This window comes from Bradyrhizobium lablabi (assembly GCF_018131005.1).
GTDB lineage: Bacteria > Pseudomonadota > Alphaproteobacteria > Rhizobiales > Xanthobacteraceae > Bradyrhizobium > Bradyrhizobium lablabi_D.
On record NZ_JAFCJK010000007.1, the window covers coordinates 276,409 to 333,337 of the forward strand.

56 protein-coding genes (1 of these 56 cut by a window edge) are annotated in these 56,929 nt (G+C 64.1%); 26 read left to right on the plus strand and 30 right to left on the minus strand.

Going from position 1 to position 56,929, the window contains the following annotated elements; translation table 11 throughout:
• The first annotated feature begins 24 nt into the window (after nt 1-24).
• The 6 genes from JQ553_RS22825 (at nt 25) to JQ553_RS22850 (ending at nt 7,767) form a co-directional block, all read left to right on the plus strand.
• Nucleotides 25-2,442 (plus strand): LPS-assembly protein LptD, encoded by a 2,418-nt coding sequence (locus JQ553_RS22825; protein ID WP_212502256.1) that lies wholly within the window; start codon nt 25-27, stop codon nt 2,440-2,442.
• A gap of 69 nt (nt 2,443-2,511) precedes the next feature.
• Nucleotides 2,512-3,450, plus strand: coding sequence for a SurA N-terminal domain-containing protein (locus tag JQ553_RS22830; protein ID WP_212502257.1), 939 nt, complete (start codon nt 2,512-2,514; stop codon nt 3,448-3,450).
• Nucleotides 3,450-4,451, plus strand: coding sequence for a 4-hydroxythreonine-4-phosphate dehydrogenase PdxA (gene pdxA / locus JQ553_RS22835; protein WP_212502258.1), 1,002 nt, complete (start codon nt 3,450-3,452; stop codon nt 4,449-4,451). Before JQ553_RS22830 ends, pdxA begins: the two co-directional genes overlap by 1 nt.
• On the plus strand, nt 4,452-5,306 hold the full coding sequence (rsmA, locus tag JQ553_RS22840; RefSeq protein WP_212502259.1) for a 16S rRNA (adenine(1518)-N(6)/adenine(1519)-N(6))-dimethyltransferase RsmA: 855 nt from the start codon (nt 4,452-4,454) through the stop codon (nt 5,304-5,306).
• A gap of 19 nt (nt 5,307-5,325) precedes the next feature.
• Nucleotides 5,326-6,384: an alcohol dehydrogenase gene (locus JQ553_RS22845; protein WP_212502260.1), complete on the plus strand. Its 1,059-nt coding sequence runs from the start codon at nt 5,326-5,328 to the stop codon at nt 6,382-6,384.
• Between the two features lie 399 nt (nt 6,385-6,783).
• Entirely contained in the window at nt 6,784-7,767 is a 984-nt protein-coding gene (locus JQ553_RS22850; protein WP_212502261.1) for a hypothetical protein, read from the plus strand.
• A gap of 85 nt (nt 7,768-7,852) precedes the next feature.
• Here JQ553_RS22850 and gmk read toward each other — a convergent pair whose 3' ends face one another.
• From gmk to JQ553_RS22895, 9 genes are all read right to left on the minus strand, one after another.
• Complete coding sequence (gmk, locus tag JQ553_RS22855) at nt 7,853-8,506, minus strand: guanylate kinase (protein ID WP_212502262.1); 654 nt, start codon at nt 8,504-8,506, stop codon at nt 7,853-7,855.
• A gap of 3 nt (nt 8,507-8,509) precedes the next feature.
• Complete coding sequence (locus JQ553_RS22860) at nt 8,510-9,397, minus strand: YicC/YloC family endoribonuclease (protein WP_212502263.1); 888 nt, start codon at nt 9,395-9,397, stop codon at nt 8,510-8,512.
• Between the two features lie 124 nt (nt 9,398-9,521).
• The gene (gene mltG, locus JQ553_RS22865) at nt 9,522-10,772 is read right to left on the minus strand and encodes an endolytic transglycosylase MltG (RefSeq protein WP_212502264.1); all 1,251 of its coding nucleotides are present in this window, start codon (nt 10,770-10,772) and stop codon (nt 9,522-9,524) included.
• 122 nt (nt 10,773-10,894) lie between these two features.
• On the minus strand, nt 10,895-12,163 hold the full coding sequence (gene fabF / locus JQ553_RS22870) for a beta-ketoacyl-ACP synthase II (RefSeq protein WP_212502265.1): 1,269 nt from the start codon (nt 12,161-12,163) through the stop codon (nt 10,895-10,897).
• 111 nt (nt 12,164-12,274) lie between these two features.
• A complete protein-coding gene (locus JQ553_RS22875; RefSeq protein ID WP_008969609.1) occupies nt 12,275-12,514 on the minus strand; it encodes an acyl carrier protein in 240 nt (79 codons plus the stop codon).
• Nucleotides 12,515-12,802: 288 nt separating this feature from the next.
• The gene (gene fabG, locus JQ553_RS22880) at nt 12,803-13,540 is read right to left on the minus strand and encodes a 3-oxoacyl-[acyl-carrier-protein] reductase (RefSeq protein ID WP_212502266.1); all 738 of its coding nucleotides are present in this window, start codon (nt 13,538-13,540) and stop codon (nt 12,803-12,805) included.
• Between the two features lie 20 nt (nt 13,541-13,560).
• Nucleotides 13,561-14,514 (minus strand): ACP S-malonyltransferase, encoded by a 954-nt coding sequence (gene fabD / locus JQ553_RS22885; RefSeq protein ID WP_212502267.1) that lies wholly within the window; start codon nt 14,512-14,514, stop codon nt 13,561-13,563.
• A 184-nt stretch (nt 14,515-14,698) separates the two neighbouring features.
• A complete protein-coding gene (locus JQ553_RS22890; RefSeq protein ID WP_212502268.1) occupies nt 14,699-15,724 on the minus strand; it encodes a fatty acid desaturase family protein in 1,026 nt (341 codons plus the stop codon).
• Entirely contained in the window at nt 15,721-16,431 is a 711-nt protein-coding gene (locus tag JQ553_RS22895; RefSeq protein WP_312015187.1) for a TetR/AcrR family transcriptional regulator C-terminal domain-containing protein, read from the minus strand. Before JQ553_RS22895 ends, JQ553_RS22890 begins: the two co-directional genes overlap by 4 nt.
• 344 nt (nt 16,432-16,775) lie before the next feature.
• Here JQ553_RS22895 and rpsF point away from each other — a divergent pair, with 344 nt between their 5' ends.
• From rpsF to rplI, 4 genes are all read left to right on the plus strand, one after another.
• Entirely contained in the window at nt 16,776-17,249 is a 474-nt protein-coding gene (gene rpsF, locus JQ553_RS22900) for a 30S ribosomal protein S6 (RefSeq protein ID WP_212502269.1), read from the plus strand.
• 5 nt (nt 17,250-17,254) lie between these two features.
• Entirely contained in the window at nt 17,255-17,494 is a 240-nt protein-coding gene (gene rpsR, locus JQ553_RS22905) for a 30S ribosomal protein S18 (protein ID WP_007592020.1), read from the plus strand.
• Between the two features lie 123 nt (nt 17,495-17,617).
• Nucleotides 17,618-18,589, plus strand: a complete 972-nt coding sequence (locus JQ553_RS22910) for a DUF2232 domain-containing protein (RefSeq protein WP_212502270.1) — start codon at nt 17,618-17,620, stop codon at nt 18,587-18,589.
• 49 nt (nt 18,590-18,638) lie between these two features.
• Nucleotides 18,639-19,238, plus strand: coding sequence for a 50S ribosomal protein L9 (gene rplI / locus JQ553_RS22915; RefSeq protein ID WP_212502271.1), 600 nt, complete (start codon nt 18,639-18,641; stop codon nt 19,236-19,238).
• 112 nt (nt 19,239-19,350) lie between these two features.
• Here rplI and JQ553_RS22920 read toward each other — a convergent pair whose 3' ends face one another.
• Nucleotides 19,351-20,214, minus strand: coding sequence for a hypothetical protein (locus JQ553_RS22920; protein WP_312015188.1), 864 nt, complete (start codon nt 20,212-20,214; stop codon nt 19,351-19,353).
• Nucleotides 20,215-20,683: 469 nt separating this feature from the next.
• On the opposite strand from JQ553_RS22920, the gene JQ553_RS22925 reads away from it, so the two are divergent.
• From JQ553_RS22925 to JQ553_RS22985, 14 genes are all read left to right on the plus strand, one after another.
• Nucleotides 20,684-21,937 (plus strand): cyclopropane-fatty-acyl-phospholipid synthase family protein, encoded by a 1,254-nt coding sequence (locus JQ553_RS22925; protein ID WP_212502273.1) that lies wholly within the window; start codon nt 20,684-20,686, stop codon nt 21,935-21,937.
• 363 nt (nt 21,938-22,300) lie between these two features.
• On the plus strand, nt 22,301-22,423 hold the full coding sequence (locus JQ553_RS34960; protein ID WP_283817283.1) for a hypothetical protein: 123 nt from the start codon (nt 22,301-22,303) through the stop codon (nt 22,421-22,423).
• Between the two features lie 299 nt (nt 22,424-22,722).
• Nucleotides 22,723-24,228, plus strand: coding sequence for a replicative DNA helicase (locus tag JQ553_RS22930; protein ID WP_212502274.1), 1,506 nt, complete (start codon nt 22,723-22,725; stop codon nt 24,226-24,228).
• A 48-nt stretch (nt 24,229-24,276) separates the two neighbouring features.
• On the plus strand, nt 24,277-25,500 hold the full coding sequence (gene alr, locus JQ553_RS22935) for an alanine racemase (protein ID WP_212502275.1): 1,224 nt from the start codon (nt 24,277-24,279) through the stop codon (nt 25,498-25,500).
• A gap of 30 nt (nt 25,501-25,530) precedes the next feature.
• Nucleotides 25,531-26,301, plus strand: coding sequence for an exodeoxyribonuclease III (locus JQ553_RS22940; RefSeq protein ID WP_212502276.1), 771 nt, complete (start codon nt 25,531-25,533; stop codon nt 26,299-26,301).
• Between the two features lie 937 nt (nt 26,302-27,238).
• Nucleotides 27,239-27,619, plus strand: a complete 381-nt coding sequence (locus tag JQ553_RS22945; RefSeq protein ID WP_212502277.1) for a hypothetical protein — start codon at nt 27,239-27,241, stop codon at nt 27,617-27,619.
• The gene (locus JQ553_RS35130) at nt 27,612-28,907 is read left to right on the plus strand and encodes a methyltransferase (protein WP_212502278.1); all 1,296 of its coding nucleotides are present in this window, start codon (nt 27,612-27,614) and stop codon (nt 28,905-28,907) included. The genes JQ553_RS22945 and JQ553_RS35130 overlap by 8 nt, the downstream gene beginning before the upstream one ends.
• Nucleotides 28,908-28,935: 28 nt before the next feature.
• A complete protein-coding gene (locus JQ553_RS22955; protein ID WP_212502279.1) occupies nt 28,936-29,661 on the plus strand; it encodes a sulfite exporter TauE/SafE family protein in 726 nt (241 codons plus the stop codon).
• 111 nt (nt 29,662-29,772) lie between these two features.
• Nucleotides 29,773-31,260 carry a DNA repair protein RadA gene (radA, locus tag JQ553_RS22960; RefSeq protein ID WP_212502280.1) on the plus strand — a complete coding sequence of 496 codons (1,488 nt, stop codon included), beginning with the start codon at nt 29,773-29,775 and terminating at the stop codon, nt 31,258-31,260.
• Between the two features lie 167 nt (nt 31,261-31,427).
• Complete coding sequence (locus tag JQ553_RS22965) at nt 31,428-32,057, plus strand: CvpA family protein (RefSeq protein ID WP_212502281.1); 630 nt, start codon at nt 31,428-31,430, stop codon at nt 32,055-32,057.
• Between the two features lie 27 nt (nt 32,058-32,084).
• Complete coding sequence (gene purF / locus JQ553_RS22970; protein WP_409363087.1) at nt 32,085-33,617, plus strand: amidophosphoribosyltransferase; 1,533 nt, start codon at nt 32,085-32,087, stop codon at nt 33,615-33,617.
• Between the two features lie 91 nt (nt 33,618-33,708).
• On the plus strand, nt 33,709-34,449 hold the full coding sequence (locus JQ553_RS22975) for an SDR family NAD(P)-dependent oxidoreductase (protein ID WP_212502282.1): 741 nt from the start codon (nt 33,709-33,711) through the stop codon (nt 34,447-34,449).
• Between the two features lie 165 nt (nt 34,450-34,614).
• Entirely contained in the window at nt 34,615-35,751 is a 1,137-nt protein-coding gene (locus tag JQ553_RS22980) for a hypothetical protein (RefSeq protein WP_212502283.1), read from the plus strand.
• A gap of 153 nt (nt 35,752-35,904) precedes the next feature.
• Complete coding sequence (locus tag JQ553_RS22985) at nt 35,905-37,131, plus strand: ABC transporter substrate-binding protein (RefSeq protein WP_212502284.1); 1,227 nt, start codon at nt 35,905-35,907, stop codon at nt 37,129-37,131.
• A 110-nt stretch (nt 37,132-37,241) separates the two neighbouring features.
• Here the strand turns inward: JQ553_RS22985 and der are convergent, their stop codons facing one another.
• From der to JQ553_RS23025, 8 genes are all read right to left on the minus strand, one after another.
• The gene (gene der, locus JQ553_RS22990) at nt 37,242-38,621 is read right to left on the minus strand and encodes a ribosome biogenesis GTPase Der (protein ID WP_212502285.1); all 1,380 of its coding nucleotides are present in this window, start codon (nt 38,619-38,621) and stop codon (nt 37,242-37,244) included.
• An 86-nt stretch (nt 38,622-38,707) separates the two neighbouring features.
• Nucleotides 38,708-39,292: a hypothetical protein gene (locus JQ553_RS22995; protein ID WP_212502286.1), complete on the minus strand. Its 585-nt coding sequence runs from the start codon at nt 39,290-39,292 to the stop codon at nt 38,708-38,710.
• 33 nt (nt 39,293-39,325) lie between these two features.
• Nucleotides 39,326-39,979: a tetratricopeptide repeat protein gene (locus JQ553_RS23000; RefSeq protein ID WP_212502287.1), complete on the minus strand. Its 654-nt coding sequence runs from the start codon at nt 39,977-39,979 to the stop codon at nt 39,326-39,328.
• Nucleotides 39,980-40,155: 176 nt separating this feature from the next.
• Nucleotides 40,156-41,751: a class I adenylate-forming enzyme family protein gene (locus JQ553_RS23005; RefSeq protein WP_212502288.1), complete on the minus strand. Its 1,596-nt coding sequence runs from the start codon at nt 41,749-41,751 to the stop codon at nt 40,156-40,158.
• Nucleotides 41,752-41,761: 10 nt separating this feature from the next.
• The gene (gene panB, locus JQ553_RS23010; RefSeq protein WP_212502289.1) at nt 41,762-42,586 is read right to left on the minus strand and encodes a 3-methyl-2-oxobutanoate hydroxymethyltransferase; all 825 of its coding nucleotides are present in this window, start codon (nt 42,584-42,586) and stop codon (nt 41,762-41,764) included.
• A 1-nt stretch (nt 42,587) separates the two neighbouring features.
• Complete coding sequence (locus JQ553_RS23015; protein WP_212502290.1) at nt 42,588-43,172, minus strand: NnrU family protein; 585 nt, start codon at nt 43,170-43,172, stop codon at nt 42,588-42,590.
• Between the two features lie 67 nt (nt 43,173-43,239).
• Nucleotides 43,240-43,839 carry a hypothetical protein gene (locus tag JQ553_RS23020; RefSeq protein ID WP_212502291.1) on the minus strand — a complete coding sequence of 200 codons (600 nt, stop codon included), beginning with the start codon at nt 43,837-43,839 and terminating at the stop codon, nt 43,240-43,242.
• 94 nt (nt 43,840-43,933) lie between these two features.
• Nucleotides 43,934-45,553 (minus strand): peptide chain release factor 3, encoded by a 1,620-nt coding sequence (locus tag JQ553_RS23025; protein ID WP_212502292.1) that lies wholly within the window; start codon nt 45,551-45,553, stop codon nt 43,934-43,936.
• A gap of 157 nt (nt 45,554-45,710) precedes the next feature.
• Between JQ553_RS23025 and sugE the strand changes: the two genes are divergently transcribed.
• The gene (gene sugE / locus JQ553_RS23030; protein WP_212502293.1) at nt 45,711-46,025 is read left to right on the plus strand and encodes a quaternary ammonium compound efflux SMR transporter SugE; all 315 of its coding nucleotides are present in this window, start codon (nt 45,711-45,713) and stop codon (nt 46,023-46,025) included.
• Between the two features lies 1 nt (nt 46,026).
• Here sugE and JQ553_RS23035 read toward each other — a convergent pair whose 3' ends face one another.
• The 10 genes from JQ553_RS23035 to JQ553_RS23080 all read right to left on the minus strand — a co-directional run bounded on the left by JQ553_RS23035 (nt 46,027) and on the right by JQ553_RS23080 (nt 55,428).
• Nucleotides 46,027-47,031, minus strand: coding sequence for an inorganic phosphate transporter (locus JQ553_RS23035; RefSeq protein WP_212502294.1), 1,005 nt, complete (start codon nt 47,029-47,031; stop codon nt 46,027-46,029).
• 75 nt (nt 47,032-47,106) lie between these two features.
• Nucleotides 47,107-47,751, minus strand: a complete 645-nt coding sequence (locus JQ553_RS23040) for a DUF47 domain-containing protein (RefSeq protein WP_212502295.1) — start codon at nt 47,749-47,751, stop codon at nt 47,107-47,109.
• A gap of 152 nt (nt 47,752-47,903) precedes the next feature.
• On the minus strand, nt 47,904-48,872 hold the full coding sequence (locus JQ553_RS23045; protein WP_212502296.1) for a branched-chain amino acid ABC transporter permease: 969 nt from the start codon (nt 48,870-48,872) through the stop codon (nt 47,904-47,906).
• Nucleotide 48,873: 1 nt separating this feature from the next.
• A complete protein-coding gene (locus JQ553_RS23050) occupies nt 48,874-49,761 on the minus strand; it encodes a branched-chain amino acid ABC transporter permease (RefSeq protein ID WP_212502297.1) in 888 nt (295 codons plus the stop codon).
• A 63-nt stretch (nt 49,762-49,824) separates the two neighbouring features.
• Nucleotides 49,825-51,045 (minus strand): ABC transporter substrate-binding protein, encoded by a 1,221-nt coding sequence (locus JQ553_RS23055; protein WP_212502298.1) that lies wholly within the window; start codon nt 51,043-51,045, stop codon nt 49,825-49,827.
• A 43-nt stretch (nt 51,046-51,088) separates the two neighbouring features.
• A complete protein-coding gene (locus tag JQ553_RS23060; protein WP_212502299.1) occupies nt 51,089-51,835 on the minus strand; it encodes an ABC transporter ATP-binding protein in 747 nt (248 codons plus the stop codon).
• Complete coding sequence (locus JQ553_RS23065) at nt 51,828-52,583, minus strand: ABC transporter ATP-binding protein (protein ID WP_212502300.1); 756 nt, start codon at nt 52,581-52,583, stop codon at nt 51,828-51,830. The genes JQ553_RS23060 and JQ553_RS23065 overlap by 8 nt, the downstream gene beginning before the upstream one ends.
• A 321-nt stretch (nt 52,584-52,904) precedes the next feature.
• Nucleotides 52,905-53,273, minus strand: coding sequence for an ArsC family reductase (locus tag JQ553_RS23070; protein ID WP_212502301.1), 369 nt, complete (start codon nt 53,271-53,273; stop codon nt 52,905-52,907).
• Between the two features lie 37 nt (nt 53,274-53,310).
• Nucleotides 53,311-54,639 carry a dicarboxylate/amino acid:cation symporter gene (locus JQ553_RS23075; RefSeq protein ID WP_212502302.1) on the minus strand — a complete coding sequence of 443 codons (1,329 nt, stop codon included), beginning with the start codon at nt 54,637-54,639 and terminating at the stop codon, nt 53,311-53,313.
• Nucleotides 54,640-54,723: 84 nt separating this feature from the next.
• On the minus strand, nt 54,724-55,428 hold the full coding sequence (locus JQ553_RS23080) for a glutathione S-transferase family protein (RefSeq protein WP_212502303.1): 705 nt from the start codon (nt 55,426-55,428) through the stop codon (nt 54,724-54,726).
• A gap of 77 nt (nt 55,429-55,505) precedes the next feature.
• On the opposite strand from JQ553_RS23080, the gene JQ553_RS23085 reads away from it, so the two are divergent.
• Nucleotides 55,506-56,375: an SDR family oxidoreductase gene (locus JQ553_RS23085; RefSeq protein WP_212502304.1), complete on the plus strand. Its 870-nt coding sequence runs from the start codon at nt 55,506-55,508 to the stop codon at nt 56,373-56,375.
• A gap of 75 nt (nt 56,376-56,450) precedes the next feature.
• Here JQ553_RS23085 and JQ553_RS23090 read toward each other — a convergent pair whose 3' ends face one another.
• Both JQ553_RS23090 and JQ553_RS23095 read right to left on the minus strand, forming a co-directional pair.
• Complete coding sequence (locus JQ553_RS23090) at nt 56,451-56,795, minus strand: Lin0512 family protein (protein ID WP_212502305.1); 345 nt, start codon at nt 56,793-56,795, stop codon at nt 56,451-56,453.
• A 122-nt stretch (nt 56,796-56,917) separates the two neighbouring features.
• Nucleotides 56,918-56,929, minus strand: the end of a protein-coding gene (locus JQ553_RS23095) for an SRPBCC domain-containing protein (protein ID WP_212502306.1). The gene runs 447 nt beyond the window's last position; 12 of the gene's 459 nt are visible here — the last part of the coding sequence; its start codon lies beyond the right edge, outside the window — the gene reads right to left on this strand; it ends in the stop codon at nt 56,918-56,920.

Consider the following 56,929-nt stretch of genomic DNA (forward strand, 5'->3'; position numbering starts at 1 on the left):
GCCGTGCGCCGTCATCGCGGCCGTATGGCCAGATTCAGCGCACATCTGATTGCCCTGCTCGTCGCATGTATTTGCGTCGGCGCGTTCGGCGTCGCCGCGCCGACGCCGGCCGCGGCGCAGGGCTTCACCTACAATCCGCGCCCGCCCAAGCCCACTCGGCCGCCGGCCAAGAATGACGGCCAGATGCTCGTTCAGGCCACCGAGGTCGATTACGACTACAACAACCAGCGCGTGTCTGCGGTCGGCAATGTGCAGCTGTTCTACAACGGCACAAGCGTCGAGGCCGACAAGGTCATCTATGACCAGAAGACCAAGCGTCTGCACGCCGAAGGCAACATCCGCATGACCGATGCGGAAGGCAAGATCACCTACGCCAATATCCTGGACCTGAGCGACGACTACCGCGATGGTTTCGTCGATTCGCTACGCGTCGACACCGAAGACCAGACGCGCATGGCGGCGACCCGTGCCGATCGCTCAAGTGGCAATTACACGGTGTTCGAGAACGGCGTTTACACCGCCTGCGCGCCCTGCCGGGAAGACCCGAAGAAGCCACCGCTGTGGCAGGTCAAGGGCGCGCGCATCCTGCATAACCAGACCGAGAAGATGCTTTATTTCGAGAACGCCCAGCTTGAGTTCTTCGGCGTTCCGATGGCGTATCTGCCCTATTTCTCGACGCCCGACCCGACCGTGAAGCGCAAGAGCGGCTTCCTGATGCCGGGCTTCAGCACAGTCTCGACCTACGGCGTTGGCGTCGAAATCCCGTATTACTTCGCGCTTGCGCCGGACTACGACGCGACTTTCAGCCCGCGCATCACGTCGCGCCAGGGCGTGCTGCTGCAGGGCGAATTCCGCCAGCGCCTGATTAACGGCTCCTACCAGATCCGCGCCTACGGCATCGACCAGCTCGACCGCAGCGCCTTCACCGGCCTGCCCGGTGATCGCGACTTGCGCGGTGCAATTGATACCAAGGGCCAATTCGCACTGAACGACAAATGGACGTGGGGCTGGGAAGGCGTCCTGATGTCGGACTATTACTTCTTCTCCGACTACCGGCTGGCGCAGTACAAGGATTCATTCAGTTCGTTCTTGTCGCTGCCTACCGAAGCGATCTCGCAGCTCTACCTGACCGGCGTCGGCAACCGCAGTTACTTCGACGCGCGCACGATCTATTATCTGAGCTTCTCGGGTAATCAGAGCCAGGTTCCGGTCGTCTATCCGGTGATCGACTACAACAATGTGATTAACCATCCGATCCTCGGCGGTGAGTTCAGCTACAGGACGAACTTCACCAATTTATCGCGCGACAGCGCGGTCTTCGATCCAATCACGACGCTCGCCAACACCGCCAGCCTGTGCACGACCACGTCCGCCGATCCGCTGGCGCGGACACCGTCGCAGTGCCTGTTGCGCGGCATGCCGGGCACCTACACCCGCCTGACCGCCGAGGGGCAGTGGCGCAAGTCGTTCACCGATCCGTTCGGCGAGATCTGGACGCCGTTCGCCAGCATCCGTGCTGATGCGATCAACGCGGACATTTCGAACCAGCCAGGCGTTTCCAACTTCCTGCCGGTCGGCGACACCCAGGCGCTCCGCCTGATGCCGACAGTCGGCCTCGAGTACCGCTATCCCTTCATTAACGTGCAGCCTTGGGGCACGACCACCGTCGAGCCGATCGCTCAGGTCATCATTCGTCCCAACGAGACCTATGCCGGTCAGATTCCCAACGAGGACGCACAAAGCCTGGTATTCGACGCGAGCAACTTGTTCGCCGTCGACAAGTTCTCCGGCTACGACCGCGTCGAGGGTGGCGGACGCGCCAATGTCGGCGCACAGGCGACCACGCAGTTCGACCGCGGCGGCAGCATTAACGCGTTATTCGGGCAATCGTACCAATTGTACGGCCTGAATTCCTTCGCGGTCGCTGATATGAACAACACCGGCCTCGATTCCGGCCTGCAGAACGCGCGCTCGGACTACGTCGGCCGCGTCAATTATTCGCCCAACCGGACTTATACGTTCAGCGTGCGCGGGCGCATGGATGAAGCGACATGGAACATCAACCGCTTCGAGGCTGAAGGGCGTGCCAACTTCGACCGCTGGTCGGTCAGCATGCTCTACGGCAACTATGCGGCACAACCGGAGCTCGGATACCTGACGCGCCGCGAAGGCCTTCTCGGCAGCGGCTCAGTCAAGGTAGCGTCCAACTGGGTGGTCCAGGGCGCGGCGCGCTGGGATCTTGAAGCCAACAAGATCAACCAGTATGTCGTCGGTGCGGGCTATGTGGACGACTGTTTCGTGCTGGCCGCGAACTATGTCACCTCCTATCAATATACCGCCGGCGGCACGCCGCCCGTTCTTAACCACGCCTTCATGTTCCAGATTGGCCTGCGGACCATCGCGAACTCATCCACAACGAGCGGCTCAGGCGGCATTCAGTAGCGTGCGCCGATTCTGGATTGGGCGCTCTTGGCGGCTCCAGTATAACGCGATGAAATGGCTAACACGACGATGACGACAGCTAGCTTGCCAATTCGCCCCTATTCCCTGGTGCTCGGCTGCGTGCTGGCCTTCGCCCTTGTGCTGGGAAGCGTGACGCGGCCCCACGCGCAGACCGTCGCCGTGATGGTCAATGGCGAACCGATCACAAGTTTCGACATTGAGCAGCGCACCAAGCTGAACGGATTGACCGGCAAGAAGGATAACAACCGGCAAGACATTCTGAACGAACTGATCGACGAGAAGGTGAAGATCAAGGAAGCCAAGAAATTCGGCGTCGATCCGTCCGCCAGCGACATCGAGCAGGCCTACGCTGGAATGGCGCAGCGGATGCGACTCAACTCCGACCAGCTCACCAGTGTGCTGGACAACAAGGGCATCCGGCCGGACACGCTGAAGCAACGCATCAAGGCCGACATGGTCTGGACCAGCCTGGTGCGCGGGCGTTTCAAGGAAAGCCTGCAGATCGGTGAGAAGGACGTCGCTGCTGCAGCCAAGGAGAGCGGCGAGGCCACCGAGACCGAGGCTTTCGAATATAGAATGCAGCCGATCGTCCTGATCGTTCCGCGCGGCGCGCCGCAGGTCGAGTTCGACAGCCGCCGCAAGGAAGCGGAGACCTTGCGCGAGCGCGTGACAAGTTGCGAGGAAGCCAATTCCTACTTCAAGTCGATGCGCAATGCCGCTATCCGCGAAATTGTCGTGAAGACCTCGGCAGACTTGCCTCAAACCTTGCGTGACATCCTGGATAAGACGCCGATCGGCCATCTCACCGCCCCCGAGGTGACCAAGCAGGGCATCGAAATGGTGGCGCTCTGCGGCCGTAAGGCAACCACCGTGGACACGCCGAAGAAGCGCGAGATCCGGGAAAAGATGTACACCCAGAAGTACGAGGCGAAGTCGAAATCCTACCTGCAGGAAGTCCGCAAAGCCGCGATGATCGAATATCGCTGATGCCAGGACCTCTCGCGCTGACATCCGGCGAGCCCGCAGGCATCGGTCCCGACATCACTATCGCCGCATGGCTGCGGCGCCAGCAAGACAATCTCCCGCCCTTCTACGTGCGCGGCGATCGCGCCTCGCTTGCCGAGCGCGCGAAGATGCTCGGGCTTGCCGTCGAACTTGCCGACGTCAGCGCCGAAGAGGCAATGACGGCGTTCACGCGCGTCTTGCCGGTTGTCGCGACCGGCAAGGCGGCAACGGCGCGGCCGGGTAAACCCGATGAGACGAGCGCCGACGCTGCCTTGGCCTCGATCCGTCAGGCGGTCGCCGACGTGCTTTCCGGCAAAGCCGGCGCTGTCGTCACCAATCCGATCGCCAAGAACGTGCTCTATCGCGCCGGCTTCCGTCATCCCGGCCACACCGAATACCTTGCCGAGCTCGCCGCAGAAGGCGGCCGCGCGCCGCAGCCGGTCATGATGTTGTGGTCACCGGCGCTTGCCGTCGTTCCTGTGACGATCCATCTCCCGGTCCGCGAGGCCTTGAAGCAGCTCTCGACCGATCTAATCGTGTCGACCGCGCGCATCGTGGTGGCCGACATGAACACGCATTTTGGAATTGCCAATCCGCGCCTTGCGATATCGGGCCTCAACCCGCATGCCGGCGAAGACGGCACACTCGGCATGGAGGATATCGAGATCGTGGCACCGGCGATCGAGATCCTCAGCAGCGAAGGCATCACGGTCCGCGGCCCGCTGCCCGCCGACACCATGTTCCACGAAGCGGCGCGCAAGACCTATGATTGCGCGATCTGCATGTATCACGACCAGGCGCTGATCCCGGTCAAGACCATTGCCTTCGAGGACGCGGTCAACGTCACGCTCGGACTGCCGTTCATCCGCACGTCGCCCGATCACGGCACCGCTTTCGACATTGCCGGTACCGGCAAGGCCGATCCGTCGAGCCTGATCGCCGCCATGCGGCTCGCCGCGCGCATGGCCGCGGCACGCCCGTAGGTGAACGCGATCGACGATCTGCCGCCGCTGCGCGAGATCATTCGCGAACACTCGCTGTCGGCGCGCAAATCGCTCGGTCAGAATTTCCTGCTCGACCTCAATCTCACCGCGCGGATCGCGAGAGCCGCCGGCCCGCTCGAGGACTCGACCGTGATCGAGGTCGGGCCCGGCCCGGGAGGGTTGACGCGCGCGCTGCTCGCGCTCGGCGCCAGGCGCGTGATTGCTGTCGAACGCGACGAGCGGGCGCTGGCCGCACTCGACTACATCGTCAAGCGCTATCCCGGCCGCCTCGAGATCGTGCATGGCGACGCGCAGCGCTTCGATCCACGGCCGCTGCTTGAAGGAGGCAAGGCCAAGATCGTCGCCAACTTGCCCTACAATATCGCGACCCAGCTTCTGGTCGACTGGCTGTCGATCGAGCCGTGGCCGCCCTGGTACGACATGATGGTCCTGATGTTCCAGCGCGAGGTCGCCGAGCGCATCGTCGCGCATCAGAACGAGGAAGCCTATGGTCGGCTCGCGGTGCTTGCCAACTGGCGCGCCGAAACCAGGATTCTGTTCGACATTTCGCCTGCGGCATTCGTGCCGCAGCCGAAGGTGACATCGTCGGTGGTTCGATTGATGCCGCGCGCCGCGCCGGAGCCCTGCGATCGTCGGATGCTTGAACAGGTTGCCGCAGCCGCCTTCGGCCAGCGCCGCAAGATGCTGCGCCAGAGTCTGAAATCGTTATCCGTCGATCCTGCGCGGCTCGCCGCGGCTGCCGATATCGACGCCACGCGACGCGCCGAGACCATTCCTGTCGCGGGCTTTGTTGCCATGGCTCGGGAATTGGCCGATATACGATCCACCAGATAGAGCATCCAAGGAGAGACAAATGGCGCGCATGGTTCGCCAATCCCTCGTCAAGTTCGACGCGCCATTGTGCGAAACCGTCGTCGACACGGCAAAGCCGCAAGGCGCCGAAGTCCTGGTCCGGATCGAGCGTTGCGGCCTGTGTCATTCCGATCTCCACATCCAGGACGGCTATGCCGATCTCGGCGGCGGCAGGAAACTCGACACCACGCGCGGTATGACCCTGCCCTTCACGCTCGGGCATGAGATCGCCGGTGTGGTCGACGAGGTGGGTCCCGACGTTTCGAAGGAGTTGATCGGGAAGAAGAAGGCCGTTTTTCCCTGGATCGGCTGCGGCCAGTGCCGCGACTGCCTCAACGGCGACGAGAATTTGTGCGTGAAGCAGCGCTTCCTCGGCGTCTCCATCGACGGCGGGTTTGCCACCCATGTGCTGGTGCCAGACGCGAAGTATCTGCTCGACTATGACCCGCTGCCGGTGAACCAGGCCGCGACGCTGATGTGCTCCGGCGTTACCGCCTATGGCGCGTTGAAGCGGCTGGTCGACCGTCCGCGCCAGCGCAATCTGCTGCTGATCGGCCTTGGTGGCGTTGGCATGATGGGACTTTCGTTCGCGCAGGCGATGTTCAAGCAGAAGGTCGCCGTCGCCGATCTGAGCGCGGCCGCACGCGAGACCGCGCTGAAGAATGGCGCGGCAGTCGCCTATGATCCGGCCGAGCCGGACGTGATCAAGCGCATGCTGAAGGAAAGCGAAGGCGGTTTTGACGGTGTGGTCGATTTCGCCGGCAACGAGAAGTCGATGGCGTTCGCCGTGTCGACGGTGGCGCGCGGCGGCAAGATCGTGGTCTCCGGCCTGATGGGCGGCAATTTCAACCTGCCGATGGTGCAATGGGTCTACAAGCGGATGACCATCGAAGGCTTCATGGTGGGGACGCTGGCGGAAAGCCAGGAATTGATGGCGCTCGCGCGCGCGGGAAAGATCAAGCCGACGCCGATGAGGGAAGAGCCGATGGGCGACGTCCAGAAGTGGATCGATGAATTGCGCGCCGGGCGAGTCGTCGGACGCATCGTCCTGAAGAACTGACGAGGCCGGTCAGACGGCACGGCAGACGCGGCCCGTCCGCTTCGAGAGCGACCCCGGTGCAGTCAGCGACTGCCCGGGAGCGGCGAACGTGGCTGCTTTTTTCTCCGGAAGCACGCTGCTACCCTGTTGGTGAAGGCTCCAGGGGTATCGGGGGATGCGCGAGCCTTTTCCCGGGAGCGGCCGATGATGCCACCGTTCCGCGATCCGATGGCTGCGGCGGAACCTGGCGCTCTACCAAGCAGTAACGCATCGATTTTCGGCCATCGGCGCGCCGCATTGCGGCGGGCCACGAGCCCCAATTAAGCCCTACCCGCTCCGGATTTGCGGCGCATTGCGACCCAACTCTTTACCGAGATTGAGATCGCCAGCGTTTGAGTAAAAGAATTACCGGGGATGCGTATGTCATATCGTTCAGCAAAATTTACCGCAGTGCTTGTCGCCGGTATTTTGGCCGGCCCCAATTTCACGGCCCTTGCCGAGAACAACAGCAACGCAGCCGACACCTGTTTGTCAGGCCCGAAGGGAAGCGCGCCCGCGGGAAGCCATTGGCGTTACAAGCTCGATCGCGCAACCAAGAAGCAGTGCTGGTATCTGGGTGAAGAGAAGAACAAGGCGGCGAAGACTGCACCCGCACAGCAGGAAGCTTCGCCTGCGCGCGATACAACGGTTGCGGACGCGACGCCGCCACAGCCACAGCCCTCACCGCAGCCACAGCCTGCCATGCGCAAATCGGTTGCCGATGCGCGTGCGGAGCTGACCTCAGCCCCCACCAATGTCACCCCTGTTGCAACCGCCGACGCCGGCCAGACAAGCGGCGCAACGCCCGGTGATAGCGGGCCCGTAGCCGCGGCGGATACGAACACGAATACGCCGCCCTCGGCGGTGTCGACGCGTTGGCCTGATGCAGCAAGCACGGACAGGGTAAGCACAACACAGCCAGCCGCCGCCGCGCCGCCGGAGGCCGCGCAGACGGACGTGACACCGGCACAGGCAAGCACCGCCCCGCCGTCTCCGCCTGTCGCTGCCGAGGCGCCCGCGGAGAAATCGTCGACGTCGACACAGATGCTGCTGATCGTCATGATCGGCGCGCTGGCACTGGCGGCCCTCGTCAGCGCTCTCGTGTTCAGGCTGACGCGCACGCGCACCCCGCCCTACGATATCAGCGACGAGTGGCGCGCACCGTGGGATTCGATCCACACCGAGCGCGCTCCGCCGATCTCGCCGAACCGCGGGCGTCCGCTACGACTTTCGGAGTCGCCGCCGCGCCGCGCCCAGCCGCCGATGCCTCGTCGCGAGGCTGGGCGTGATCTTGACCAGATCGAGCGGGACAATCGGCAGATCGCCGAGATGCTGCAGCGGCTGGCGCGCAGCGCGACAAATTAGGGCGTGAGCATCATCGCGCTCTTTGCTTGAAGCATGCTCTCTCGGAATACCGCTTCACGGTTTTCCGGATCATGCTGTTGGGTGGCTATTTTTCAAGCTGGCGTTGCAGGCTGCGCACGAATTCGGTGAGGCCGGTGCGGCGCTCACGCTTGAGCCGTTCGGCCTTGAGGATCGACTGCACCTCGGCAAAGGCATCGTCGACGTGCTGATTGACGACGATATAGTCGTACTCCGCCCAATGGCTGAGCTCGTGGGTAGCGCGGTTCATCCGTCCGCGGATGATCGCTTCGGAGTCCTGCGCGCGGGTGTGCAGGCGCCTTTCGAGGTCGGCTGCCGATGGTGGCAGGATGAAGACGCTCACCACGTCGGCACGCGCCTTCTCGCGCAATTGCTGCGTGCCCTGCCAGTCGATGTCGAACAGCACATCCTGGCCGGCTGAAAGCGCGGCCTCGACCGGCAGCCGCGGAGTGCCATAGCGGTTGTCGAACACGGTGGCCCACTCCAGCAGTTCACCCTGCTTGGCCATTGCCTCGAACCTCGCCTTGTCGACGAAGAAATAGTCGCGGCCCTCGAGCTCGCCCGGCCGCATCGGCCGCGTGGTTGCCGACACCGACATTTTCAGCCCCGGCATCCGGTCGATCAGCATGCGCGACAGCGTGGTCTTGCCGGCGCCCGAGGGTGACGACAGAACAAACATCAGTCCGCGTCGCTCAACCCCGTCAAAGCCCTGCGCCGTCATGGCTCACTCCAGATTCTGAACCTGCTCGCGGAACTGCTCGACCACGTTCTTCATCTCAAGGCCGGTGTTGGTCAATTCGACATCGTTCGATTTCGAGCAACAGGTGTTGACTTCGCGGTTGAATTCCTGCGCAAGAAAATCGAGCCGCCGTCCAACCGGTCCGCCCTTGCCGATCATTTCGCGCGCCTGCGCGACATGCGAGGCTATACGGTCGAGTTCCTCACGAATATCGGCCTTGGTGGCGATCAAGATTGCTTCCTGACTAAGCCGGTCGGCGTCGAAGCGATCGGAGGTCTCGAGCAGCGCCGCGACCTGTTCGGCGAGCCGCACCTTGATCGCCTCGGGCCTGCGGCCGGGAGCGGCTTCGGCGCGCTTGGCAAGCCGCTCGATCTCGTCCATCCGCTGGATCAGGATCTGGCCGAGGGCCGCGCCCTCGCGGCGGCGCATTTCGACCAGGTTGCCGAGCGCCTCCTCGAACGCCTTGGCGGCTGCATCGCGCGCCGCCTTGTCCTCATCCTCGTTGCTATCAGGCTCGACCACTTCGATGACGCCCTTGATTCCGAGCAGGCCATCGATGCTCGGCGCCACCGCGTCGATCCGTTGCGAGAGCGCGCCGGCGACCTTCAACACCGCCGCCAGCACGTCCTCGTTGATACGCACCGTCTGCGCCGCACCCGTGCGCTTGACGGTGAGATTGGCATACACTGTCCCGCGCGAGAGCACCTCGCTCGCGCGCCTCTTGGCAAGCGCCTCCAGTTCGTCCCACCCGGGCGGCAGCCGCAGCCGGAGGTCAAAGCCCTTGGCGTTGACCGATTTCAACTCCCACTCGAACGTATAGGGACCGCTTGCGCCATGGCTCCGGGCAAAGCCAGTCATGCTCGACAGCGCCATCGCACAAAATTCTCCGACAAGGGGTATGAGACTGGCCTGGCGGCCTTGGGATTCGCTCAGGCCCTTTCAAGGTTAAAACGAATTCCATGAAAGTGGAATTACGATCCACTGACTGGACGCTCGGTTACCGCTGCACCACCGGCGGTGTCGTGTTCTGCTGCGCTGCGCCCTGGCGGGCCGCCGCACCGCGCGGAGGCTTCTTCTGATTGGCCGGCTTCGGCGCAGCGGCGGGGCTGGCCTCAGCCGGAGCAGCCGGCGGCGGTGGATCATCCGCGGGCTCCACGGTGTCGTTCTGGATCTGCTTCTCCATCGTGCGCAGCTTGGCGACGTTCTTGGCGTGCTGGTCGTAGGTTTCGGTAAAGGCATGGCCGCCAGTGCCGTCAGCAACGAAGAACAGGTCGCGCGTGCGCGCCGGATTGGCGGTCGCCTCCAGCGAGGCGCGGCCCGGATTGGCGATCGGCCCGGGCGGCAGGCCATCGATCACATAGGTGTTGTAAGGCGACGGTTGGGTGATTTCGCTTCGCTTGATAGGACGACCGAGCGTGCCCTTGCCGCCGACCAGGCCATAGATGATGGTGGGATCGGACTGCAGCTTCATCTTCTGTCGCAGACGGTTGACGAACACCGCGGCGACGCGGCTGCGTTCATCGGCGCGGCCGGTTTCCTTCTCGACGATCGACGCAAGCGTCACGAGCTGCTCGGGCGACTTCAATGGCGTGTCCGGGTTGCGGCGTTCCCAGATCTCGGCCAGCAGGCGCTTGTGCGTCTGCTGCATGCGCTGGATGACCTGGTCGCGCGTGGTGCCGCGCGGGAATTTGTAGGTCTCGGGGAGCAGCGTTCCTTCGCGCGGGATCTCGCGCACCGAACCGGTGAAGATGTCGTTCTCGGAGAGCCGCGCCACGATCTGCTCGGAGGTCAGGCCTTCCGGAATGGTCACGGCATGCTGCACCACCTTGCCCTCGACGATGGTGGCGATGACGTCATGCAGGCTGGCGTTCTTCTGGAACGAATATTCGCCGGGCTTGAGGTCGGAGCTGGCCTTCAGCGCAAACACGCTGCCGATAAAGACCCAGGGATTGACGTTGATCACGCCTTCGCGCGAGAGCACGTCGGCGATATCGCGCTTGCCGGCGCGCGCAGGAATGTTGACGATCTTGTCTTCCTGCAGCGGTCCCGGTGCCTCCAGCGTCTGCTTGCCGTAGTAATACACCGCCCCGGCGCCGATCATCAGGATAATCAGGATGGTGATGATGGCATTGCCGACCACCACGAACGGATTGCGGGCGCGGTCGGAACGCCTCGGCGGCGGCGGAACCTGTTCCGGCTCCAGCGCGGCACGCGGGCTCCTTGGTGAAATGGGCGGCCTCTCACTCATCGATGCAAACCAAATCCTGCCGGTTCAATCGTGGCCTAGCAGACCCTGCCCCGCCAATAGCATACGCCCGCTGCTAGGAGTCACTGCGGAATACGGCAAAACAGTGGAGTAGTTCTAAACACTTAGTGGTTCGCTACACGCTGCATGATGACGGAAGCATTGGTGCCCCCGAAACCGAAGGAATTTGAAAGCGCCACATTGATCTCGCGCTTGCGCGATGTATGCGGCACCAGGTCGATCGCCGTTTGGACCGACGGATTGTCGAGATTGATGGTCGGCGGCGCAACATTGTCGCGAATCGCAAGGATCGCGAAAATTGCCTCGATCGCGCCTGCCGCGCCAAGGAGATGGCCGGTTGCGGACTTGGTCGAGGACATCGACACTTTCGATGCCGCGTTCCCAAGCAGCCGTTCGACCGCTCCGAGTTCAATCTCGTCGCCGAGCAGCGTCGAGGTACCATGGGCATTGATATAGTCGATGTCGGACGGCGTAAGCCCGGACCGCTTCAGTGCCGCGCCCATGCTACGGAAGCCGCCATCGCCATCCGGTGACGGCGAGGTGATGTGATAGGCATCGCCAGACAGGCCATAACCAGTCACCTCGGCATAAATCTTCGCGCCGCGCCTCTTTGCGTGTTCATACTCTTCGAGCACGACGATGCCGGCGCCCTCGCCCATGACAAAACCGTCGCGGTCCTTGTCGTAGGGGCGCGACGCCTTTTGCGGAGTCTCGTTGAAACCGGTGGACAGCGCGCGTGCCGCGCAGAAGCCGGCCATTCCGATGCGGCAGATCGGTGATTCGGTGCCGCCTGCGACCATCACATCGGCATCGCCGAGCGCGATCAGCCGCGCCCCGTCGCCGATCGCATGCGCGCCGGTCGAGCAAGCCGTCACCACCGAATGATTGGGGCCCTTGAGGCCGTGCTCGATCGAAACATAACCGGAGGCCAGATTGATCAGGCGGCCCGGGATGAAGAACGGCGAGACCCTGCGCGGCCCGCGCTCTTTCAGGAGAAGCGCGGTGTCGGCGATGCCCGAGAGACCGCCGATGCCGGAGCCGATCAGGGTGCCGGTCGCGCACTTGTCTTCCTCGCTCACAGGATGCCAGTTGGCATCGTCGAGCGCCTGCTTCGCCGCGCACATCGCGAAAATGATGAAGTCGTCGACCTTGCGCTGATCCTTGGGCTCCATCCACTGATCGGGATTGAACGTGCCGTCTGCGCCATCGCCGCGCGGCACCGAACACGCGATCTGGCTCGGCAGGTCGGACACGTCGAACGTGTCGATCTTGCGTGCGCCGCTCTGCCCGGCGAGGATGCGTGCCCAGGTTGTGTCGACCCCACAGCCGAGCGGTGTGACCATGCCCAGCCCCGTGACGACGACTCGTCTCATTTCAATTTCTCCGGCCCGCAATGGGCGGCCAATAAAATGGGCGGCCAATAGTAAGAAACCGGGGGACCGCTCGATAACGGTCCGTCCGGCTCCATCAAGTCCGCGAAAGCGTCAGCTCTTCGCGTTCTTCTCAAGAAACTTGGTCGCGTCGCCGACGGTCAGAATCGTTTCCGCCGCATCGTCGGGAATCTCGCAGCCGAACTCTTCTTCAAAGGCCATGACGAGCTCGACCGTGTCGAGGCTGTCGGCGCCGAGGTCATCGATGAAGCTCGCGTTATCGACCACCTTGTCGGGTTCGACACCGAGGTGCTCGACCACAATCTTCTTAACCCGCTCGCCAATCTCACTCATCGTTCACCCTCGTTGTTGCATTGGACCCGACCCCCAAGACGATACGAGCCATCTGGTCGTCTAGCTTACTCAATCGCGCATAGTCTTGATTCGGCCCGGTCGTAGCCGACTAAGCCCCGGCGAACAGCAGACGTCGCCACGCCAATATACAGGGTTTCAAATTCCTGCAATGGCGTTCTTTGCCCATCCGTGGGGGGTTCAGCTACCATACTTCCCAAGTCTTGACTACACGCCTGAACCGGCTGTCGGAAACGGGCTTTCGCCGCACCGCAAGAGCCAGTAGGGAGCTCAAATCATGGCCATTCCGCCGTTGACGTGAATCGTCTGTCCGGTCACGTAACCGGCCTCGCTGGAGGCCAGATAGACCACGGCGGCCCCGATGTCTTCGGGCGTCCCGAGCCGCGCAGCAGGAACTTTCGCGAGGATGGTTTCGCGCTGCTTGTCATTGAGCGCGTCCGTCATCGGCGTTTTGATGAAGCCCGGCGCGATGCAGTTCGCGGTGACGCCGCGCTTGGCATATTCGGCGCCCAGCGTCTTGATCAGCCCGATGATGCCGGCCTTCGACGCCGTGTAGTTGCCCTGCCCCGGATTGCCGGTCACGCCGACGATCGAGGTGATCGCGATGATCCGGCCGAAGCGCTTGCGCATCATCAGCTTCGTCGCAGCGCGCGCGAGGCGGAAGGTTGCGGTCAGGTTGACCGCAATGACGTCGTCCCAATCGTCGTCCCGCAATTGCACGAACAGGTTGTCACGGGTGATGCCGGCGTTGGCGACGAGAATGTCGACCTGCCCCATCGCCACTTCCGCTGCCGGGACCAATGCTTCGACCTCGGCCTTGTCGGACAGGTTGCAGGGCAGCACATGAACGCGCTCGCCCAGCTTCGCCGCAAACCCATCGAGCACCTCGCGCCGCGTGCCCGAGATTGCAACGGTCGCGCCCTGCGCATGCAGCGCCTGCGCGATCGCCCCGCCGATGCCGCCGGTCGCGCCCGTGACGAGTGCCGTCCTGCCTGTCAAATCGAACATGAGTATCTCCTCTCGGCTGCTTACGCCGACGCCGCCAATGCGTCCCTGGCCGCAGCAATATCGTTGGGACCGCCGACGGAAACGCCGACCGCGCCGCCAGCAATGCGCTTGACCAGGCCGCTCAGCACCTTGCCTGCGCCGATCTCGAAAAACCGCGTGACGCCTTGACCGGCCATGTAGGCAACCGACTCGCGCCAGCGCACGGTGCCCGTAACCTGCTCGATCAGGCGGCGGCGGATCTCGTCAGGATCCGATATGGCGGAGGCCAGCACGTTGGAAACAAGCGGCGCTGCGGGCGGCTTGATGGCGACGCCGGAAAGCGCCTGCGCCATGGCGTCCGCCGCCGGCTGCATCAGCTTGCAGTGGAAGGGAGCCGACACCGGCAGCAGCATCGCCCGCTTGGCGCCATTGGTCTTGGCGATCTCGACCGCGCGGTCGACGGCGGCCTTATCGCCGGAGACCACAACTTGCCCCCCGCCATTGTCGTTGGCGGCCTGGCAGACCTCACCCTGAGCCGCCTCCTTCGCGACCGCCACCGCCGCCTCATAATCAAGCCCGAGCAACGCGGCCATGGCGCCGGCGCCGACCGGCACCGCCTTCTGCATGGCGAGGCCGCGGGTGCGCAGAAGCCGCGCGGCGTCGCGTAGCGTCAGGCTGCCGGCGGCCGCCAACGCCGAATACTCGCCGAGCGAGTGTCCCGCGACGAAGGCAGCGTCGCGGCCGACGGAGAAGCCGGCTTCGCTCTCCAGCACGCGCAAGGTGGCGATCGAGACCGCCATCAGCGCCGGCTGGGCATTTTCGGTGAGTTGCAGGGTCTCGGCCGAGCCATCCCAGATGGTTGCAGTCAGCTTCTCGCCCAGCGCCGCGTCGACCTCATCGAACACGGCCCTGGCGACCGGAAAGGCATCGGCCAGGGCCTTGCCCATGCCGACCGCTTGCGAGCCCTGCCCGGGAAACGTGAATGCTGCCGTCATCGGCTCTGCCTACCTTGTTGATCATGGTCTCCGCACAAACGCTTGGCGTTTGTTGCACGGGAAAAAAGCGACCTCCGCGTCGCGCGAAAGCGTCCGGCGGTCCCATATACCTTGGATCGGCCGTAAGACACCGATGCAGGCCATGTCAAGCGTCGTCGCGGAACTCGGCAGAGCCTGTGGGCTTCTAGAACCCGCCCGCCCTCTGGTCGGCGCCCACTTCGGCGCCGGCCCGCGAGCGCCGGACACTGCTGACAAGCTGTCCCGGACGGTCCTCGTGGTCGGGCCTGCCGGTCGCGACCCGGAGCACCGCCAGATAGTTCGGCTGCACTTCCATGCGGCCGGCGTGCCGGCTTTCGCTGAGGATGCGATGCACGCGTGGCAGATTGTAACAGGGCACGTAGAACAGCAAATGATGCTCGAGGTGGTAGTTTACGTAGTACGGCGCGATGAAGAGCCGCTCGAGGAAGCCGGCTCGCGTCGTGCGGGTGTTGCGCAGCGGATCGTTGCTGTCGGGGACGACCGCGTGCTCGGCGATGTTGCGGATGCGGGTGATCACCATCATCCAGGTAAGGAGCGGCACCAGCCACAGCAGCGGATAGGCCCACCACACGCCGGCAGCGACAAGCAGCGCGAACAGCACAGCATTGGCGACACATTGCGGGCCGAGTTCCTTCCGAAAATGCACCGCGCGCCGCGCCAGCGGCCACTCCTTCGGCCCAAGCGCATTGAGCAGTTGCGCCTTGCGCTGCTGATAGCCGGTTTGCCCGGTGATATCGCGGAAGAACTTGCGGCGGTAGCTGAGGCGCGTGATGGGAAACGGCGCCGACAGCACGAGATCGGGATCATCCTCCTGCTGCGTGCGCGCGTGATGCTGCAGATGATAGCGGCGATAGGCCCGCGTCTCGGCAAAGATCGGATAGGCGCAGAACCATTGGCTCAGGGTCAGGTTGGTCTTTTCGTCCGCCGAAAGACAGCCATGCGCGCCGTCATGCATCAGGATCGCAAGCCCGAGTTGCCGCGAGCCGATGATCGCGACGGCGAGCAGATAGGTCAACGGATTGGGCCACCAGGCGACGAGCATGATCGCCCCCAGTATCAGCCCCCATGCATGGGCGATCAGCGCGATGCCCTTCCAGGTCGAGCGCTGGCGAACGGCGATCAACTGATCCTCGGTCAGGAAATCGCGGGCCCGAATGCGAGGCGCGGTCATGAGCTTGTCTTCCCGTCCGGTGAGGGTGAAGTGTCGCGGTCGCTGACCAGGCGCGGACGCGTTTCGTCATGCGCCGACGCAGCGGTAGCCTGGTCGCCCAGCGCGCGCAGCAGTTCGCTGCACATCTCGTCCGGCGCGCGCCCCATGGCGAACCCTTCGACGATCACGCCGATTGCAACTGCCCAGAATCGCCGCGAACTCTCCTCTGGTGCACGCAGCGTTCGCCAGCCGTGGCGCTCGATCTGGCCCGCATAGGCGCGCGCGCCTTCGCTGTGCAGGCGCTCGATCGTCCGCTCGACCAGCGGCGCGAGATCTGGGCGGCGTCGGGTCAGGGTCAAGGCTTCCGCGAAGAAGGCGACCGAATCCGTCGCCGTCACCGTCTCGGCCAGCGCGCGGGTGTATTCGTGCGGCATGTGCGCCTTGAGCGCCGCCTGCTCAGTGGCGCGCGCGAGATAAAGCATGTCGCGGCACGCGGCCTCGACGAACAGCGCCTCCTTAGTCCGGAAATAGTAGGTGATCTGACTCGGAAAGGCGTCTGCCGCCGCGGCGATATCGGAGATCGATGTTCCGGACAGCCCGCGTTCCTTGAACAGGCGGCTTGCCCCATCGAGCAACAGGGAACGCATCTTGCGGCCCGCCGACCGGGTGGCGCGCACCGCGTGCTTTGGATCAGTCACAGCCGGGTCGGACAGAGATTCGGGTGGCACGATCGCCTCCTGAGTTATTTGTATGTTGTACAAACAAATAAATCAACTGAAAACGCGCGCGGACCGGCGATTTGGCGCCGGGTTCCACAAGCCATGTTTCGGCCGGCGCAAGGCGCCAACCGACCCTTGCCATCGCGGCGAAAATCCTTATAAAGCGCGCCATCCGTGGGCCCCGGCCGGGAGCTGAACGGACGGTCTCAGCAAATTCACTTGTTGATTTTGATGTGGCAGGGCCAGTCGGCCCGTCGTCCCGTGCTTCCGCCTTCTGAGCAACATCGAGTCCTTTCCGAAGGTCTCGAAGGGCTTGTCGCCGAGGACCGCGCCAACACCAGGAAAGGACACCCATGCCTCTTTACGAGCATGTCTTTCTCGCGCGTCAGGACGCGAGCACCCAGCAGGTGGAGGAACTGACCGCCCAGATGACGGGAATCGTCGAGCAGGGCGGCGGCAAGGTCACCAAGACCGAGAACTGGGGCGTACGCTCCCTCACCTACCGCATGAACAAGAACCGCAAGGCTCATTTCGTGCTGATGAACATCGATGCACCGTCGGCTATCGTCAGCGAAATCGAACGCCAAGAGCGGATCAACGAAGACGTCATTCGCTATCTCACCGTGCGCGTTGAAGAGCATGAGGAAGGCCCGTCGGCGATGATGCGCAAGGCCGACCGTGACCGCGAGCGCGATGATCGCGGCGGTGGCTTCCGCGGCGACCGCGACGGCGGTTTCCGTGGCGATCGTGATCGCGATGGCGGCGGCTTCCGCGGCGATCGTGGCCCGCGCCGTCCGCGCGATGAAGACGCAGCGACCGAGGAGTAAGAATCATGGCTGAAGCTGGCGCCCGCCGTCCATTTTTCCGTCGCCGCAAGTCCTGCCCGTTCACCGGCGCGAATGCGCCGAAGATCGACTACAAGGATTCCAAGCTCTTGATGCGCTACGTTTCCGAGCGCGGCAAGATCGTGCCGAGCCGCATCACAGCGGTCTCCGCCAAGAAGCAGCGTGAACTCGCCCGCGCCATCAAGCGCGCGCGTTTCCTCGGTCTGTTGCCCTACGTCATTCGCTAATCTCGACGGCCGGCGGAGGCGCCGCCGGCCGTTTCACTCATAAGGCTTCCGGGTCGTCCGGTCGCCGATGGTTGGGGTCCTCGACCGGGCACCTCTAACCGCTCGGAAGGAGCGGGACAGCTGATGATCGCGATACTCGTCATTGCAATTGCGGCCGGCGCTGCGTCGGCGCTGATGTTCGCCTCGATCATTTCGGGCGCGCTCGTCTCGGTGCTGTTGTTCTACCTTGCGCCGCTGCCATTGATGGTGGCTGCGCTCGGCTGGGGGCCGCTTGCGGCGGCCATCGGCGGCATCGTCGCGGCCGCAGCGCTGGGCGTGCTCTTCGGCTTGCCCTACTGCATCGCTTTTGTCGTGATGGTTGCCCTGCCCGGCTGGTGGCTCGGCCATCTCGCGCTGCTCGGAAGGCCAATCGCCGGCGCGACGTCCGGCGACACCGAAGAACAGGCCCCACCCCAGTTGGAATGGTATCCGGTCGGCCGCATCCTGCTCTGGGTCGCCGCGTTCGCCGTCCTCACCACGGCCGGCACGCTGCTCACGCTCGGGACCGATGCCGAGACCATCACCGGCGCGCTGCGACGCGGCTTGCTCAGGATCCTGACCCCGAGCGGCGGCCAGGCTGGCGGCGACATCGAGCGGCTCGTCGACGTGCTGGTAATGATCGCGCCGGTCGCGGCAACCGTCGTAGCGATGGTCACGCTGACGCTGAACCTGTGGCTCGCGGCCAAGGTCACGCAGACCTCCGGCCGGCTGCGTCGGCCCTGGCCCGACCTGCGCAGCACCGCGCTGCCGCCGATGACGCTGGTTGCGCTGTCGGTCGCAGTTGGGTTCAGTTTCGTCGGGGGCATCCTTGCCATCCTGGCGCAGATCGTGACGACGGCGCTGCTGATCGCCTACGCCTTCGTCGGCTTCGCCGTCCTGCATACGCTGACGCAGTCGCTCATCAGCCGCGGCTTCTGGCTGGCCTGCGCCTACACCATCGTCGTCGTATTCGGCTGGCCGATCATCGCGATGATCGCGCTCGGCCTCGCCGACGCCCTGTTCGGATTGCGGCAGCGCTATTTGCGCGGCAGGCCGCCGCCGCTGCCCGCATCCTGAAGTTCGATCCGACCACTCAATCCATACTCAGCATCCGAAGGAGAACAAAATGGAAGTCATTCTACTGGAGCGCGTCGCCAAGCTTGGCCAGATGGGCGAAATCGTGCGCGTCAAGGACGGGTTCGCCCGCAACTTTCTGTTGAAGCGCGGCAAGGCGCTGCGCGCCACCGAAGCGAACCGCGCCAGGTATGACGGCATGAAGGCCGAGCTCGAGGCCAACAACGTCAAGGCCAAAGGCGAAGCGAGCAAGGTCGCCGAGAAGATCGACGGCCGCGACATCGTGATTATTCGTCAGGCTTCCGAGTCCGGCCAGCTGTTCGGCTCGGTCTCGGTCCGCGACATTGTCTCAGCGCTGGCGGCGGACGGCGTCACCGTCTCGCGTCCGCAGGTTTGGCTGGATTCGCCGATCAAGATGATTGGCCAGCAGAAGGTGACGATCGCGGTTCACCCGGAGGTCGAGGCCAGCGTCACCGTAACGGTTGCCCGCAGCGCCGACGAGGCCGTCCGCATCAAGCGCGGCGAAGACATCTCGACCCGTCAGGAAGATCAGGATGCCGCCGCCGAGGCACTTGCGGCCGCCGGCGAATTCTTCGATCCGGAAGCCCAGCACGAAGAGGCTGCGCCAGAGCCGACCGCCGAAGAGAAGTAAGCGCTTCGCCAACGCCGCGACCGATCAAATCCCGGCCTGATCAGGCCGGGATTTGGATTCGTGCAACAGGCTTGCGACAGGTACGAGACCGGCATCGCCCGGCCCACCACGACTATTTGGAGGGCGCCGGTTCGGGTGGCTGCGCCGGTTCAGTGGGTTGCGGAGGCGGCACGACGGCGGTGGCCGGAGCTGGTGTCGGCACCGGAGAAGCGGCCGCCGCCGGGCTTGGGGCCGGCTCCGGGGCACTGGTCACCGGCGTCGGCGATGCCGGAGCGGTCGGCGAAGAGGCCGCCGGCGCCGGAGAGGCCGGCATCACCTGCGGAATCGGATCTGGCCGCAGCGCTGCCGGCTCGCTGCCGCTGCCCTCCTTTGGCGCATCGATCTTGGCGGTATCGGAGGCGGGCTTGGCCTGTGTGGGCTTGTCTGGCTCGGTCTTGGCCTCCCCCTTCGCGGGAGAATCGACCTTGCCCGTCTCAGGATTGGCGTCGCCCTTCGGCGTTTCACGCTTGGCCGCCTCGTCCGACATCGGGGCTTCAACCTTCGAGGCCTCAGGCTTCGGCTCCTCGACCGGCTTACCGCGCCGACCCAGCTTCCGCCGGGTGACCGGCTTGCCTTCGGCCTGCGGCGCCTGGCTATCGGCGGGCCTGACGCCCTCGGACGACTCACTTGGACGCGCCATGCGCCTGCCCTTACGGCCAGGACGCCCCTCACCCTGCGGCGTCAATCCGTCGGCATCGGGTCTTGCTGCCTCCGCAGCCGGACGCTGAGCTCGCCCCTCGGGCTGCTCCGCCGTGACCCCCTGACCGGCATCGCCGGCCCTACCCCTCGCACCCTTCCGTTGATCCTTGGCCTGGTGACGGGGGTCATTGGCGCCGTTGGACATGAGGTAGGAGGCAAGCGCCGACGCCATGTCGGGAGACGTCGTGTAGTGTTGGCGCAGGAAGCTCGACAGCGAAGACGCCGGCACGCTCTTCATTAGACCGCGCGGGCTCTTGTGGCAGGCGCTACAGGCACCGGCGAAAACCTGGGAAGGGCTCTTACCGGCCTCGAGGTTCTGCGCTTGCGCTGATCCTGCCGAAAAGCAGCCAATCAGAAGCATCACCGTCGCCAGACTGAGCGCTCGGCTCAACATACCTAACGTCTCCGGATCGGAAAATCGCCGCGCCCAGGTCGACCGCCGGGCCGCGGCGGTGACCTTTTAGCCGATTGCCATGCGAATGGAAGCGCATCTATGACGCAACCACCCGATTGTCACATTTGGGAATATCCGCTTTGACGCCAACGCATTAGTCTCCCCCTGGAATCCCTCTTATGTGATTTTAGGCACACATTGTGTGATGTTTCACTCTTCTTAGGTGGTGTTAGTAGACGTTGTGTGATGAGCGACACATTGGAACAATTTGTTCCGATGTGCGTCAGGTGGTAGCCGCTCCGTTGGTGTTTCGATGGACCATTTGTTGCGTTACTCCCTGCAGCAATTCATCCGGCGCGGTTCGATCACATTCACGACCGCGAGCGGAATGAAATTTACCTGCGGCGACGGCACCGGCCGTCCGGTTGCCGCGCGGTTCGTCGCGGCGTCCGCCGAACGCCGCATCCTGCTCGATCCCGAACTCCATCTCGGTGAGTCCTACATGGACGGGACCTTCCTGGTGGAGGAAGGCAGCATCGCCGATGTCCTGGCGATTCTGATGGGCCAATCCGAGATGATGCCGAATTGGGCCCGGCCGCAATGGTGGCTGCGCTATCTTGGTCGCCGTAGCCAACAGTTCAACTGGCGCGGCCGTTCCGTAAGCAACGTCGCCCACCACTACGACCTCGACGGCCGCCTCTATTCCCTGTTCCTCGATGCTGACAAGCAATACAGCTGCGCCTACTACGAGACAGCGGACGCGACGCTGGACGATGCCCAGCTTGCCAAGAAGCGACACCTTGCTGCGAAGCTGCTGATCCGGCCCGGCGACCGCGTTCTCGACATCGGTTCCGGTTGGGGCGGTCTGGGCCTCTATCTCGCCGATATGACCGGCGCCGACGTCACCGGCGTGACGCTGTCGACTGAGCAATTGCAGATTTCCAACGCCCGCGCCGCTGAACGGAACCTCACGGAATCGGCGAGGTTCCTGCTGCAGGACTACCGCGATATCCCCGGCCCTTACGATCGCATCGTGTCGGTCGGCATGTTCGAACATGTCGGGGTCGCCTTCTACGAGACGTTCTTCAAACGTTGCGCCGAACTCCTGGGTGAGGACGGCGTCATGGTCTTGCATTCGATCGGTCGCTCGACCGGCCCTGACTTCACGAGCCCCTGGATCAGGAAATACATCTTTCCCGGGGGCTACATCCCGGCACTTTCGGAAGTCCTCCCCGCGATCGAGAAGGCTGGCCTGCTGGTCTGCGACATGGAAATTCTGCGTCTTCACTACGCAGAGACGCTCGAGGCATGGCGGGAGCGTTTCATGGCGCGGCGCGAAGAAGCGGTACGCCTCTATGACGAACGCTTTGCGCGGATGTGGGAATTCTACCTGGCCGCCTCGGAGATGTCGTTCCGCCAGCAGAACATGATGAATTTCCAGCTCCAGCTCACCAAGCGCCAAGGCATCGTGCCGATGACACGCGATTACATCACGCATGAGGAAGCACGCCTGCGCCTCAGGGAGGAGAGTGCGAGCCAACCCCGGCTGCAGCTCGCTGGCGAGTAAATCGAGAGGGATATCCTAGTTCCGGAGGCTATAGGCCGAGCCGCAATGGGCAAAGGCCGACGCGGGCCGCGCCAGATGCGCGGAAACCGCTGCCAAAACAGCGGGATCGCAGGGAATCCCTTGCGATTCGGGCCGGGCGGCCTGCTCCATGGCCTCAATGAGCCGCGACAGCCACGCTCTATCGACGCCGTGGGACCGGCAAACCTGCGCTGTCTGAAACCGTTCTGCCATTGTCACCGTATCATTTCTGGTCAGCAACAACCCCGTGACCTCTGAAGCGTTCCGCCACCGTGCCGCAAAAAAAGTGCGGCACGTGTGATCTGTTTCACACCGGCCTTCCGCAGCCCGTCGTAGAGCTGCCGGATGGCCCCAGAACCCCACCAATCGATGATCGATCCGCAGCGCGATATCGCGACAGATTATGCCTTGATCGCAACTGGCGTGGTGGCCGCCCTGATCGCGCTCGCGTTCCTGATTCTCTCCTGAGCAATCGGCGCGAACAGCCGCTCGCCATTCGATGGGTCCTTCGGCCCGCGAAAAGGTTCAGCCTGCGCCGGAATCTTTGCGCCCGATACCGCTGATCGCCCCTGCGCCCCGCCAGGCGTCAGGCGTCAGGCGGAACCGCGTCAAGCGGAATTCACCCTTCGTTCCCGGATTCACACCCGCCATTGTGTGAATCGTGCATAAGGCACATCCCTCCTTTCGCTTCGCCCCAGCCTGGCGCTTTATCGCCGCCCCACTGGGAGAATCCCAGCAACGACGAATTCAGAAGACTAAGCTGGTCCATGGCCTTGATTGATTCGAACGTCCGCAAGCTCGCGCCCGATGCCGCCGCAACGCCGGCCTATCGAAGTGCACCGCACAACATCGAAGCGGAACAGAGCCTTCTGGGCGCCATCCTGGTCAATAATGATGCGTTCTACCGGGTGTCCGACTTTCTGGAGCCGAAACACTTCTTTGAGCCACTGCACCAGACAATCTACGAGACCGCCGCAAGCCTGATCCGGATGGGCAAGGTGGCAACCCCGGTCACGCTGAAGACCTTCCTGCCAGCCGATACGGACATCGGCGGCATGACGGTCAGCCAGTACCTCGCACGCCTCGCGGCCGAGGCGACCACCATCATCAACGCCCAGGACTACGGCCGCACCGTCTATGACCTCTGCCTGCGGCGCGATCTGATCCGGATCGGCGAGGACATCGTCAATGTCGCCTTCGACGCGCCGGTCGACTTTGCCCCGCGCGCTCAGATCGAGGACGCCGAACGGCAACTCTACGCGCTCGCCGAGACCGGCCGCTATGACGGCGGCTTCCAGCGCTTTTCGCAGGCGCTCACGGTCGCCGTCGACATGGCGGCCAAGGCGTTCCAGCGCGACGGCAAGCTGTCGGGCATCTCGACCGGCCTGCGCGACCTCGACTCCAAGATGGGCGGGCTGCAGCCCTCCGACCTCATCATCGTGGCCGGCCGCCCCGGCATGGGCAAGACCTCGCTGGCCACCAATATCGCTTACAACATCGCCAGGGCCTATGAGGGCGAGGTGCAGGCGGACGGGACCATCAAGGCCGTCAACGGCGGTGCGGTCGGCTTCTTCTCCTGCGAAATGTCCGGCGAACAGCTCGCCACCCGTATTCTCGCCGAGCGCACCGGCATCCCCTCCAGTTCGATCCGCCGCGGCGGCATCACCGAAATGGATTTCGAGAAGATCCGCGACTGCTCGATCGAGTTGCAGTCGCTGCCCTTCTATGTCGACGAGACCGGCGGCCTGTCGATTTCGCAGCTCACCGCGCGCGCCCGCCGGCTGAAGCGCCAGAAGGGCCTCGACCTGATCGTGATCGACTACATCCAGCTCTTGCAGGGCTCGGGCAAGCGCGGCAACGACAACCGCGTCCAGGAAATCACCGAGATCACCACCAGTCTGAAGGCGCTGGCGAAGGAATTGAACGTCCCCGTGATCGCATTGTCGCAGCTCTCGCGTCAGGTCGAAAGCCGCGACGACAAGCGTCCGCAACTTTCGGACCTTCGTGAATCCGGCTCGATCGAGCAGGACGCAGATGTCGTGATGTTCGTCTATCGCGAGGAATATTATCTCGCCAACAAGGAGCCGCGGCCCGGCACGCCGGAGCACGAGAAGTGGCAGACGGAGATGGGCCTCGCCCATGGCAAGGCCGAAGTCATCATCGGCAAACAGCGCCACGGCCCGACCGGCACCGTCGAACTGCACTTCGAGGCAAGCGTCACCCGGTTTGGCGACCTCGCGCCCGACGGCCAGGTTCCGGATCGCGGCTATTGAGGACGTGATGCGGTTGAACGCTCCCAGCCCCCCGCGTAAAACGGTGAGATGAACATCGCGACTGACCCGAAATCGCAACTTTCGTCCGAAGCCAACCTGGCGGCCCCCCCGACCGCGATCGGTATCCTGACCGTCGATCTCGACGCCATCGTCGCCAACTGGCGCAAGCTCGAGAAGACGGCAGTGCCGGCCGAATGCGCCGCCGTGGTCAAGGCCAATGCCTATGGCTGCGGGGCCGAACAGGTCACGCGCGCGCTCGCCAATGCCGGCTGCAGGACCTTCTTCGTCGCGACCGTCGAGGAAGCGGCTGCGGTCCGCGCGGCTGCGCCGCAGGCTACCATCTACGCGCTCGGCGGCTTCTTTCCGAATAGCGGCGACAGCTACGCCAGGATCGACTGCAAGCCGGTGATCGGCGATCTCAACGAACTCGCCGAATGGGACGTATTCTGCCGCCGCTCCGGCTGGTCCGGCGGCGCCGCTGTTCATATCGACACCGGCCTGAACCGGCTCGGGCTCACGGTCAGCGAGGCGCAGGGCATCATCCCGCGCATCAATGCGGGCGACCACGGCATCACGCTCGTCATGAGCCACCTCGCCTCCGCAGAGTTGCTCAACAATCCCGCGAATGCCAGGCAGCTTTCGACGTTCCGTGAGATCGCAAGCCTGTTCACGGGCGTGCCCGCCTCGCTGGCGAACTCCTCCGGCGTCTATCTGGGAGCACCATTCCAGTTCGACATGGTTCGACCGGGGGCTGCGCTCTATGGCGTCAACCCGACGCCGGAAGCCGACAATCCGATGCAGCAGGTGGTCGAGCTCAAGGCGCGCATCGTGCGGATTCGCAACATCGAGCGCGGCGAGACCGTCGGCTACGGCGGCACCTGGACCGCGCGGCGGCCGACCCGGCTCGCAATCGTCTCCGCCGGCTATGCCGACGGTTATTTCCGCGCGGCCAGCTCCAACGACGGCACCCGTGGCGCCGAAGTCGTCGTCGCCGGCAAGCGCTGCCCGATCGCCGGCCGCGTCTCGATGGACCTGATCGCGGTCGACGTCACCGACCTCGACAAGAGCGCGGTGCGCCGCGGTCACATGGCGACGCTGATCGGCGAAGGCATCACCGTCGATGAACTCGCGCATCATTTCGGCACCATCGGCTACGAGGTGCTGACCAGCCTCGGCCGCCGCTTCGCGCGGGTCTACAAGGGCGGCAACGCCGTTGTCGATCCCGTCGCTCTCCCCTCGCCGCCGGCCGAGCCTGCGGCGGCGTCGAGCTGACGACGTCCGCCTCCGCGGTCGCCTGCACGCATGAAGATCGCGACCTTCAACATCAACAACATCAATCGCCGGCTGCCGAACCTCTTGCGCTGGCTTCGCGCGGCCAAGCCCGATGTCGTCAGCCTGCAGGAGTTGAAGGCAAGCGATGCCGAGTTTCCGCTTCCTGTGCTCGAGAAGGCCGGCTACGGCGCAGTATGGCGTGGACAGAAGACGTGGAACGGAGTCGCGATCCTCGCACGCAACGCCGAGCCGGTCCTGATCCGCACCGCCCTGCCCGGCGACGCCGGCGATCACGAGGCGCGCTACATCGAAGCCGCCGTGCGCGGCGTTGTCGTCACCAGCCTTTATTTGCCGAACGGCAATCCGCAGCCTGGACCGAAATTCGACTACAAGCTCGCCTGGTTCAAGCGGCTGCGCGCGCACTCGGCGAAGCTGCTTAAGCAGGATGTCCCGGTCGTGCTCGCCGGCGACTACAACGTCGCGCCGACGCAGCTCGACATCTACCCGACGCGCTCCTGGGACAAGGACGCGCTGATCCAGCCGAAGAGCCGAGCCGCGTTCAAGGCGCTGGTCGAACAAGGCTGGTGCGACGCGATCCGAACCCTGCATCCCAAAACGCCGATGTTCACCTTCTGGGACTACAAGCGCAACCGCTGGCCGCGCGATGCCGGCTTGCGGCTCGATCATTTGCTGCTCAGCCCCGCGCTTGCGCAACGGCTGACCAAGGCCGGCGTGGACCGCGATATCCGCGGCGAGGACGGCGCCAGCGACCATGCGCCGGCGTGGGTGGTGTTGAAGTGATGGGCAAAGCGTTTTTTGCTCCTGTCGAACCGCGTCCGCTGTCCTCGGCTGTCATTGCGAGCCACCGGGTTGCGCGAATGCGCGCCCGATGACAGGCTCCACGAAGCAATCCATTGCCCTGCAAGCGAAGGCATGGATTGTTTCGTCGCTCCAGCGCAAATTGCCTTTGCAATTTGTCGCGAGCTCCTCGCAATGATGGGGCTAGAGTCCGATTCAGTTTTCAGACGGCGATGAGGATGCGAGTTTGCATTCTCGCGGCACGATCCGCCCGAGCTTTGCGTCTCTTTCCGCCCTCTCCCGAAATGGAGGGGGCGCAGGGAATGCCGGGTGCGCGCTGCACCCGCGGTCTCGTGTGCAAAAGCAGAAAGATACACACACGAGCATACAGGTTCAGCGGAGGCAGTCCGGCATTCCCTGCGCGATGGTTTTACGGCTTATACGTGCTCTCTCCGGCGAGACCGGGCTTGGTTGTCACCGTCGTCCGCAAGAGGCATTGGCCTCTCGCGAACTTGCCACCTGCGTCGGGGCGGCAAGACCACACGATTTCACCGTCCGCCCTGGCACGTTCGTCTCGTGTGCCGCGGCGGCCACCGCATCTCGACCCAACGCTCGTGACGATCGCGAAGCGCCCCTCGATCGGGTGAGACGGGCGGATTCATAGACTGATTTGCATTTCGGAAAAACAGAAATATTTTTCGCCTCGGCACTTGCGGCGTCGGGCAAATCAGTGCCTCCGCGGCAGCGAGTTTCACGCGCCGACGTGGACATGGTAACGGCGCCGGTCAACTACCGGTTCGGCGGGCCGGCCGTCGCCGGGTATTGAACGTTCCACCATAGAGTCCCCTCATGTTGGGGAAACGCCTTTGAGATCGGGCGAGGCAATGCAAGATTCTTTACGAGTTTGCAGTTAGGGTCGCCGAGAGGAGGCGTCCTCGACATGCGAACGGCGCACACAGGCCCGGACTATCCCTACGGCTCCCTGCCACTAAAGCCGCAGTGGCGCGAGTCTTGGGCGCGCGGCATCGCCCTGCTTGTCATTGCATGCGCTGCTATCTCGCTGACACTGCACCTTGGGGTCTGGCCGATCGAACGCCTGGCGCTGCTGATCATCTTCCCGGCTCTGCTCGGAATTACACTCGCATTCGCACCCGACCCGCCTGCCCTGATTTCGCGGCTGGCCAAGCGGCTGACGGTCGCGGGCTGCGCCATCGGCACCCTGTCGGGTGTATGGCTTGCGCCGATGATTCTTCTCGTGCCGGTGCTGCTTGCGGCCTCGGTCGCGATTGGAACGTTGTACGAGGGCAACCAGCGTGGCTGATGCCGAGCACATCGTCGCGGCTGCCCGGGTCGCACTACTGCTTGGACCGGCCGTGGCAACGATGTTGCTCCTGATCGTCGTGCGCTCGACGCCGCGGCAGGCAACGGCGGCGATGCTGGCCGGGCTCTGGCAGCTTCCGGCCCTGCTTCTTCTCAATCTCGTCGCACAGCGCCTCGGCTGGTGGCGCTTTCAGGCCGACGATGCATCCGTGCTCGGCCTGCCGATCGATCTCTGGATCGGCTGGGCGCTGTGGTGGGGACCGCTTGCGGTGCTGCTCTCGCGCAAGCTGCCGACGCTGCTCATCCTTACCGCAATGGTGATTGCCGACATCGTCTTCATGCCCCGCCTCGCTCCGCTGGTCGTGCTCGGCGAATACTGGTGGATCGGCGAAATCGTCGCGGTGCTGCTTGTGCTTGTCCCCGCGCTCGTGCTGGCCCGCCTGACGGAGGCCGATCGACACCCTGTGCTGCGCACCTGTTTCCACGCCCTTGCGTGGGGCGGCTATATGCTGCTTGTTCTCCCGGCCTGTGTCCTGGCCTGGGAAGGACGCGACTATATCGGGACGCTCACGAACGCCTCCCCGTTGCGATGGACGATTGCGCTGATCATCGGCCTGCCGTCGCTCTTGATCGGCTGGGCTGCCGCGCACGAATTCGCGCTGGTCGGCCGGGGCACGCCGGTGCCTTACGATCCGCCGAAACGCGTGGTGACGAGCGGCCCCTATGCCTCGATCGCCAATCCCATGCAACTGACGTCGGCGCTGGTGATGGCGGCGCTCGCCATTCTCACCGCATCCGCCGCGGCGTGGCTGCTGCCGGCGATGTTCCTGATCTTCGATAGCGTGTTCGCGTCCTGGTACAATCGCGTGCACATCGCGTTGGCGATGCCCGAGGACTGGGCGCGCTATCGCGCCGAAGTGCGCGACTGGCGATTTCGCGCGCGCCCCTACATCTCCCGCACCGCGACATTGCGCTTCCCGGACTCCGGTCGAGACTCCAGGGCGCTGGCCTGGCTGATGCGGCATGTCGCCGATGGACTGAAGATCGAGATGGCGCCGTCACGGCCATCGGTGCTGCGCCAGCGGATTGTCTATGTCAGCAGCGATCCCGATCTCGACGCGGTCGGAATTGCCGCGTTCGGACGTGCGCTCGAGCATCTCGGCGGAATACCGGCCTTTATCGGCTGGATGATGCGTCTCCCGGGCGCCAACCATCTTGTGGAACTCGTCACCTTTCTCGTCCCGTTGCGACGCCTGAACACGCGCCTTGCGCTATGGTCGCGGTCGTGACGCAACCGGCTGCACCGGGAACAGTGAGTTGGGCTACATCTTCGTCCTCACCGTCGGCCTGATCGCCGGCACCATCTCGGGCATCGTCGGCACCGGCTCGTCGATCATGCTGATGCCGGTGCTGGTCTATCAGTTCGGGCCCAAGCAGGCGGTGCCGATCATGGCGGTGGCGTCGGTGATGGCGAACCTTTCGCGCATTCTCGCCTGGTGGCGCGAGGTCGACTGGCGCGCCTGCGCGGCCTATTCAATCACGGGCATTCCGGCCGCGGCGCTCGGTGCGCGCACGCTGCTGGCGCTGCCTTCGCGCGCGGTCGACGTCGCGATCGGCGTCTTCCTGATCGCGATGGTGCCGGTCGGGCACTGGCTCGCGCGGCATCGCTTGAAAGCCAATCTCTGGCACCTCATGCTCGGCGGAGCAGTGATCGGCTATCTCACCGGCATCGTGGTTTCGACCGGGCCGCTCAGCGTCCCGCTGTTCCTGTTCTATGGTCTCAGCAAGGGTGCGTTCCTCGCCACCGAGGCGGCGAGCTCGCTCGGGCTTTACCTGAGCAAATCGGTGACCTTCGAACGCTTCGGCGCGCTGACCGCAGCAGTCGCGCTGAAGGGCCTGATCGCGGGATCATCGCTGATGGTCGGCGCCTTCATCGCAAAGCGCTTCGTGCTGCGTCTGAGACCCGAGTCGTTCCGCCTGTTGATGGACGCCATCATGCTGGCAGCGGGTGTTTCGCTGCTGTGGTCGGCTGTGACGTCGTGAGACCTTGGCTGTACTCGCCAAGTCCGCGGGCGGCAAGGCGAAGGCTCCGTGCCGTCTGTCATTCCGTGCTATGCAGGATTCGGATTCGCAGGGATTGTCGAACTCTCCTCCATGCCCAAATCGACCCTCTCCTTTGTCTGCCAGAATTGCGGCGCGGCGTATAATCGCTGGCAGGGCAAGTGCGATTCCTGCGGCGAGTGGAACACGCTGGCCGAGGAGGACACATCGGGCTCGGTGCCCGTGTCGATCCGCTCCAAGCGCAAGGGCCGGACGTTTGCGCTGGAATCACTGTCCGGCAAGACGCAGGACGCGCCGCGGCTGTCCTCGGGAATGGCCGAGCTCGACCGCGTCACCGGCGGCGGTTTCGTGCGCGGCTCGGTGCTGCTGGTCGGCGGCGATCCCGGCATCGGCAAATCGACGCTGCTGACGCAAGCGACAAGCATGATGGCGCGCGCCGGGCATCGCGCGGTCTACATATCAGGCGAAGAGGCGGTGGCGCAGGTGAGGCTGCGCGCCGAGCGGCTCGGGCTTGCGGATGCGCCGGTGCAACTCGCCTCCGAGACCTCGGTCGAGGACATCGTCTCGACGCTGTCGGAAGGCGCGGTCCCTCGCCTGATCGTGATCGACTCGATCCAGACCATGTGGACCGACACGGTGGAATCAGCGCCGGGCACGGTGACCCAGGTTCGCGCCTCCGCGCAGGCCCTGATTCGTTTCGCCAAGAAGACCGGCGCCGCGATCATCCTCGTCGGCCACGTGACGAAGGACGGGCAGATCGCGGGGCCGCGCGTGGTCGAGCACATGGTCGATGCGGTGCTGTCGTTCGAGGGCGAAGGCTCGCAGCAATTCCGAATCTTGCGCTCGGTGAAGAACCGCTTCGGCGCGACCGATGAGATCGGCGTGTTCGAGATGACCGGGCTCGGCCTGCGCGAGGTCACCAACCCTTCCGAATTGTTCCTGTCCGAACGCGATCTCGGCAGTCCGGGGACGGCGGTGTTTGCCGGCATCGAGGGCACGCGCCCCGTACTGGTCGAGTTGCAGGCGCTGGTGGCGCCGACCTCGCTCGGGACGCCTCGCCGCGCCGTGGTGGGCTGGGACCCGAGTCGGCTGTCGATGGTGCTGGCGGTGCTGGAGGCCCATTGCGGGGTGAAACTCTCCGGCCATGACGTCTACCTCAACGTCGCCGGCGGGTTGCGCATCCAGGAACCGGCTGCGGACCTCGCTGCGGCCGCGGCGCTTGTGTCGTCGCTGGTGAACGCGCCGCTGCCGACCGATGCGGTCTATTTCGGCGAGGTTTCGCTCTCCGGTGCGGTCCGGCCGGTGGCGCAGACCCCGGCCCGGCTGAAGGAGGCCGCCAAACTGGGCTTTGGTCGCGCCATCCTGCCCGAATCAGCCCGTGGCGAGGCCAGCGGCGATGCCGGACTCGGCCTGAGCAGTGTCGGCAATCTGACAACCCTGGTCGCCGAAATCGCCGCACGCGGTGTGCCACGAGGCGACCGCGACCGGGGTACTCCACGGGGAAACCGGGGCGTTCCACCGGACGGCGAGGCGACTGAGAAAAATGCCACACCGGCCCGATTCCGTCGCGAGAACGGCTAAAGCGGCGTGACGTATCAGGCCCTCGCCGCTATACATCCGGCGCGCGGGACAGGGTGTTTTCCGGCCTTGCCGAAGGCCCCCGGTGCCCCTCAGCTAGAAGCGGCACCGAAACGCCGATTCGCCGGTGCCCGTGAGACCGTAGCCAGACCAGCGGACCTGACCAGCCGATGCCGATAACGATACTCGATCTCGTCCTGCTCGGGGTGATGCTGATCTCGGGCCTGCTTGCGATGGTGCGCGGTTTCATGCGCGAGATCCTGTCGATCGCAGCATGGGGCGCCGCGGCGCTGGTGACGCTCTATGCTTTCTCGAAGCTGCTGCCGACCGCGAAGACTTATTTCAATAACGACACGGTCGCGGCGGTGGCTGTCGTCGCCGGCACCTTCATCGGCACGCTGATCGTGGTCTCCGTGATCACGGTGCGGATCTCCGACATGATCCTGGATTCCCGAATCGGTGCGCTCGACCGCACGCTCGGCTTCCTGTTCGGGCTCGCCCGCGGCCTGCTGATCGTGGTCGTGGCCTTCCTGTTCTTCACCTGGCTCGTCCCGGACAAGCAGCGCCCCGATTGGGTGACGGGAGCGAAATCCCGCCTGGTGCTGCAAGGAACCGGGGATTGGCTGATGTCGCTCTTGCCTGACGACCCCGAGAACACCATCTTAAAGAAATTCAAGAAGAATAAGCCGGACGAGGACCAGGCGGACACCGACCAGGCGGCTCCTGCATCCGGCGATGGCTACAGTAAACCTGCGCGTGACGGCCTTAAAAAGCTGATCGAGAAACCCGCGGGCCGCTGACTCTTTTGTGGTCCCTAACGAGAGGCGATGAACGAGATGCAAACCCCTTCCGATCACGCCGACCAGATCGATCTCGACCTCGGCCCGATCGAATTGCAGGATGATCTCCGACACCCCGATCTCGATGGCGACACGCTGCGCGAGGAATGCGGCGTGTTCGGCGTCTTCGGCCACTCCGAAGCCGCCGCGATCACCGCGCTGGGATTACACGCCCTCCAACACCGCGGCCAGGAGGCCGCCGGCATCGTCACCTTCGACGGCAGCCGCTTCCACAGTGAACGCCGCCTCGGCCTGGTCGGCGACACCTTCTCCCGCCGCGAGGTGATCGAACGGTTGCCCGGCAATGCCGCGGTCGGCCATGTCCGCTACTCCACGACCGGCGGGACCATCCTGCGCAATGTGCAGCCCTTGTTCGCCGAGCTCAGCGCCGGTGGCTTTGCAGTCGGCCACAACGGCAACCTCACCAACGCCCTGACGCTGCGCCACGAACTCGTGAAGGGCGGCGCAATGATGCAGTCGACCACCGACACCGAAGTGATCCTGCATCTGGTGGCGCAGTCCAAGCGCCCTCGCTTCATCGACCGCTTCATCGAGGCGCTGCGCCAGATCGAAGGCGCCTATGCGCTGGTCGCGCTGACCAACAAGAAGCTGATCGGCGCGCGCGATCCGCTCGGCATCCGCCCGCTCGTGCTCGGCGATCTCGACGGCCGCCCGATCCTGACGTCGGAGACCTGCGCGCTCGACATGATCGGCGCCAGATATGTCCGCGACATCGAGCCGGGCGAGATCATCGTATTCGACGAGAATGGTGCGCATAGCCACAAGCCGTTCCCGCCGAAGCCGCCGCGGCCCTGTATCTTCGAGTACATCTACTTCTCGCGGCCGGACTCAATCGTCGGCGGCCGTTCGGTCTACGATGTCCGCAAGGCGTTCGGCGCTGAACTCGCGCGCGAGAGCCATCCCGAGATCGATGTCGTGGTGCCGGTGCCGGACTCCGGCGTGCCCGCCGCCGTCGGCTACAGCCAGTATTCCGGCGTGCCGTTCGAACTCGGGATCATCCGCAATCACTATGTCGGCCGCACCTTCATTCAGCCGACCCAGAGCGTGCGCGAGCTCGGCGTGCGCATGAAGCACTCGGCGAACCGCGCCGCGATCGAGGGCAAGCGCATCATCCTGATCGACGACTCGCTCGTGCGCGGCACCACCTCGAAGAAGATCGTGCGCATGATGCGCGACGCCGGCGCCCGCGAAGTGCACTTCCGCCTGGCCTCGCCGCCGATCCTCTATCCCGACTATTACGGCATCGACCTGCCCGATCGCGGTGGCCTGCTCGCGGCCACGCATTCGGTCGAGGAGATGCGCGACATCATCGGCGCGGACTCGCTCGCCTTCCTTTCGATCGACGGAATGTACCGCGCGATGGGCTATCCCGGCCGCGACCCGGCGAATCCGAAATTCTCCGACCACTGTTTCACCGGCGTCTATCCGACCCACCTCACCGACCAGACCCAGGTCGAGCCGCAGCCGCGACAGCTCTCGCTGCTGGCGGAAGCGAGCTGAGGCTCCAACACAACTCGATTTTGGCGATGGCCGGGCTTGTCCCGGCCATTTCTGTCTGTAATACCCGCCGCAAAGACGCGGACGGACAGACATGACAAAACCCCTCGCCTCCCGTATCGCCCTCGTGACCGGCGCCTCGCGCGGCATCGGCTATGCCACCGCGGTCGCGTTGGCAAAAGCCGGCGCGCATGTCGTGGCGGTGGCGCGGACGCAGGGCGGGCTCGAAGAGCTCGACGATGAGATCAGAAAGGACGGCGGCAGCGCCACGCTGGTGCCGCTCAGCCTGACCGACTACGAGGGCATTGCGCGCCTCGGGCTCGCGCTGCACGAGCGCCATGGCAAGCTCGACATCCTCGTCGGCAATGCGGGCACACCCGGCCCCTCCTCGCCGCTCGGCCATATCGAATTGAAGCCGTGGAACGACGTGTTCGCAATCAACGTTACCGCAAACTTCCAGCTGATCCGCTGCATGGACCCGCTGCTGAAAGTTTCCGACGCCGGCCGCGCGGTGTTCGTCACCTCGGGCGCGGCGCACAAGGCCAACGCCTATCTCGGCCCCTATGCGGCATCGAAGGCCGCGCTGGAAGCGCTGGTGCGCTCCTGGGCGAACGAAACGGCGAACACGAAGTTGCGCGTCAACCTGTTCAGCCCCGGCCCGATCCGCACCCGGATGCGCGCCGCTGTGTTTCCCGGCGAGGACCCGATGACGCTGGACACGCCGGCAATGGCCGCCGAATTCATCGTGCCGATGTGTTCGCCTGACTGGACCGAGACCGGCAAGCTCTACGACTACAAGGCGCGCAGGCTGATGGGTTTTCAGCCGCCGGCTTAGCTGTCATTGCGAGCGAAGCGACGCAATCCACCCTGCCGCTTGGCGAAGCATGGATTGCCTCCCGTCGTTCGCATTGACGGCCGCGGCAGTTGACTCAATTCCCTCCCCACGATTGACTGCGCTCCCACGCGGGACAAACCGCCAAGAAAAATCATGGGAGGCATCATGACGCCGACGTTCAATCGCGCGCGCTCCGTTCTGTCGGGAATCATCTCCGCCTGCATCGCATCCGCAGCCCTCATCGGCCTGCCCGCACCGTCGCAGGCCGGCGACATCCCGACCTTCGCGGTCGATGCATCGTGGCCGAAGCCGCTGCCGAACAACTGGATCCTTGGCCAGGTCGGCGGCATCACCGTCGACTGGCAGGGGCATATCTGGGTGATCCATCGCCCGCGCTCACTGACCGATGACGAGAAAGGCGCAAGCCTCAACCCGCCGCGCTCGAAGTGCTGCGTCTCGGCTCCTCCTGTGCTCGAATTCGACGCGGACGGCAACCTGCTGCGCTCCTGGGGCGGCGGTGGCGAAGGCTATGAATGGGTCGGCCGCGAGCACGGCATCGAAGTCGACGAGCGCGGCTTCGTCTGGATCGGCGGCAATGCCGACAACGACAACGCGATCCTCAAATTCACGCTCGACGGCAAGTTCGTCTCGCAGATCGGTTCGATCGCACCGAGCAAGGGCTCCAACGATACCACCCAGCTCGGCAAGCCCGCAGAGACCGCGATCGACAAGGAGGCCAACGAGATCTACGTCGCCGACGGCTACGGTAATCGCCGCGTCATCGTGTTCGACGCGACCACCGGCGCGTACAAGCGGCATTGGGGCGCCTACGGCAACAAGCCCAACGACGACAAGCAACCGCCTTACGACCCCAAGGCGCCAGTGTCGCAGCAATTCGCCAACCCCGTGCATTGCGTGAAGCTCGCCAATGACGGGCTCGTCTATGTCTGCGACCGCATTAACAACCGCATCCAGGTGTTCAAGAAGGACGGCACGTTTGTGAAGGAGTTCTTCTTCGAGAAGAACACGCTCGGCAACGGCGCGGTGTGGGACATCGCGATCTGGCCCGATCCGAAGCAGACTTACCTGCTCAGTGCCGACGGCGAGAACAACGAGATTCGCGTCATCAAGCGCGACGACGGCAGCGTGGTGGGCGGCTTCGGCCGCAACGGCCGCAATGCCGGGCAGTTCCACTGGGTGCACGCCATGGCTATCGACGCCAAGGGCAACGTCTATACCGCGGAAGTCGATACCGGAAAGCGCATCCAGAAATTCAAGCTGACCTCGGATGCCTTGAAATAACACAGCCTCCGCCGGATGACGCTTCGACGCAGCATCATCCGGCTTTAGACGGATTGCCGGTTGCCCCAGGACAGGGTAAGCGGGACCCAGGCCACGGGACCAAAGGCTCCAAACAAGAGAGCTGCCCGGACATTTCACAGTGGAGGGAATTTCATGACGACGACGCTCGCGCGGCGTTACGCCGCGCTTCTCGCTTGTGCCGCATTCGGCCTTGCGACACCCGCACTCGCCCAGGACAAGACCGTCAAGATCGGCGTGCTGAACGACATGTCGAGCCTCTATGCCGACATCGGCGGCCCGAACTCGGTGGCCGCGATCAAGATGGCGGTTGAAGATTCCGGCCTTGTCGCCAAAGGCTGGAAGATCGACGTGCTCAGTGGCGATCACCAGAACAAGCCGGACGTTGGCGTCAACATCACGCGGCAGTGGATCGACAATGAGAAGGTCGACGTGATCGCGGATACGCCGAACTCCGGCGTCGCGCTCGCGGTGAGCAACGTGGTCAAGGAAAAGAACGCGGTGCTGCTCAACTCCGGCGCCGCCACCGCCGATCTCACCGGCAAGGCCTGCACGCCGAACACGATCTCCTACACCTACGACACCTACATGCTCGCCAACGGCACCGGCAAGGCGCTGACCAAGGCCGGTGGCGACAGCTGGTTCTTCCTCACTGCGGATTATGCCTTCGGCCATGCGCTGGAGCGCGACACGTCGGCGGTCGTGACCGCCAATGGCGGCAAGGTGCTCGGCAGCGTCAAGCATCCGCTCAACACCTCCGACTTCTCCTCGTTCCTGCTGCAGGCGCAGTCATCTAAAGCCAAGGTGGTCGGTCTCGCCAATGCGGGCGGCGATACCACCAATTCGATCAAGCAGGCGAGCGAATTCGGCATCGTTGCGGCCGGCCAGAAGCTGGCGGCGCTGCTGCTCTTCATCACCGACGTGCATTCGCTCGGCTTGAAGACCGCGCATGGGCTGACCTTCACGGAATCCTTCTATTGGGATATGAACGACAAGACCCGTGAATGGTCGAAGCGCTTCGCAAAGGTATCGCCCAAGGGCATGATGCCCTCGATGACGGTGGCCGGCAATTACGCCGCCGTGCTGCATTACCTGAAGGCGCTGGAAGCGCTCGGCGGCAACCCGCATGACGGCGCCAAGGTCGTCGCCAAGATGAAGGAACTGCCGACCGACGATCCGCTGTTCGGCAAGGGCCCGCTGCGTGCCGACGGCCGCCGCATCATTCCGGCCTATCTGTTCGAGGTGAAGAAGCCGGAAGAATCCAAGTATCCGTGGGACTATTACAAGCTGATCGCCACCATTCCGCCGGAAGATGCGGCCAAGCCGCTCGAGGCCAGCGAGTGCCCGCTGGTGAAGAAGTAAGCGGGATGTGTGGGGTGGGTTAGCGAAGGCTTAGCCCGCCGGCGACAGCGCCAAGACATCGGTGGGTTACGCCTTCGGCTAACCCACCCTACCTTTTCGAATACTCGTCGTCAGCCACGCCGCTTGCGCTTGTGGGCGAACGGATTGGCCTTCTCGCGCAGCGCGATCCTGACCGGCGTGCCCGGCAACTCGAAGGCCTCGCGCAGCGAGTTGGTGAGATAGCGCAGGTAGGATTGCGGGATTGCATCGGCACGCGAGCAGAACAGCGCGAAGCTCGGCGGCCGCGCCTTGACCTGCGTGATGTAGTTCAGCTTCAGCCGGCGGCCCGAAACGGCGGGCGGCGGGTTCGCCTGGATCGCCTGCTCGAACCAGCGATTGAGCGCCGATGTCGGCACCCGGCGGTTCCAGACCGCATAGGCCTCCTCGATTGCAGTCATCAGGCGATCAATGCCTTCGCCCATCAGGCCGGACACGGCAACAACGGGCACGCCCTTGACCTGCGGCAGCCAATGATCGGCATCGGCACGCAGCGCCGAGATCTGGTTGGCCTTGCGCTCGACGAGGTCCCATTTGTTGACCGCAAGCACGATCGCCCGGCCCTCGCGCTCGATCAGGTCGCCGATGCGCAGGTCCTGCTCCTCAAACTTGTTCTGCGCGTCCATCATCAGCACGACGACTTCGGCGAAGCGCACCGCGCGCAGCGCATCGGCCACCGAGAGTTTTTCGAGCTTCTCATCGATGCGCGAGCGGCGCCTTAGGCCTGCGGTGTCGAACACACGGAAGGCGCGACCCTGCCAGGTGATCTCGACGGAGATGGAATCGCGGGTGGTGCCAGCCTCGGGGCTGGTCAGCAGCCGCTCCTCGCCGAGCAGATGGTTGATCAGCGTCGACTTGCCGGCATTGGGCCGGCCGACGATGGCGACGCGGATCGGACGCTGCGCGAGCTCCTCATCCTCTTCGCCCTCGTGGGACTCGTCGACCTCGTCGTCAGACGTCTCCGGCATCAGCGGACTCAGCGCATCGTAGAGATCGCCCAGGCCCTCGCCATGCTCGGCGGAGATCTGGATCGGATCGCCCAGGCCCAGTGCGTATGATTCCATCGCTCCGATCTCGCCATGCTTGCCCTCGGCCTTGTTGGCGACCAGCACCACGGGCTTGTTGGCGCGGCGGGCAAAGTCGGCAAAGGCGCGGTCGGTTGGCGTCAGGCCGACGCGTGCGTCGATCACGAACATCAGCGCGTCCGCAAGCTCGATCGCGGTCTCGGTCTGCTCCTGCATGCGCGCCGTGAGCGAGCCCTTGGCGCCCTCGTCGAGGCCCGCGGTGTCGATGATGGTGAATTCGAGATCCCCGAGCCGGGCCTGCCCCTCGCGGCGGTCGCGCGTGACGCCGGGTTCGTCATCGACCAGCGCGAGCTTTTGCCCGACAAGGCGGTTGAACAGCGTCGATTTACCGACATTTGGCCGGCCGATAATGGCGATCGTGAAAGACATGGACAATCCAAGCGCTAACTATCAAGCGCGAGTCAATGAGCTGAATCGAGATAGCTGTCGGCCCACGCTGGGCGGCGGATCGTGGTCTAACGCGTGAAACCGCCGCTCGGTAGCGGTGCGGGGAACGGCGAGGCGGATTGTTGTTGCGCTGGCTGCGGTTGCGCGGCGGGCTGCTGCGCCGGCTGGTCGGGCGGCGGCGCCGTGGTGCGACGGTGGACGACCTTCTTCGGCTTCGGCTCCGGCGGCAACGCGGCAGGCGCGCCCTCCTCCGAGGCCGCGGCGTCGGGAGTGGCGGCCTGATCTGTCGCCGGCGCCGTGGTCGCCGCCTCGGCGGATGCCGGCTTGGCCTTGCCCTTTGCGCTCTTCTTCGATGGTTTCGGCGGCTCTGGGGGCGGCGTCGCCGTGGCGGTCGCAGCCGCGTCGGCATTTTGCTGGTTGAGCTGGCCCTGATTGGCGCCCTTGTACAAATCCTTCGGCACGCCCTGCTCGAGGCCCGGCACGCCTTCGGGGAATACCGGCTTGCGCTCGCCCGGCAGCTTCTTCTTGCTGTCGAGGAAGTCGAGGAGATCGCTCGGGTCGAAATTGGCCATGCCGCCGCCGCCGCAGCCGGCCAGCACGCTGCAAAGTGCGACAGCGACGGCGGCTGCGATCAGTCGTTGCGAGCGGCGCATGGTCGATCTCTCACTCAAGTCGTCAGCTCTTCTTCAGCTCTTGGCGACCGGCGGCAACAAAGCTTGCAGCGCCTCGGCGCGCGCGCGCAAGCTCGGCGGCGTGTCGCCGTCATTGGCAATCAGGTCCAGCCACTGCCGCGCGGCGGTGGCGTCGTTGGCGCGCCAGGCCGACAGCGCCAGCATCTCGCGCGCGGTGTGGCGGAAGGTCGAACCCTGTGTTGTAGCCGGCTCAAGCCGTTGCAGCATGTTCGGATAGGTCGTGCTGTCCAACACGAATTGCGCGGCGCGGATGCGCGCCAGGTCCTGCTCGGCCGCGCCGACGCTGCGGTCGGCGGCGATCTCGTCGTACAGCTTGACGGCGGCCTGCGGGTCGCGGGTTGCGACCTCGGCGGCCATGCGCAGCCGCGCCAGCACGCGGTAGCCGGACGGCGCCCTGGCAGCCAGATCGGCGAAGGCAGCTTCCGCCTCGGCGTGCTTGTTCTGCTCGGAAAGTTCCACGGCGCGATCGAATGCGGCGCCTGCCTCGGCGGCCTTCTTGGCTTCGAGATATTCATAGCCACGCCAGCCGCCCACGCCGGCGACGATCAGGATCGCAAGCGCGACGATATAGATCGAGTATTTGTCCCACAGCTTCTTGAGCTGCTCGCGACGGACATCCTCATCGACTTCGTCAAAAAATTCAGACACTTAATGCAATCCCATCCCCAAGGGGGCGCGCGCCTCGGGCCGGCCCACCCGGGGCCCGATCCCCTATCGCGGCGGCGTTACCCTAACGGTGTGGCGGTGGCAAGGCAAAGCGAGGCGGATCAAAGCGTTAACGGTGGAGAGGTGTACTTCCTCGCCCGCTCGCAGGAAACGTGAATCTACGCCCCTGCAGCCATCGCCTCGCGCAAGGCCCGTTTAATCACCTTGCCATTGGCGTTGCGCGGCAGCGGGTCCGTGGTCAGCGCCATCGTCTCGGGGATCTTGTAATCCGACAGCCGCTCGGCGCACCACGCGCGCAGGCTCTCGGCGTTGACCTCCGCGCGGGTCACGATTACGGCGTGCACTCGCTCGCCGAGAACCGGGCACGGCTTTGCAACGATCGCACTCTCGACCACGGCGGGATGGCCTGCCAGAACCGACTCGACCTCGGCCGAATAGATCTTGAGGCCGCCGCGGTTGATCATGTCCTTCTGGCGGTCGAACACGCGGACAAAATTCCGATCGTCGATCGAACCGAGATCGCCGGAGTGCCAGAAGCCGGCGGTGAAGCTCTCCGCCGTCGCTTTCGGATTATTCCAATAGCCCTTGATGACGGAGGCGCTGCGGATCCAGATCTCGCCGATCTCGCCGCGCGGCAGCTCGCGGCCGTCCGGGCCCATCACGATGATCTCGGCGCCCGGACACGGCAGGCCGACGCTGTCGATATGAGCGGCGGTCAACTCGCCGGGCATGATGGTCGAAGGCGACGTGGTCTCCGTCGCGCCGTAGCAGTTCGCAAGCCTCAGCCCGGGAATCCTGGCGCCGAGCTTCTCGATGGTCGCGATCGGCATCGGCGCGCCGCCGAACCCGCCGATGCGCCAGCTCGAGAGGTCGTAGCTGTCGAAGTCCGGTTGCAGCAGGCAGAGATTGTACATCGCAGGCACCATCACGGTGTAGGTGACGCGTTCGCGTGCGGCGATCTTCAGATATTCCGCGGCCTTGAACTCGGGCATGATGATCAGCGCGCCGGCGCAGCGGACCATGGTCGTGATGTTGGCGACGACGCCCGTGACATGAGCGAGCGGCACCGCCGCGATCGAGCGATCCGCTTTCGTCAGCTTCAAGGCAGACACGAACACCATCGAGGAATGGATGATGTTGCAATGGGCCAGCATGGCACCCTTCGGGCGCCCGGTCGTGCCCGAGGTGTAGAGGATCATCGCGATGTCCTCTTCCCGCACCTCCTCCGGAGCCGGCGCGGGGGCATTGTCGAGCAGGCCGGCAAACTGCGACGCGTCGTCGTCGCTGGCGGAGATGCGGTGAAGCAGGTCGGGAACGTCGGCCGCATCCGGCACACGGTCGGCGAGCGTGGCCTCGTGAACCAGAAGCTTCGCGCCGCAGTCCGCGAGCACGTAGGCGATCTCGGGCTTTTGCTGGCGAGTCGAGAGCAAGACCGTCACCAAGCCGGCATGGACCGCGGCGAACATGGTCAACACGAATTCGATGCGATTGCCGAGCAGGATCGCGACGCGGTCGCCGCTCTGGAGTCCGAGCTTGCGAAAGCCCTGCGCCACCTTTGCCGATTGCAGCGCAACCTCGCGCCAGGTCAGACGCGTGCGGCCACAGATCAGCGCCTCGCCGTCGCCGTTATGCGCGACCGCCTCGGCGATCATCGCCCAGAGGCTGTCCGGCCGCTCGCGAAACGCCAGCACGACGCGATCGCCGAACCGCGGCTCGAGCCGCATTGGTGGAATGGAATGCTGCGCCCAGTCCATGGTCACCTCGTCAGGTCACTTTCTTCATGTCGTAGACGTGCTCGGGGCCTGGAAAGGCGCGGCCGCGTACGTCGCGCGCATAGCCCTGGATCGCCTCCTCGATCAGCGGCCCGAGATTGCCATAGCGTCGCACGAATTTCGGCGCCCGGGGCGACAGGCCGAGCATGTCCTCGAGCACCAGCACCTGGCCGTCGCAGGCCGCGCTCGCACCGATGCCGATGGTCGGAACGTCGATCGACTGCGTGATCTTGCGCGCCAGCGGCTCGGCTACCGCCTCGATCACGATCGAGAATGCCCCGGCTTGCGCGATCGCCTTCGCATCGGTCTCGATCGGCGCCCAGCCTGCCTCCTCGCGGCCCTGCGCGCGGAACGAGCCGAGCGTGTTGATCGATTGCGGCGTCAGCCCGATATGGCCCATCACCGGAATGCCGCGCTCGGACAGGAAGGCCACCGTCTCGGCCATGCGTACGCCACCCTCGAGCTTCACCGCACCGCACTGCGTCTCCTTCAAGATGCGCACGGCGGAGTGGAACGCCTGCTCCTTCGAGGCCTCGTAGGTGCCGAAGGGCATGTCGACCACGACGAGCGCCTGCTTCGAACCGCGCATCACCGCGCGCCCCTGCAGGATCATCATGTCGAGCGTTACGGGCACGGTCGTCTCGAAACCGTGCATGACATTGCCGAGGGAGTCGCCGACCAGGATCACATCGCAGTGCCGATCGACCAGCGCCGCCGTGTGCGCGTGGTACGAGGTGAGCATCACGATCGGCTCGCCATTCTTGCGGGCGCGGATCTCGGGCGCGGTCTTGCGCCGGACGGCTGATTGAACCGACATGTTAACCTCCAAAGACCGGTACGCCGATCACGACCGGATGAAATGCGAATCCCAGCGCCAGATAGGCGACGACGCCGACGGCGATGGCGATAAGGTCATTGCTCGGCCCGCCGACCGGGATCGGCGGCCCGCCGGCATCCGCGCGGTGCTTCAGCGTGATGCGGTCGAACACCGCCCAGCCGAGAAACGAACCGAACAGGATGATCGAGCCGAGATCGCCATTGGCGAGCAGATGCGCGGCCGCCCACAGCTTGATGCCCGAAAGCAACGGATGCTTGAGCGCCTGGTAGATGCGGCCGCGGACATAGGACGCCACCACCATGATGACGGCGGGAAGCATCAGCGCCACCGTGATGTGCTTGAACGCGGTCGGCGGCGTCCAGACGTCGATCCAGCCGGTGGCGCGGTAATGCGCAAAGCCCCAGACGATCAACGCGAGCCCCGCGGCCGACAGCAGCGAATAGGCGATCTTGTAACCGCCGTCGCCCATCGCAGTCACCAAACGCGCCCGCAGCTCGCGCTGGGTGGTGAGGCTATGGACGCCGAAAAACAGCACCAGGCCCAGGATCATCACCAGCAGTCCCACGACGTTCTCCCTGCCGTGCTCCGTTTATGGCCTCGCCTATCATTTTCGGGCGGCGGAGCGCAATCCGTCAGGGCTTTTGCGCCTGCTTGGGAAGCTCGCGATTGTCGACATAGCGGATCGCGATCGGGCGGCCTGCCAGCGCGCCGCCGAGGCCATTGGTGAATTTCAGCGGCAAACAGGCGTCGAGCGAGGCATTGATGGCGTTGAGATAGGTCGCGCGCGTGTCGGAGGGGACGCCCGACGTGGCAAAAGTCATCCGCGGCGCGCCGATCATGTCGCCTGACCGCTTGAAGCTGAACCGCACCGACATCTGCATGCCCTCGCGTGCGTTGTCGGCCGGCGGCGGCGACCAGCAGGCGCGCAGCGCAGCGAAGAGATCGCCGATGGTATTGAGATCATGATCCGGTTTCCGGTACTTTGCCGCCTGGTCCTGCGGCGGCACGGTCAGGATCGTGAGCTGAAGGTTTTCCCCGTAGGGGTAGTCCATTTCGGGAAGGCATGGCCAGGGCCCGAAGACGCTGCAAACGGACGGAGCGCACGGCTCGCTGTCGAACACGCTACACGGGGTGTGCGCGAACGGTACCGGATTAACCTGATTCATCTGCGCTTCGGCCGCGGCCGAAAGGCCGATCGCAGCAATCAGACAGAGCACGATGCGTAGGAACATGCGCGAGCCCTCGATGGGACCCCTCTTAAATGAGCCGTGCCCCCGACCGGTTCAAGCGGTTCCGCGTTCACGTCCCCGCGTTCCGCGACGGGCGCTACGCCCGTTTCTTGACGTCCTTGACGTTGGAGAAGGTAATGCCCTCGGCGCGCTCGCGCGTATAGCCGAGATAGAACTCGTTCTTCGCCATGAACACGGGATCGCCGTCGACGTCGTCCGCGATGCCGGAAGTGTTCGCGGCGACGAACGCGTCGAGCTTCTTGCGGTCGTCGGAGGACACCCAGCGCGCGAGCTGGAATTCGGACACTTCGAACTCGACCGGCAGCGAGTATTCCGCGTCGAGCCGTGCCTTCAGCACGTCGAGTTGCAGCGGACCAACCACGCCGACCAGGGCCGGCGCGCCGTCGCGCGGTCGGAACACCTGCACGACGCCCTCCTCCGACATCTGCTGCAGGGCCTCTTTCAGCTTCTTTGCCTTCATCGCATCGGTCAGGCGCACGCGGCGGACAATTTCGGGAGCGAAACTCGGCACGCCGACGAAGGTGAGGTCCTCGCCTTCGGTCAGGGTGTCGCCGATCCGCAGCGTGCCGTGATTGGGAATGCCGACCACGTCGCCGGCAAAGGCCTCGTCCGCCACCGAGCGATCCTGCGCGAAGAAGAACTGCGGGCTCGACAGGCTCATGTTCTTGCCGGTGCGCACGAGCTTCGCCTTCATGCCGCGGCTGAGCTTGCCCGAGCACAGCCGCGCGAAGGCGATGCGGTCGCGGTGGTTCGGATCCATGTTGGCCTGGATCTTGAACACAAAGGCGCTCATGCGCGGCTCGGCCGCCTCGACCTTGCGCAGGTCGGAATCCTGCGCGCGCGGCGCGGGCGCGAACTTGCCGAGGCCCTCGAGCAGGTCGCCGACGCCGAAATTGCGCAGCGCGCTGCCAAAATAAACCGGCGTCAGATGCCCCTCGCGGAACGCTTCAAGCTCGAACGGCTTGCAGGCGTCCGAGACCAGCTCGAGTTCGTCCTTGACCCCGGCGACGTCGAGATTGGGATTGCGGGCGCCAAGATCGGCGATGTCGATCTGCTCGGCCTGCCCGGTCTTGGCGCCACCGCCTTCGAGCAGGCGCACGCCGCCATTGGCGACGTCGTAGGTGCCGAGAAAGTCGCGGCCGCGCCCGACCGGCCACGTCATCGGCGTGGTGTCGAGCGCCAGCGTCTTCTCGATCTCATCCAGGAGTTCGAAGGTGTCGCGGCTCTCGCGATCCATCTTGTTGATGAAGGTGATGATCGGAATGTCGCGGAGACGGCACACCTCGAACAGTTTGCGCGTGCGGGCCTCGATGCCCTTGGCGGCGTCGATCACCATCACGGCGGAGTCGACCGCGGTCAGCGTTCGGTAGGTATCTTCCGAAAAGTCCTCGTGACCCGGCGTATCCAGAAGATTGAACACGAGGTTGTTGAACTCGAAGGTCATCACCGAGGTGACGACCGAAATGCCGCGCTCGCGCTCGATCTTCATCCAGTCCGAACGCGTGTTGCGCCGCTCACCCTTGGCCTTGACCTGGCCGGCGAGATTGATCGCGCCGCCGAACAGCAGGAGTTTCTCGGTCAGCGTGGTCTTGCCGGCATCCGGATGCGAGATGATCGCGAATGTGCGCCGTCGCGCCACTTCCTCTGAAAGCGGCGAGTGGGACGACGATTTGGTTGCAATTGACAGGTCGGACATGGCGGTGTGCCGTTTGGCAGGGAAAACGGGCGCAATCAAGGGCGATTTGTCGCTTTGCGCGTCGGCAAGGCAATGCCCATATGCCCTGTGGGAAGGACGACCTTCTCACCACGACACCACCAGCGGGGACGACCCTGCCTTTTCTGGAGGGTTCGCTATGGCGTGGGCCATTCTGTTTACCGCCGGCCTGCTCGAGATCGGCTGGGCCATCGGGCTCAAATACACCGACGGCTTCTCGCGCATCGTGCCATCGGTACTTACGCTCGCGGCGATGGCCGGAAGCGTCATCCTGCTCGGCGTCGCGCTCAAGTCATTGCCGATTGGAACCGCCTATGCGGTCTGGACCGGGATCGGCGCGGTCGGCACCGCGGCCCTCGGCATCATCCTGTTCGGCGAACCGGCGACCGCCCTGAGGCTGGCCAGCATCGGACTCATTGTCACCGGCATCGTCGGGCTGAAGCTCGTCGCCTGATTCACCGCAGAACCAGCACCGCCCAATAGGTCGCTGCTGCGACCGCGGCGGAAGCCGGAACTGTAATCACCCAGGCGTAGACGATCGAGCTTGCCACGTTCCAGCGTACCGCCGAGAGCCGCCGCGCTGCGCCGACGCCGACGATCGCGCCGGTGATGGTGTGCGTTGTCGACACCGGGATCCCGAGATAGGTCGCCATGAACAGGGTCGCGGCACCGCCGGTCTCGGCACAGAACCCCTGCATCGGCGTCAGCTTCGTGATCCGCAGGCCCATGGTGCGCACGATCCGCCAGCCGCCCATCAGCGTGCCCAGCGCCATCGCGGTCTGGCAGGCCAGCACCACCCAGAACGGGATTTCGAACTCTTCGCCGATATGGCCCTGCGAGTAGAGCAGCACGGCGATGATGCCCATGGTCTTCTGCGCATCGTTGCCGCCGTGGCCAAGCGAATAGAGCGAGGCCGAGGCGAACTGCAGGATGCGGAAGGCCCGATCCACCACAAACGGCGTCGAGCGCACCGACAGCCAGGACACGATCGCAACCAGCACCAGCGCGAGCAGGAAGCCGACCAGCGGGGACAGCACGATCGCGAGCAGCGTCTTCGACAGCCCGCTCCACACCGCGGCCGAAATCCCCGCCTTCGCCACGCCGGCGCCGACCAGGCCGCCGATCAGCGCATGCGAGCTCGATGAGGGGATGCCGAGCGCCCAGGTGACCACGTTCCAGACGATCGCCCCGACCAGCGCGGCGAAGATCACGGTCGCATCGACCACGCTCGGATCGATGATGCCGGTGCCGATGGTGTTGGCGACGTGAAGGCCGAACACCAGGAACGCGACGAAGTTGAAAAATGCCGCCCAGAACACCGCGTATTGCGGCCGCAACACGCGGGTCGAGACGATGGTCGCGATCGAGTTCGCGGCGTCATGCAGGCCGTTCAGGAAGTCGAACAGCAGCGCGACCGCGATCAGAATGACCAGTACGGGAAAACCGAGCGCGGCGTCCACGTGGTGCCCTATCCTACAGCAGCTGTTCGAGCAAGATATTCTCGGGAAACCACCGCACACTTTTCCGGATCATGCTCAGACCTGCTCGATCACGATCGAATTGATCTCGTTGGCGACGTCGTCGAAGCGGTCGGCCACCTTCTCGAGATGGTCGTAGATCTCCGCGCCGACGATGAAGTCCATGGTGTTGGCGTGACGATGTTTGAGGAACAGCTCCTTCAGCCCGATGTCATGGAGGTCGTCGACGCGGCCCTCAAGTTTAGTCAACTCCTCGGTGATCAGAGTCAGCATAGAGACGTTCTGGCCGATCGATTGCAGCAGCGGTAGAGCGCGGACGACCAGGTTGGCGCATTCGACGATCAAAGCTCCCATCTCCCGCATCGGCGGCTCGAACGCGCGCACTTCGAACAGCACGACCGCCTTGGCCGTCTGCTGCATCTGGTCGACGGCATCGTCCATCGACGTGATCAGGTTCTTGATGTCGCCGCGGTCGAACGGGGTGATGAAGGTGCGGCGAACCGCGGTCAGAACCTCGCGGGTGATATTGTCGGCGTCGTTCTCGAACTGGTTGACGCGCTGGCAATAGACCGGCGTCTCGTCGCCGCCCTTCAGCATGTCCTGGAGCGCGATCGCGCAGCTCACCGAGGTCCTGGCGTGCCGGGCGAACAGGTCGAAGAACCGTTCCTCTTTGGGCAAAAAGGCGCGAAACCAGCGCAGCATAGGTCAGTTCCATCGTTCGGGAGGGGCATGGGGCGACCCGTCACAAAACTGTCATAGAACATTTCGCGGAGAAGCATCCGGCGTTGGCTGCCCAAACGGGCGGTCATCCACCGCTTTGTCAGCCCTAAAATGCCCCGATGCCGCCCCCTGCTCTACAGCGACCGCCGCAGGAAATGAGCGATTTCTCCGATCAGGCCACGGCGGAAGGTCAGCACGCAGGCCACGAAGATCACGCCCTGGATGACCGTCACCCACTGGCCGTAGCTGGCGAGATATTGCTGCATGGCAATGATCACGAACGCGCCGACCACGGGCCCGAAGATGGTGCCGAGGCCGCCGACCAGCGTCATCAGCACGATTTCGCCGGACATCGTCCAATGCACGTCGGTGAGCGAGGCGTTCTGCGCGACGAACACCTTCAGCGAACCGGCGAAGCCCGCGAGGGTGCCCGAGATGATGAAGGCAAGCAGCTTGTACTGATCGGTCTTATAGCCGAGCGAGATCGCCCGCTGCTCGTTCTCGCGGATCGACTTGAGCACCTCGCCGAACGGCGAATTGATGGTGCGATAGATCACGAGGAAGCCACCAAGGAAGCCGGCGAGCACGACGTAGTAGAGCACCGTCGGCTTCGAGAGGTCGAGGAAACCGAACAGATGGCCCTGCGGAATGCCCTGAATGCCGTCCTCGCCGTGGGTAAAAGGCGCCTGCAGGTAGATGAAGTAGAGCAATTGCGACAGCGCCAGCGTGATCATCGAGAAATAGATGCCCTGGCGGCGGATCGAGATGTACCCCGTGACGAGGCCGAGCAAGGTCGCCGCCGCGGTGCCGATCACGATGCCGAGTTCGGGCGGCAGTGCCCAGACCTTGAGCGCATGCGCCGTCACGTAGCCGGCGGTGCCGAGGAACATGGCATGGCCGAACGACAGCAGGCCGCCATAGCCGATCAGAAGGTTGAAGGCGCAAGCGAGCAGCGCAAAGCACAGCGCCTGCATGACGAAGAAAGGATAGATCCCGGTAAACGGCACGAGCGCCAGCAGCAAAGCCATGGCGGCGAACACGATCATCTCGTCGCGCATCGCGCGCGGGGTCACCGGAAGCGTATCGTCGGTCAATGCTGACATATCAGGCCGCCCGTCCCGTCAGTCCCGTCGGTTTCACCAGCAGCACCAGCACCATCAGGACAAACACCACGGTGTTGGAGGCTTCGGGATAAAAATACTTGGTCAGTCCCTCGATCACGCCGAGCGCGAAGCCGGTGATGATCGATCCCATGATCGAGCCCATGCCCCCGATCACGACCACCGCGAACACGACGATGATCAGATCGGCGCCCATCAGCGGGCGGACCTGGTTGATCGGCGCCGACAGCACGCCCGCGAGCGCGGCAAGGCCGACGCCGAGGCCGTAGGTGAGCGTGATCATGCGCGGCACGTTGATGCCGAAGGCGCGCACCAGCGTCGGGTTCTCGGTGGCGGCGCGCAGGTAGGCGCCGAGCTGCGTCTTCTCGATCAGGAACCAGGTAGCGAAGCATACGACGAGGGAGAAGATGACGACCCAGCCGCGATAGATCGGCAGAAACATGAAGCCGAGATTGATGCCGCCCTGCAGCCCGCGCCAGTCTCCGATCTGCGGGTAATCTGGAATCGCATAGGGCAGACCGGAGGAGCCGAAATAGTTCTGGAACACGCCCTGCACGATCAGCGCGATGCCGAAGGTCAGCAGCAGTCCGTAGAGATGGTCGAGCCCTGCCAGCCACTGCAGCATGGTCCGCTCGAGGATCATGCCGAAGATTCCCACCACGATCGGCGCGATGATCAACGCCCACCAGTATCCGAGGCCCCCCAGACTGAGCAGGAAATACGCCGTGAAGGCGCCCATCATGTAGAGCGCGCCATGCGCGAAATTGATGATGTTGAGCATGCCGAAGATAACGGCGAGCCCCAGACTGAGCAGCGCGTAGAACGAGCCGTTGATCAGTCCCACCAGAAGCTGTGCGTAAAGAGCCTGCATCGGATCAGCTTTCGATACCCGGATGAAGCCCGCCGGTCAGGCCATGACCAGCGAGCATGATCGTCACTTTTTCAGCAATGCGCATTTGCTCTCGGACAGCGGCGTGAACGCCTGGTCGCCCGGTACGGAGCCGACCAGCTTGTAGAAATCCCACGGGCCCTTTGACTCCGAAGGCTTCTTCACCTCGAACAGATAGGCGGTGTGGATGGTGCGGCCATTGGGCTGGATCTCGCCCTTGCCGAACAGGGCGTCGTCGGTCGGGATCGCCTTCATCTTCTCCACCACCTTGACGCCGTCATGCGGATTGCCGCCGAGCGCGTCCAGCGCCTTGAAGTAATGCAGCAAGCCTGCATAGACGCCGGCCTGCACCATGGTCGGCGGCGCGCCGTTCTTCATCCGCTCGGCGAAGCGCTTGGAGAACGCGCGGGTCTGGTCGTTCATGTCCCAGTAGAACGTCTCGGTGAAGTTCAGGCCCTGCGCAGTCTCGAGACCGATCGCCTTCACGTCGGTCAGGAAGAGCAGAAGCGCCGCCAGCTTCTGGCCGCCTTTGACGATACCGAATTCGGCGGCCTGCTTGATCGAATTGGTGGTGTCGCCGCCGGCATTGGCGAGGCCGATGATCTTGGCCTTGGACGACTGCGCCTGCAGCAGGAAGGACGAGAAGTCCGAAGTGTTGAGCGGGTGCTTGACGCCGCCGAGCACCTTGCCGCCATTGGCGGTAACGACGGCCGTGGTGTCGCGCTCGAGCGCTGCGCCGAAGGCGTAGTCCGCGGTCAGGAAGAACCAGGTATCGCCGCCGGCCTTCACCAGCGCCTGCCCCGTCGTGTGCGCGAGCATGTAGGTGTCGTAAGTCCAATGCACCGTGTTCGGTGAGCACTGCGCATTGGTCAGGTCCGATGTCGCGGCACCCGAGTTGATGTAGACGCCGTTCTTCTCCTTCACCACATTGTTGACCGCGAGCGCGACGCCGGAATTCGGCACGTCGACGATCACGTCGACCTTGTCGACGTCGAACCACTGACGGGCAATGGTGGTGCCGATGTCGGGCTTGTTCTGGTGGTCTCCGGAGACGATCTCGATCTTCCAGCCCTTGGCCTTCAGGCCCGAATCCTCGGCCGCCATCTGCGCAGCGAGGGTCGAGCCGGGGCCGCCGAGGTCGGCGTAGAGACCGGACTGATCGGACAGCGCGCCGATCTTCACCGTCTTGTCCTGCGCAGCCGCGAGGCTTGCGGAGGCGAGCGTTAGCGCGGTGCCGAGCAGTAGCGCTGAAATCTTGGTCTTCATTTTGTAATTTCCTCGTCTTCAAACTAAGTGGTTCCCGGCGATTTCAGACGCCGAGATAGGTATGGAGCTTGTCCATATTGGCCGACAGCTCGGAATTGGCGAAGCCGTCGATCACCTTGCCGTGCTCGACGATGTAGTAGCGGTCGGCGACGGTCGAGGCGAAGCGGAAGTTCTGCTCGACCAAAAGGATGGTGAAGCCTTCGGATTTCAGCCGCGCGATGGTGTGGCCGATCTGCTGGATGATGACGGGCGCGAGACCTTCGGTCGGCTCGTCCAACATCAGGAAGCGCGCCCCGGTGCGCAGGATGCGCGCAATCGCCAGCATCTGCTGCTCGCCGCCGGAGAGCTTGGTGCCCTGGCTATAGAGGCGTTCCTTCAGGTTCGGAAACAGAGCGAAGATCTGCTCCAGCGACAGACCGCCCGGGCGCACGACCGGCGGCAGTAGCAGGTTCTCGCGCACGTCGAGACTCGCGAAGATGCCGCGCTCCTCGGGACAGAATGCGATTCCCTTCCGCGCGATCCGGTCGGACGAGGCGCGGATGATCTCCTGATTGTCGAATCGGATCGAGCCGGTGCGCTTGCCGATGATGCCCATGACCGCCTTCAGCGTCGTGGTCTTGCCGGCGCCATTGCGGCCGAGCAGCGTCACCACCTCGCCGGCCTTCACGTTGAAATTGATACCGTGAAGAATGTGGGACTCGCCGTACCACGCCTGCAGGTCCCTGACCGAGAGCACCTCCGCGCCGCCGGCGGCCTTTGCCGGGGCTTCCGCCAGTTTCGCGTCAGCCATGACCCGCTCCCAAATAGGCTTCCTTCACGCGCTCATCCTTGGAGAGGTCGGCGTAGTTGCCCTCCGCCAGCACCTGTCCGCGCGTCAGCACGGTGATGATGTCCGACAGATTGGCCACGACCGAAAGATTATGTTCGACCATCAAGATGGTGTATTTGGCGGAAATGCGCTTGATCAGGGCGGCGATCTTGTCGATGTCCTCGTGGCCCATCCCGGCCATTGGCTCGTCGAGCAGCATCATCTCCGGGTCGAGCGCTAGCGTCGTTGCAATTTCAAGTGCGCGTTTGCGGCCATAGGGCATCTCGACCGCCGGCGTGTTGGCGAACTCGCTCAAGCCGACGTCGTTCAGCAGCTCGCGAGCGCGCCCATTATAGCGGTCAAGCACGCTCTTGGAGCGCCAGAAGTCGAAGGACGAGCCGTGCTGGCGCTGCAATGCAACGCGGACGTTCTCGAGCGCCGTCAAATGCGGGAATACCGCAGAGATCTGGAACGAGCGCACGAGTCCGAGCCGCGCCACATCGGCCGGCTGCATTGCGGTGATGTCCTGCCCCTTGTAGAGAATCTGGCCTGCCGACGGCTTCAAGAATTTGGTCAGCAGGTTGAAACATGTCGTCTTGCCGGCGCCGTTCGGCCCGATCAACGCATGGATACTGCCGCGACGCACCTTCAGCGCGACGTCGCGAACGGCGAAGAAACCCGCGAATTCCTTGGTCAATCCGTGGGTTTCGAGAATGAACTCATCGGCCAAACAAATTCCCCCATAAGCCATCGCTGCGAGGCCTCTCGCTCGCGTGACCGGTTTTTCTCGTGCCCGACATGATCCGAGACGTCCTGGAAACCGTCCCGTGAACCGCCGCCTCCGGGCCGGAATATGCCGTCATCCGAGCCAGTTACGCAAGGCGGAAAGCTGTGCGACGGCGACGACAGTATCCGGTTCCGGTTCACCCTTAGTCGAATGACGTTCGGTCGCACTTTGCGCGTCGAAAGCGCGCCCGGCTGAGAGGTCGCGCCGAACCCGTACCTGCTTTGATCCTTAGAACGGCGATCCGCAACGTCTCGACGCGCTCACCTAGTCCTTCTTGCGCGCCTTCGCGGGCACTTCCTTCGCGTAGAGATCCGGCTTGAAGCCGACCACGCGCCTGGCCCCGAGATCGAGCACCGGGCGCTTGATCATCGACGGCTGCTCCGCCATCAGCGCGAGCGCCTTGCGCTCGTTCAACCCTTCCTTCTCGCTGTCAGGCAGCTTCTTGAAGGTGGTGCCGGCGCGGTTGAGCAGCGTCTCCCACCCGACCTCGTCGCTCCATTGCTTGAGCTTGTCCTTGCCGATGCCGGCGGTCTTGTAGTCGTGAAAGTCGTATGCGAGGCCGTGGTCATCGAGCCAGGCGCGCGCCTTCTTCATCGTGTCGCAATTCTTGATGCCGTAGATCGTGATCGCCATCGCTCCCCTGCCTTACCGTACTCCTAGTGTTCGCGGCTTATCCCCCGCCCCCCGGCTCAAGCGCTTCGCCGAGTTCGAGCGGGTGCGCCATGGTCTCGTGCAGTGCCTCCTTGTCGAGCTCGCCTTCCGACAGGCTGATCACGACGCAGGCGACGCCGTTGCCGATCAGATTGGTCAGCGCGCGACACTCGCTCATGAACTTGTCGATGCCGACCAGGATGGCGATCGACTGGATCGGAATGTCGGGCACGATCGACAGCGTCGCCGCCAGCGTGATGAAGCCTGCGCCGGTGACCCCTGACGCCCCCTTCGACGTGATCATGGCAATGCCCAAAATGCCGAGCTCCTGCCAGATCGTCAGAGGCGTGTTGGTCGCCTGCGCCAGAAACAGCGTCGCCAGCGTCATGTAGATGTTGGTGCCGTCGAGATTGAAGCTGTAGCCGGTCGGGATCACGAGGCCGACCACCGAGCGCGAAGCGCCGAGATGCTCCATCTTCTGGATCATTTGCGGCAGCACGGTCTCCGACGACGACGTGCCGAGCACGATCAGCAGCTCGTCCTTGATGTAGGCGATGAAGCGGATGATCGAGAAACCGGACAGCCGCGCAATCGAACCGAGCACGATCAGCACGAACAGAATGCTGGTGAGATAGAAGGTGCCGATCAGCGCGGCCAAATTCCACAGCGAGCCGAGACCGTAGGCGCCGACCGTGAACGCCATGGCGCCGAATGCGCCGAGCGGCGCCACGCGGACGATGATGCGGATGATGCCGAAGAACATCTTGGCGGCCTTGTCGATTGCCGCCGCGATCGGCTCGCCGGCCTTGCCCATGTAGGCGATGGCGAACCCTGACAGGATCGAGATCAGCAGCACCTGCAGCAGGTCGCCGCGCGCCAGCGCGCCGAAGAAGCTGTCGGGAATGATCGCCATCAGGTGCGCGACGATGCCTTGCTCCTTCGCCTGCGTTACATAGTTGGCAACTGACTTCGTATCGATCGAGGCCGGATCGATGTTGAAGCCCCTCCCGGGCTGCAACGTCCTGCCGACCAGCAGGCCGACGGCGAGCGCCACTGTCGACACCGTCTCGAAATAGATCAGCGCCTTCAATCCGACGCGGCCGACACGCTTGAGGTCGCCCATCGAGGAGATGCCGTGCACCACGGTACAGAAGATCACCGGCGCGATCATCATCTTGATCAGCGCAATGAAACCGTCGCCGAGCGGCTTCAGCGACTTGCCGAGATCGGGATAGAAATATCCGATCAGGATGCCGAGTGCGATCGCGATCAGCACCTGGACATAGAGGATCTTGTACCAGGGCTGATGATGGTGATGAACAGCGGGCCTGATCGCGTCTGTGGTCATGGGGTGTCCCCGGGGGGTGGGAAGTGCCGACTTGGCGGCGACATCCGAGACGGGAAGTCGCCGCCGACAATTACGTATTCGCAGTCACGGCCGCTTCGGGATGTTGAGCCCGCGCTCGACCGCCGGCCGCTTGAGCCCGCGCTCAAGCCAACCCGCAACATGCTTGAACTGATCGAACTCGACAAGCTCGCGCGCACCATAGAAACCAATGAGGTTGCGCACCCAGCCGAGCATGGAAATATCGGCGATGGTGTAGTCATCGTCCATGAACCACTGCCGGCCGTTAAGACGCGTCTCCATCACTCCGAGCAGACGCTTCGATTCGTCAGCGTAGCGCTGCAGTGGCCGCTTGTCCTCGTAGTCCTTGCCGGCGAACTTGTGGAAGAATCCGATCTGGCCGAACATCGGCCCGATGCCGCCGATCTGGAAGTGAACCCACTGAATGGCCTCGTAGCGCCGGGCGGCATCCTCAGGCAACATTTTGCCGGTCTTCTCCGCAAGATATTGCAGGATGGCCCCTGACTCGAACAAGGGCAGCGGTTTGCCGCCGGGACCATTGGGATCGAGGATTGCCGGAATCCTGCCGTTCGGATTGAGCGACAAGAACTCCGGTGTCTTCTGGTCATTCTTGTTGAAGTCGACGAGATGCACCTCGTAAGGCAGCCCGATCTCCTCCAGCATGATCGACACCTTGACCCCATTCGGCGTCGGCAACGAGTAAAGCTGCAATCGGTCGGGATGCCGGGCGGGCCAGCGGCTGGTGACGGGAAAGGCTGATAGGTCGGCCATTTGATGGTCTTTGCCTGGTTGTTGTTGGGTGGCTAATGTACGGACGTCAGTGCAAGCCGCAAGGGGCCGTGTCGACCATGAAAGATCCTCCGACCCCGGTAAGGCATGGGCTCTCGGACGACGAGCTCGCAGTCCATCCGACCGTGTTCGCGGCCGGTACGCTCAAGGACCAGGTCGTGATCGTCTCCGGCGGCAGCGGCGGCATCGGCCGCGCCATCGTCTGGCTTCTTGCACGATTGGGCGCTCATGTCATCACAGTGGGCCGCGATCAGGGTAAGCTCGATGCACTGGTTGTCGAGCTTGCCGCCCGCGGCCTGAAGGCATCAGCGCATGTCGCCGACATCAAGGAGCCCAACGCCGTCAACGCGATGTTCGATGCGGCATGGGCCGCTCATGGCCGCGTCGACGTGCTGGTGAACAGCGCTGGCGGGCAGTTTCCGCAAGCCGCGATCGATTTCTCGATCAAGGGCTGGAACGCCGTGATCAACACCAATCTCAACGGCACCTGGTACATGATGCAGGCGTCTGCGCAGCGCTGGCGCGAACGCAAGGCTCGCGGCAGCATCGTCAACATCGTCGTGGTCACGACCCACGGCCTCTACGGCGTCGCTCACTCCATTGCTGCACGTTCCGGCGTGATCGGATTGTCGCGCGCGCTCGCAGTCGAATGGGCGCCACTGAACATCCGCGTCAACTGCATCGCACCCGGCGCGATCGAGACCGAGGGCTGGAACGTTTACACCAGGGAGGCGCGCGCGGCCTATCCGCGCTCCAATCCGATGATGCGCGCGGGCTCGCCCTGGGACATCGCGGAAGCCAGCGTTTACCTCGCAGGCCCCTCCGGCAGTTTCATCACCGGCGAAACGCTGACCGTCGACGGCGGCAGCCAGCATTGGGGTGAGACCTGGACCACGGGCAAGCCGGACTATTTCAGGGATGGCGAATAGGCTCAACATTGCGCAAGTGACAGCAAGATAGACAAAGGCAAGGCGCAGCGACGCTTCGCGCTGTCCACCTACCGATTATTTCCCGTCATCGAAACTGACGATGACGGCGGCATTCGCGATCAGGATGGGATCATTGCCCTGATCCGACGGGATTTCGAGCCCGCCCGCGATCGCCCTCACCGTCGCGGTGCCGTACGGCAACTCCTTTGCGACCGCCGCCGTGTCGACTTCATCCGGGTTCGGCACGCCGATCGTCACATCGACAAACATCTCGTTCGCGGTCTTGCCGATCATGCGGAAGAAGCCGAGGCTCGAATGCCGGATGGCGTCGGAGACCGCGCGCCTGGCCGCCTTGGTCGCATCGCGACCGTGAACGTCGACACCCATGCCCATTTCAGTGATACAGCGTATGCGCGTCATGAAAGCTTCCTGTTGCGATTGACCTAGAGGATCGGCCATTCCATTGACCGCCGCGGCCGCAACGTCAAGCAATGCAACGATCAGGTTAGCTCGATCCCATTGCGGCGGCGCGGAGACCAAGATCAGGTACTTTG

Bases quoted from the DNA above. Each gene is read 5' to 3' on its own strand.
- JQ553_RS22825 (WP_212502256.1), top strand. From the start codon at position 25: ATGGCCAGATTCAGCGCACATCTGATTGCCCTGCTCGTCGCATGTATT.
- JQ553_RS22830 (WP_212502257.1), top strand. From the start codon at position 2,512: ATGACGACAGCTAGCTTGCCAATTCGCCCCTATTCCCTGGTGCTCGGC.
- pdxA (WP_212502258.1), top strand. From the start codon at position 3,450: ATGCCAGGACCTCTCGCGCTGACATCCGGCGAGCCCGCAGGCATCGGT.
- JQ553_RS22845 (WP_212502260.1), top strand. From the start codon at position 5,326: ATGGCGCGCATGGTTCGCCAATCCCTCGTCAAGTTCGACGCGCCATTG.
- JQ553_RS22850 (WP_212502261.1), top strand. From the start codon at position 6,784: ATGTCATATCGTTCAGCAAAATTTACCGCAGTGCTTGTCGCCGGTATT.
- gmk (WP_212502262.1), bottom strand. From the start codon at position 8,506: ATGACGGCGCAGGGCTTTGACGGGGTTGAGCGACGCGGACTGATGTTT.
- JQ553_RS22860 (WP_212502263.1), bottom strand. From the start codon at position 9,397: ATGGCGCTGTCGAGCATGACTGGCTTTGCCCGGAGCCATGGCGCAAGC.
- mltG (WP_212502264.1), bottom strand. From the start codon at position 10,772: ATGAGTGAGAGGCCGCCCATTTCACCAAGGAGCCCGCGTGCCGCGCTG.
- fabF (WP_212502265.1), bottom strand. From the start codon at position 12,163: ATGAGACGAGTCGTCGTCACGGGGCTGGGCATGGTCACACCGCTCGGC.
- JQ553_RS22875 (WP_008969609.1), bottom strand. From the start codon at position 12,514: ATGAGTGAGATTGGCGAGCGGGTTAAGAAGATTGTGGTCGAGCACCTC.
- fabG (WP_212502266.1), bottom strand. From the start codon at position 13,540: ATGTTCGATTTGACAGGCAGGACGGCACTCGTCACGGGCGCGACCGGC.
- fabD (WP_212502267.1), bottom strand. From the start codon at position 14,514: ATGACGGCAGCATTCACGTTTCCCGGGCAGGGCTCGCAAGCGGTCGGC.
- JQ553_RS22890 (WP_212502268.1), bottom strand. From the start codon at position 15,724: ATGACCGCGCCTCGCATTCGGGCCCGCGATTTCCTGACCGAGGATCAG.
- rpsF (WP_212502269.1), top strand. From the start codon at position 16,776: ATGCCTCTTTACGAGCATGTCTTTCTCGCGCGTCAGGACGCGAGCACC.
- rpsR (WP_007592020.1), top strand. From the start codon at position 17,255: ATGGCTGAAGCTGGCGCCCGCCGTCCATTTTTCCGTCGCCGCAAGTCC.
- JQ553_RS22910 (WP_212502270.1), top strand. From the start codon at position 17,618: ATGATCGCGATACTCGTCATTGCAATTGCGGCCGGCGCTGCGTCGGCG.
- rplI (WP_212502271.1), top strand. From the start codon at position 18,639: ATGGAAGTCATTCTACTGGAGCGCGTCGCCAAGCTTGGCCAGATGGGC.
- JQ553_RS22920 (WP_312015188.1), bottom strand. From the start codon at position 20,214: ATGAAGAGCGTGCCGGCGTCTTCGCTGTCGAGCTTCCTGCGCCAACAC.
- JQ553_RS22925 (WP_212502273.1), top strand. From the start codon at position 20,684: ATGGACCATTTGTTGCGTTACTCCCTGCAGCAATTCATCCGGCGCGGT.
- JQ553_RS34960 (WP_283817283.1), top strand. From the start codon at position 22,301: ATGGCCCCAGAACCCCACCAATCGATGATCGATCCGCAGCGCGATATC.
- JQ553_RS22930 (WP_212502274.1), top strand. From the start codon at position 22,723: ATGGCCTTGATTGATTCGAACGTCCGCAAGCTCGCGCCCGATGCCGCC.
- alr (WP_212502275.1), top strand. From the start codon at position 24,277: ATGAACATCGCGACTGACCCGAAATCGCAACTTTCGTCCGAAGCCAAC.
- JQ553_RS22940 (WP_212502276.1), top strand. From the start codon at position 25,531: ATGAAGATCGCGACCTTCAACATCAACAACATCAATCGCCGGCTGCCG.
- JQ553_RS22945 (WP_212502277.1), top strand. From the start codon at position 27,239: ATGCGAACGGCGCACACAGGCCCGGACTATCCCTACGGCTCCCTGCCA.
- radA (WP_212502280.1), top strand. From the start codon at position 29,773: ATGCCCAAATCGACCCTCTCCTTTGTCTGCCAGAATTGCGGCGCGGCG.
- JQ553_RS22965 (WP_212502281.1), top strand. From the start codon at position 31,428: ATGCCGATAACGATACTCGATCTCGTCCTGCTCGGGGTGATGCTGATC.
- purF (WP_409363087.1), top strand. From the start codon at position 32,085: ATGAACGAGATGCAAACCCCTTCCGATCACGCCGACCAGATCGATCTC.
- JQ553_RS22975 (WP_212502282.1), top strand. From the start codon at position 33,709: ATGACAAAACCCCTCGCCTCCCGTATCGCCCTCGTGACCGGCGCCTCG.
- JQ553_RS22980 (WP_212502283.1), top strand. From the start codon at position 34,615: ATGACGCCGACGTTCAATCGCGCGCGCTCCGTTCTGTCGGGAATCATC.
- JQ553_RS22985 (WP_212502284.1), top strand. From the start codon at position 35,905: ATGACGACGACGCTCGCGCGGCGTTACGCCGCGCTTCTCGCTTGTGCC.
- der (WP_212502285.1), bottom strand. From the start codon at position 38,621: ATGTCTTTCACGATCGCCATTATCGGCCGGCCAAATGTCGGTAAATCG.
- JQ553_RS22995 (WP_212502286.1), bottom strand. From the start codon at position 39,292: ATGCGCCGCTCGCAACGACTGATCGCAGCCGCCGTCGCTGTCGCACTT.
- JQ553_RS23005 (WP_212502288.1), bottom strand. From the start codon at position 41,751: ATGGACTGGGCGCAGCATTCCATTCCACCAATGCGGCTCGAGCCGCGG.
- panB (WP_212502289.1), bottom strand. From the start codon at position 42,586: ATGTCGGTTCAATCAGCCGTCCGGCGCAAGACCGCGCCCGAGATCCGC.
- JQ553_RS23020 (WP_212502291.1), bottom strand. From the start codon at position 43,839: ATGTTCCTACGCATCGTGCTCTGTCTGATTGCTGCGATCGGCCTTTCG.
- JQ553_RS23025 (WP_212502292.1), bottom strand. From the start codon at position 45,553: ATGTCCGACCTGTCAATTGCAACCAAATCGTCGTCCCACTCGCCGCTT.
- sugE (WP_212502293.1), top strand. From the start codon at position 45,711: ATGGCGTGGGCCATTCTGTTTACCGCCGGCCTGCTCGAGATCGGCTGG.
- JQ553_RS23040 (WP_212502295.1), bottom strand. From the start codon at position 47,751: ATGCTGCGCTGGTTTCGCGCCTTTTTGCCCAAAGAGGAACGGTTCTTC.
- JQ553_RS23045 (WP_212502296.1), bottom strand. From the start codon at position 48,872: ATGTCAGCATTGACCGACGATACGCTTCCGGTGACCCCGCGCGCGATG.
- JQ553_RS23050 (WP_212502297.1), bottom strand. From the start codon at position 49,761: ATGCAGGCTCTTTACGCACAGCTTCTGGTGGGACTGATCAACGGCTCG.
- JQ553_RS23055 (WP_212502298.1), bottom strand. From the start codon at position 51,045: ATGAAGACCAAGATTTCAGCGCTACTGCTCGGCACCGCGCTAACGCTC.
- JQ553_RS23060 (WP_212502299.1), bottom strand. From the start codon at position 51,835: ATGGCTGACGCGAAACTGGCGGAAGCCCCGGCAAAGGCCGCCGGCGGC.
- JQ553_RS23070 (WP_212502301.1), bottom strand. From the start codon at position 53,273: ATGGCGATCACGATCTACGGCATCAAGAATTGCGACACGATGAAGAAG.
- JQ553_RS23075 (WP_212502302.1), bottom strand. From the start codon at position 54,639: ATGACCACAGACGCGATCAGGCCCGCTGTTCATCACCATCATCAGCCC.
- JQ553_RS23080 (WP_212502303.1), bottom strand. From the start codon at position 55,428: ATGGCCGACCTATCAGCCTTTCCCGTCACCAGCCGCTGGCCCGCCCGG.
- JQ553_RS23085 (WP_212502304.1), top strand. From the start codon at position 55,506: ATGAAAGATCCTCCGACCCCGGTAAGGCATGGGCTCTCGGACGACGAG.
- JQ553_RS23090 (WP_212502305.1), bottom strand. From the start codon at position 56,795: ATGACGCGCATACGCTGTATCACTGAAATGGGCATGGGTGTCGACGTT.